Annotated in this window: 50 protein-coding genes (1 of these 50 running past the window's edge); 28 read left to right on the top strand and 22 right to left on the bottom strand. The window is 66.4% G+C overall.

From position 1 onward, the window contains the following. The 11 genes from A6723_RS05600 to A6723_RS05550 all read right to left on the bottom strand — a co-directional run. Positions 1-501, bottom strand: the 5' portion of a protein-coding gene (locus tag A6723_RS05600; protein ID WP_024763488.1) for a TetR/AcrR family transcriptional regulator. The gene continues 150 nt to the left of window position 1, outside the view; only the first 501 of its 651 coding nucleotides appear in the window; it begins with the start codon at positions 499-501; its stop codon lies beyond the left edge, outside the window. 76 nt (positions 502-577) lie between these two features. After that, entirely contained in the window at positions 578-2059 is a 1482-nt protein-coding gene (locus A6723_RS05595; protein ID WP_054909863.1) for an aldehyde dehydrogenase, read from the bottom strand. Between the two features lie 27 nt (positions 2060-2086). Beyond that, positions 2087-3700: an ABC transporter ATP-binding protein gene (locus A6723_RS05590; RefSeq protein WP_054909864.1), complete on the bottom strand. Its 1614-nt coding sequence runs from the start codon at positions 3698-3700 to the stop codon at positions 2087-2089. 35 nt (positions 3701-3735) lie between these two features. Further along, a complete protein-coding gene (locus tag A6723_RS05585) occupies positions 3736-4551 on the bottom strand; it encodes an ABC transporter permease (protein WP_024763491.1) in 816 nt (271 codons plus the stop codon). 10 nt (positions 4552-4561) lie between these two features. Then, positions 4562-5518: an ABC transporter permease gene (locus tag A6723_RS05580; protein WP_054909865.1), complete on the bottom strand. Its 957-nt coding sequence runs from the start codon at positions 5516-5518 to the stop codon at positions 4562-4564. Positions 5519-5637: 119 nt separating this feature from the next. Continuing rightward, complete coding sequence (locus A6723_RS05575) at positions 5638-6417, bottom strand: alpha/beta fold hydrolase (RefSeq protein ID WP_054909866.1); 780 nt, start codon at positions 6415-6417, stop codon at positions 5638-5640. A gap of 11 nt (positions 6418-6428) precedes the next feature. Further along, on the bottom strand, positions 6429-6638 hold the full coding sequence (locus A6723_RS05570) for a tautomerase family protein (protein WP_054909867.1): 210 nt from the start codon (positions 6636-6638) through the stop codon (positions 6429-6431). Beyond that, a complete protein-coding gene (locus A6723_RS05565) occupies positions 6638-7690 on the bottom strand; it encodes an LLM class flavin-dependent oxidoreductase (RefSeq protein WP_054909911.1) in 1053 nt (350 codons plus the stop codon). The genes A6723_RS05570 and A6723_RS05565 overlap by 1 nt, the downstream gene beginning before the upstream one ends. Before the next feature lie 21 nt (positions 7691-7711). After that, the gene (locus A6723_RS05560; RefSeq protein ID WP_054909868.1) at positions 7712-8707 is read right to left on the bottom strand and encodes a flavin reductase; all 996 of its coding nucleotides are present in this window, start codon (positions 8705-8707) and stop codon (positions 7712-7714) included. A gap of 14 nt (positions 8708-8721) precedes the next feature. Further along, positions 8722-10236: an ABC transporter substrate-binding protein gene (locus A6723_RS05555; protein WP_233297837.1), complete on the bottom strand. Its 1515-nt coding sequence runs from the start codon at positions 10234-10236 to the stop codon at positions 8722-8724. Between the two features lie 551 nt (positions 10237-10787). Continuing rightward, entirely contained in the window at positions 10788-12716 is a 1929-nt protein-coding gene (locus A6723_RS05550) for an LTA synthase family protein (protein WP_054909870.1), read from the bottom strand. 272 nt (positions 12717-12988) lie between these two features. On the opposite strand from A6723_RS05550, the gene A6723_RS05545 reads away from it, so the two are divergent. Both A6723_RS05545 and A6723_RS05540 read left to right on the top strand, forming a co-directional pair. Further along, a complete protein-coding gene (locus A6723_RS05545) occupies positions 12989-13645 on the top strand; it encodes a hypothetical protein (protein ID WP_054909871.1) in 657 nt (218 codons plus the stop codon). Between the two features lie 141 nt (positions 13646-13786). Continuing rightward, the gene (locus A6723_RS05540; protein WP_054909872.1) at positions 13787-14131 is read left to right on the top strand and encodes a glyoxalase/bleomycin resistance/extradiol dioxygenase family protein; all 345 of its coding nucleotides are present in this window, start codon (positions 13787-13789) and stop codon (positions 14129-14131) included. Positions 14132-14178: 47 nt separating this feature from the next. Here A6723_RS05540 and gcvA read toward each other — a convergent pair whose 3' ends face one another. Further along, on the bottom strand, positions 14179-15162 hold the full coding sequence (gcvA, locus tag A6723_RS05535; protein ID WP_082450780.1) for a transcriptional regulator GcvA: 984 nt from the start codon (positions 15160-15162) through the stop codon (positions 14179-14181). A gap of 179 nt (positions 15163-15341) precedes the next feature. Here gcvA and A6723_RS05530 point away from each other — a divergent pair, with 179 nt between their 5' ends. Beyond that, on the top strand, positions 15342-16115 hold the full coding sequence (locus tag A6723_RS05530; RefSeq protein WP_054909874.1) for an SDR family NAD(P)-dependent oxidoreductase: 774 nt from the start codon (positions 15342-15344) through the stop codon (positions 16113-16115). 53 nt (positions 16116-16168) lie between these two features. Here A6723_RS05530 and A6723_RS05525 read toward each other — a convergent pair whose 3' ends face one another. Then, positions 16169-17158, bottom strand: coding sequence for a zinc-dependent alcohol dehydrogenase family protein (locus tag A6723_RS05525; protein ID WP_054909875.1), 990 nt, complete (start codon positions 17156-17158; stop codon positions 16169-16171). Positions 17159-17318: 160 nt separating this feature from the next. Here A6723_RS05525 and A6723_RS05520 point away from each other — a divergent pair, with 160 nt between their 5' ends. Beyond that, positions 17319-17873: a GNAT family N-acetyltransferase gene (locus A6723_RS05520; protein WP_054909876.1), complete on the top strand. Its 555-nt coding sequence runs from the start codon at positions 17319-17321 to the stop codon at positions 17871-17873. Next, on the top strand, positions 17860-18543 hold the full coding sequence (locus tag A6723_RS05515) for a helix-turn-helix domain-containing protein (protein WP_054909877.1): 684 nt from the start codon (positions 17860-17862) through the stop codon (positions 18541-18543). Before A6723_RS05520 ends, A6723_RS05515 begins: the two co-directional genes overlap by 14 nt. Here A6723_RS05515 and A6723_RS05510 read toward each other — a convergent pair. The 4 genes from A6723_RS05510 to A6723_RS05495 all read right to left on the bottom strand — a co-directional run bounded on the left by A6723_RS05510 (position 18532) and on the right by A6723_RS05495 (position 22042). Beyond that, positions 18532-19419: a sterol desaturase family protein gene (locus A6723_RS05510; RefSeq protein WP_054909878.1), complete on the bottom strand. Its 888-nt coding sequence runs from the start codon at positions 19417-19419 to the stop codon at positions 18532-18534. The genes A6723_RS05515 and A6723_RS05510 overlap by 12 nt on opposite strands. Positions 19420-19539: 120 nt before the next feature. After that, positions 19540-19869, bottom strand: coding sequence for a c-type cytochrome (locus A6723_RS05505; RefSeq protein ID WP_371914042.1), 330 nt, complete (start codon positions 19867-19869; stop codon positions 19540-19542). 98 nt (positions 19870-19967) lie between these two features. After that, positions 19968-21098 (bottom strand): MFS transporter, encoded by a 1131-nt coding sequence (locus A6723_RS05500; RefSeq protein WP_054909879.1) that lies wholly within the window; start codon positions 21096-21098, stop codon positions 19968-19970. Positions 21099-21184: 86 nt separating this feature from the next. Continuing rightward, the gene (locus A6723_RS05495; RefSeq protein WP_037015629.1) at positions 21185-22042 is read right to left on the bottom strand and encodes a LysR substrate-binding domain-containing protein; all 858 of its coding nucleotides are present in this window, start codon (positions 22040-22042) and stop codon (positions 21185-21187) included. A 111-nt stretch (positions 22043-22153) separates the two neighbouring features. Here A6723_RS05495 and phnD point away from each other — a divergent pair, with 111 nt between their 5' ends. The 12 genes from phnD to A6723_RS05435 all read left to right on the top strand — a co-directional run bounded on the left by phnD (position 22154) and on the right by A6723_RS05435 (position 41367). After that, positions 22154-23026 carry a phosphonate ABC transporter substrate-binding protein gene (gene phnD / locus A6723_RS05490; protein WP_054909880.1) on the top strand — a complete coding sequence of 291 codons (873 nt, stop codon included), beginning with the start codon at positions 22154-22156 and terminating at the stop codon, positions 23024-23026. Further along, positions 23023-23823: a phosphonate ABC transporter ATP-binding protein gene (phnC, locus tag A6723_RS05485; protein ID WP_054909881.1), complete on the top strand. Its 801-nt coding sequence runs from the start codon at positions 23023-23025 to the stop codon at positions 23821-23823. Before phnD ends, phnC begins: the two co-directional genes overlap by 4 nt. Beyond that, the gene (gene phnE, locus A6723_RS05480) at positions 23820-24638 is read left to right on the top strand and encodes a phosphonate ABC transporter, permease protein PhnE (protein WP_024763507.1); all 819 of its coding nucleotides are present in this window, start codon (positions 23820-23822) and stop codon (positions 24636-24638) included. The genes phnC and phnE overlap by 4 nt, the downstream gene beginning before the upstream one ends. 195 nt (positions 24639-24833) lie before the next feature. Then, entirely contained in the window at positions 24834-25922 is a 1089-nt protein-coding gene (psrA, locus tag A6723_RS05475; protein WP_054909913.1) for an iron-containing alcohol dehydrogenase PsrA, read from the top strand. Positions 25923-26049: 127 nt separating this feature from the next. Beyond that, complete coding sequence (locus A6723_RS05470) at positions 26050-27345, top strand: MFS transporter (protein ID WP_054909882.1); 1296 nt, start codon at positions 26050-26052, stop codon at positions 27343-27345. 41 nt (positions 27346-27386) lie between these two features. Further along, a complete protein-coding gene (locus tag A6723_RS05465; protein ID WP_024763510.1) occupies positions 27387-28247 on the top strand; it encodes a LysR substrate-binding domain-containing protein in 861 nt (286 codons plus the stop codon). Positions 28248-28348: 101 nt separating this feature from the next. Beyond that, positions 28349-29176, top strand: a complete 828-nt coding sequence (gene phnX, locus A6723_RS05460; RefSeq protein ID WP_064979578.1) for a phosphonoacetaldehyde hydrolase — start codon at positions 28349-28351, stop codon at positions 29174-29176. Between the two features lie 429 nt (positions 29177-29605). After that, entirely contained in the window at positions 29606-31327 is a 1722-nt protein-coding gene (locus tag A6723_RS05455; RefSeq protein ID WP_256234418.1) for a ShlB/FhaC/HecB family hemolysin secretion/activation protein, read from the top strand. 10 nt (positions 31328-31337) lie between these two features. Further along, complete coding sequence (locus tag A6723_RS05450; RefSeq protein ID WP_054909884.1) at positions 31338-31856, top strand: toxin-activating lysine-acyltransferase; 519 nt, start codon at positions 31338-31340, stop codon at positions 31854-31856. Between the two features lie 43 nt (positions 31857-31899). Beyond that, entirely contained in the window at positions 31900-40149 is an 8250-nt protein-coding gene (locus tag A6723_RS05445; RefSeq protein ID WP_054909885.1) for a hemagglutinin repeat-containing protein, read from the top strand. Positions 40150-40159: 10 nt separating this feature from the next. After that, a complete protein-coding gene (locus A6723_RS05440; protein WP_054909886.1) occupies positions 40160-40786 on the top strand; it encodes a hypothetical protein in 627 nt (208 codons plus the stop codon). A 14-nt stretch (positions 40787-40800) separates the two neighbouring features. Continuing rightward, entirely contained in the window at positions 40801-41367 is a 567-nt protein-coding gene (locus tag A6723_RS05435; protein WP_054909887.1) for a hypothetical protein, read from the top strand. A 9-nt stretch (positions 41368-41376) separates the two neighbouring features. Here A6723_RS05435 and A6723_RS05430 read toward each other — a convergent pair whose 3' ends face one another. Next, positions 41377-41628, bottom strand: coding sequence for a DUF6021 family protein (locus A6723_RS05430; RefSeq protein WP_024763517.1), 252 nt, complete (start codon positions 41626-41628; stop codon positions 41377-41379). A gap of 193 nt (positions 41629-41821) precedes the next feature. Between A6723_RS05430 and A6723_RS05425 the strand changes: the two genes are divergently transcribed. Further along, positions 41822-43108 carry an OprD family porin gene (locus tag A6723_RS05425; RefSeq protein ID WP_054909888.1) on the top strand — a complete coding sequence of 429 codons (1287 nt, stop codon included), beginning with the start codon at positions 41822-41824 and terminating at the stop codon, positions 43106-43108. Positions 43109-43127: 19 nt separating this feature from the next. Here the strand turns inward: A6723_RS05425 and A6723_RS05420 are convergent, their stop codons facing one another. Beyond that, positions 43128-44165 carry a hypothetical protein gene (locus A6723_RS05420; protein ID WP_054909889.1) on the bottom strand — a complete coding sequence of 346 codons (1038 nt, stop codon included), beginning with the start codon at positions 44163-44165 and terminating at the stop codon, positions 43128-43130. A 162-nt stretch (positions 44166-44327) separates the two neighbouring features. Between A6723_RS05420 and A6723_RS32060 the strand changes: the two genes are divergently transcribed. The 3 genes from A6723_RS32060 to A6723_RS05405 all read left to right on the top strand — a co-directional run bounded on the left by A6723_RS32060 (position 44328) and on the right by A6723_RS05405 (position 46237). Then, a complete protein-coding gene (locus A6723_RS32060) occupies positions 44328-44945 on the top strand; it encodes a hypothetical protein (protein ID WP_054909890.1) in 618 nt (205 codons plus the stop codon). Positions 44946-45467: 522 nt separating this feature from the next. Continuing rightward, positions 45468-45749 carry a hypothetical protein gene (locus A6723_RS05410; RefSeq protein WP_054909891.1) on the top strand — a complete coding sequence of 94 codons (282 nt, stop codon included), beginning with the start codon at positions 45468-45470 and terminating at the stop codon, positions 45747-45749. After that, positions 45746-46237 (top strand): hypothetical protein, encoded by a 492-nt coding sequence (locus A6723_RS05405; protein WP_054909892.1) that lies wholly within the window; start codon positions 45746-45748, stop codon positions 46235-46237. The genes A6723_RS05410 and A6723_RS05405 overlap by 4 nt, the downstream gene beginning before the upstream one ends. 44 nt (positions 46238-46281) lie before the next feature. On the opposite strand, the gene ycaC is transcribed toward A6723_RS05405, so the two are convergent. Beyond that, on the bottom strand, positions 46282-46908 hold the full coding sequence (gene ycaC, locus A6723_RS05400; RefSeq protein WP_064979573.1) for an isochorismate family cysteine hydrolase YcaC: 627 nt from the start codon (positions 46906-46908) through the stop codon (positions 46282-46284). A gap of 361 nt (positions 46909-47269) precedes the next feature. Between ycaC and A6723_RS05395 the strand changes: the two genes are divergently transcribed. Then, positions 47270-47650 (top strand): NUDIX hydrolase, encoded by a 381-nt coding sequence (locus A6723_RS05395; protein ID WP_054909894.1) that lies wholly within the window; start codon positions 47270-47272, stop codon positions 47648-47650. 214 nt (positions 47651-47864) lie between these two features. Here A6723_RS05395 and A6723_RS05390 read toward each other — a convergent pair whose 3' ends face one another. Further along, positions 47865-48836 carry an AraC family transcriptional regulator ligand-binding domain-containing protein gene (locus tag A6723_RS05390; protein WP_054909895.1) on the bottom strand — a complete coding sequence of 324 codons (972 nt, stop codon included), beginning with the start codon at positions 48834-48836 and terminating at the stop codon, positions 47865-47867. Between the two features lie 67 nt (positions 48837-48903). Here A6723_RS05390 and A6723_RS05385 point away from each other — a divergent pair, with 67 nt between their 5' ends. From A6723_RS05385 to A6723_RS05375, 3 genes are all read left to right on the top strand, one after another. Next, entirely contained in the window at positions 48904-49761 is an 858-nt protein-coding gene (locus A6723_RS05385; RefSeq protein WP_054909896.1) for a sterol desaturase family protein, read from the top strand. Continuing rightward, complete coding sequence (locus tag A6723_RS05380; protein WP_054909897.1) at positions 49758-50354, top strand: NADPH-dependent FMN reductase; 597 nt, start codon at positions 49758-49760, stop codon at positions 50352-50354. Before A6723_RS05385 ends, A6723_RS05380 begins: the two co-directional genes overlap by 4 nt. Before the next feature lie 82 nt (positions 50355-50436). Continuing rightward, entirely contained in the window at positions 50437-51009 is a 573-nt protein-coding gene (locus A6723_RS05375; protein ID WP_054909898.1) for a hypothetical protein, read from the top strand. Here the strand turns inward: A6723_RS05375 and A6723_RS05370 are convergent. Beyond that, complete coding sequence (locus A6723_RS05370) at positions 50996-51613, bottom strand: histidine phosphatase family protein (protein ID WP_064979571.1); 618 nt, start codon at positions 51611-51613, stop codon at positions 50996-50998. The genes A6723_RS05375 and A6723_RS05370 overlap by 14 nt on opposite strands. Positions 51614-51931: 318 nt before the next feature. Here A6723_RS05370 and A6723_RS05365 point away from each other — a divergent pair, with 318 nt between their 5' ends. The 3 genes from A6723_RS05365 to A6723_RS05355 all read left to right on the top strand — a co-directional run. Beyond that, the gene (locus tag A6723_RS05365; RefSeq protein ID WP_054909900.1) at positions 51932-52903 is read left to right on the top strand and encodes a sensor domain-containing diguanylate cyclase; all 972 of its coding nucleotides are present in this window, start codon (positions 51932-51934) and stop codon (positions 52901-52903) included. A gap of 195 nt (positions 52904-53098) precedes the next feature. Further along, positions 53099-55747, top strand: coding sequence for a pyruvate dehydrogenase (acetyl-transferring), homodimeric type (gene aceE / locus A6723_RS05360; RefSeq protein ID WP_054909901.1), 2649 nt, complete (start codon positions 53099-53101; stop codon positions 55745-55747). Positions 55748-55901: 154 nt separating this feature from the next. Next, the coding region (locus tag A6723_RS05355) for a biotin/lipoyl-containing protein (protein ID WP_305884437.1) at positions 55902-56720 on the top strand (819 nt) is incomplete at its 3' end.

Below are 56720 nucleotides of genomic sequence, written 5' to 3'. Positions count from 1 at the left end.
CTCGGCGCCCACCTCGCGCTCCTCGGCAATCCTGCGCAGGATTTCCACCAGGCGTTCGCGGTAGATGGCGTAGAGCTTGCGCTCGGTATCTGCGATGTCTTCCTGGAACAGCGAGGCGGACCACAGGTCGATGCGCACCGACAAGTAGCTGCGGTCGAGGAAAGTGCTGGTGAAGCCACTGCGCAGGAACACTTCCAGCTGCGCCATGGACGTGCGCGGCTCGGCCACCAGCCCCGCACGGGTAGCTTCGTAGAGCTGGTGCGAGGCGTACTTGTAGGCCTCCACCAGCAGCTCGTTCATGTCCTTGAAGTGGTAGCTGATGTGCCCCAGCGCCATCTCGGCACGCGCCGCCACCTTACGCGCGGACAGCTTGGCGTAGCCCTCTTCGCTCAGGCAGAGAAAGGCAGCCTTGATGATCTCCTCGCGGCGCAATTCAGGGTCGTAGACCTTTTTCGTTTTCTGTTGCGCCGCTTTCTGCTGCGCCACCTTCTGTTGTGACATGGCGTGCCGATTCCAAGGTTGGCAGTTGGGGCGGATTATTCCGCCCCGCGTCCGTCATGGTCAAAAGTTACTTCATTCAGAGCCTGATCCAGGTCGCCTTGAGTTCGGTGTATTTGTCGAAGGCGTGCAGCGACCGGTCCCGCCCGTTGCCGGACTGCTTGAAACCACCGAAGGGCGCGGTCATGTCGCCGCCCGAGTACTGGTTGACCCACACCGAGCCAGCCCGCAGCGCACGCGAAACCTGGTGCGCGCGGGACAGGTTGGACGTCCACAAGGCCGCCGCCAGGCCGTAGGGCGTGTCGTTGGCAATGGCCACCGCTTCCTCGGCATCCTTGAAGCTGATGACCGAAAGTACGGCGCCGAAGATTTCCTCGCGGGCGATGCGCATGTCGTTACGCACGCCATCGAAGACTACCGGCGCCAGGTAGCAACCCTCGCTTTCGCCGCTGCCGGCCACCAGCCGGGCGCCCTCCTCCAGGCCGCTGGCAATGTAGCCCTGCACCAATTGCAGATGCTGGCTGTCGACCAACGCGCCATAGCGGCTGGTCGGATCAAGGGCGTCGTTCGGCGTCCACGCGGCCAGTGCTTCACGCAGATGCTCGAGGAACTCTTCGCGCACCGACTCCTGCACCAGCAAGCGCGAACCGGCAGTGCAGACCTGGCCCTGGTTGTAGGCGATGGCGGAGGCGGCACTGATAGCCGCCGCGCGCAGGTCGGGCGCATCGGCGAAGACGATGTTCGGGCTCTTGCCACCGGCCTCGGTCCACACGCGCTTGAGGTTGGACTGCCCGGCGGCGACCATCAGGCGCTTGGCCACGCCGGTGGAGCCGGTGAAGGCGATGGCGTCGACGTCCATGTGCCGCGACAGGGCGTCGCCGGCCTCGGCGCCATAGCCCGGCACCACGTTCAGCACACCTTCGGGGATGCCCGCCTCGCAGGCCAGCCGAGCGATACGGATAGCCGTCAGTGGCGAGCGCTCGGACGGCTTGAGCACCACGGAGTTGCCGCACGCCAGCGCCGGGCCGAGCTTCCAGCTGGCCATCAGCAACGGGAAGTTCCACGGCACTATCACGCCGACCACGCCCACGGCTTCGCGGGTGACCAGGCCCAGCTGGTCCTCGGCGGTGGCGGCGATCTCGCCGTAGACCTTGTCGATGGCCTCGGCGGACCAGCGAATGGCGTTGGCCGCGCCGGGCACGTCGGTGGCCAGGGAATGGGCGATGGGCTTGCCCATGTCGAGGGTTTCCAGCAGCGCCAGCTCCTCGGCGTGGCTTTCCAGCAGATCGGCGAAGCGGATCAGGATGCGCTTGCGCTGCACCGGTGCCATGCGCGACCAGTGCCCGGCCTCGAATGCCCGGCGCGCGCTGGCCACGGCGCGCTCGACGTCAGCTGCGCCACCACGGGCTATGGCCGCCAGGCGGCGCCCGTCGAGCGGGCTGGCCTTGTCGAAGGTGCGCAGGTCCTGCGCGCTGCAGTAGTCACCGTCGATGAAGCAGCGACCTTCGATGGCGAGCGTTGCAGCGCGCTCGCTCCAGTCCTGCAGGGTTGTTGCGGTCATGGGTTTGCTCCTTGAGCGGAAATGAGTTCAGGCCACGCCCCGTTGCGACAGGCCGTCGAGCCAGTCCGGGTCCATCTGCGGCATGCTGTCGAGCAGGCGCGTGACGTAGCTGTCGCACGGCGGCGTGAACACCCGTTGCTTGTCGCCAAAATCGACGACGCGGCCAGCCTTGAGCACCAGCACGTCGTCGGCGATGGACTTCACCACCGACAGGTCATGGGTGATGAACAGGTAGGTGATGCCCAGGCGCTGCTTGAGGTCGTCGATCAGCCGCAGGATTCCCTCCGCGACAAGCTGGTCGAGGGCGCTGGTGATCTCGTCGCAGACGATCACTGCCGGGTCCGCCGCCAGGGCGCGGGCAATGCCCACCCGCTGTTTCTGCCCGCCGGACAATTCGCCCGGCCGCCGCGCCATGAAGCGGCCGGGTTCCAGGCCCACGGCATCGAGCAATTCGCGAGTCCGCTCCTCCCGTCGCGCGGCACTCAGGCCGCCGTAGAACTGCAGCGGCCGCCCGACGATGTCACCGATGCGGTGGCGCGGGTTCAGCGCGGTGTCAGCCATCTGGTAGATCATCTGGATCGAACGCAGCTCGTCCCGGCTGCGCTTGGCGTAATGCCCCGCAAGCGGCCTGCCCTGGAACAGGATGCAGCCCTCGCGGCTGGGCAAGGCCCCGGTGATGCAGCGCCCCAGCGTCGACTTGCCCGAGCCGGACTCGCCGACGATGGCCAGCGTGCGCCCCGGAAAGACCTTCAGCGACACGTCGTCGAGCACCTGTTTATTGCCGTAGCCGGCGCGGACGCCGCGCAGTTCCAGCAGCGGTTGCTGGTCGGCGGCCACCGGCGGACGCGCCTCACACGCGAGGTTGCGTACCGCCCACAGCGAGCGGGTGTAGTCCGCCTGCGGCTCGGCGATCACCCGGCGCTTGTCGCCGCGTTCGACCATGTGGCCATCCTTGAGCACCATCACCTCGTCGGCCATCTGCGCCACCACGGCGAGGTCGTGGGAGATGTAGATGGCCGCCACCTGGAACTCGCGGACCAGCTCGCGGATGGTCAGCAGGACGTCGATCTGCGTGGTGACGTCCAGTGCCGTGGTCGGTTCGTCGAAGATGATCAGGTCCGGCCGGCAGGACATCGCCATGGCCGTCATGATCCGCTGCAACTGGCCGCCTGACACCTGGTGCGGATAGCGCTCGCCGATCGACTCGGGCTCAGGCAGGGAAATCTTCCGGTACAGTTCCACCGCATCCCGGCGCGCCTGTTCGCGGGGCGCCAGGCCGTGCTCCAGGGCGCTCTCGCAGTGCTGGTCGATCAGCCGGTGCGCCGGGTTGAAGCTCGCCGCCGCGGACTGCGCCACATAGGCGATGCGCGCCCCGAGCAGCTCGCGATGCTGCGCTTCGGGCACCTGGCGCAGGTCGATGCCGTCGAAGAGGATCTCGCCGCCGCTGATGCGGCAGCCGTCGCGGGTGTAGCCCATGGCGGCGAGGCCGATGGTGGACTTGCCGGCGCCGGACTCGCCGACCAGGCCGAGTATCCTGCCGCGCTGCAATTGCAGGTCGATGCCGTGGACGATCTCGCTCCAGCCGTCCGCGCCGCCGGCTTCGATGCGCAGGCCGGTAATCTTCAGTAGGGGTTCGCTCATGCTGCGTGTCCTCGGACAATACGTGGGCAGGACGGTCATCGCCGCTGGGCGAGGAACCAGTCGGCAACGAAGTTGACGGCGATCGCCAGCACGCCGATGGCGGCGGCGGGGATCAATGGCGTCAGGTCGCCGAAGGAAATCAGCGAGGCGTTCTCGCGGACCATGCTGCCCCAGTCCGCCAGCGGCGGTTGCAGCCCCAGGCCGAGGAACGACAGCGAGGAAATGGTCAGGAACACGAAGCAGAAGCGCAGGCCGAATTCCGCCACCAGCGGTGCCCGCACGTTGGGCAGCAGTTCCACCGCCACCAGCCAGAACAGCCCTTCGCCGCGCAGCCGGGCAACTTCCATGTAGTCGGTCACCACCACGTTGAGCGACACCGAGCGCGCCAGGCGGAAGATGCGCGTGGCGTCCACCAGGGCGATGACGAACACCAGGTTGGCGATGCTGGTGCCGAAGATGGTCAGCAACAGCAGCGCGCAGATCAGTTGCGGCACCGCCATCAGCACATCCACCAGGCGTGACAGTGCGCTGTCCACCCAGCCACCCATGGCAGCGGCGATCAGCCCCAGCGAACCGCCGATGAAGAAGGCCAGCGCGGTGGACAGCAGCGCGATGCCGATGGTGTTGCGCGCGGCGAAGATCACCCGCGAGAGCATGTCGCGCCCCAGGGCATCGGTGCCCAGCCAGTGCTGCGCACTCCAGGGGTCGTATTCGCCGCCGACGATCTCGGTCTCGCCGAAGGGTGCCACCAGCGGGCCGAACAGCGCGAGGAAGGTGTAGAAAAGGATGATCAGCAGGCCGATGCGGGCGGTCCAGGTCATCTGCTTGAAGGTTGCGATCAAGGCATTCATCGGCTCGTTCTCACTGGCGATGCAGCAGGCGCGGATTGGTAACGATGGACAGCACGTCGGCGAGCAGATTGATGCCGATATAGACCACCGCGAAGATGCAGCAACAAGCCTGGACCACCATGACGTCGCGCTTGATCACCGAGTCCACCATCAGTTGCCCGAGGCCGGGGTAGACGAACACCACCTCGACCACCACCACGCCGGTGATCAGGTACGCGAGGTTCACCGCGATGACATTGACGATGGGCGCCCAGGCGTTGGGCAACGCATGGCGCAGGACGATCTTCAGCCGCGACAGGCCCTTGAGCCGGGCCATCTCGATGTAGGGCAGCTGCAGCAGGTCGAGCACCGCGATGCGCGTCATGCGCATCATGTGGGCGGTGATCACCAGGGTCAGCGTCAGCGCCGGCAGGAAGGCCGCCTGCAGGTGGTCGAGCAGGCTCGCCGAGGCCGGTACGTCGGCGATGGAAGGAAACAGCGGGTGCTTCACCGCCAACCAGAGGATCAGGATGTAGCCGATGAAGAACTCCGGCAGCGACACCGCCGCCAGGGAGACGATGTTCACCACCCGGTCATAGATCGAATCCTTGTAGAGCGCCGCGAACAGCCCCAGCAGCAGCGCCAGCGGCACCGCGATCAGTGCCGTGTAGCCAGCCAGGAACAGCGTGTTCAGCAGGCGCTGGCCAATCAGTTCGGACACCGCCCGGCCGTTGGACAGCGAGGTGCCGAAGTCGCCCTGCAGGCTGCCCAGCAGCCAGTGCAGGTAGCGGCTCAGCGCGGGCTGGTCCAGCCCCAGCTCGTGACGCAGGGCATGCAGCGCCTCGGGCGTGGCGGACTGGCCGAGCAGCTTCTGCGCCATGTCGCCGGGCAGCAGCTGCACCGCCGCGAAGATGAGTGCGGAGACGCCCAACAGGGTCAGGGCTCCGAGAAGAATGCGCCGCAAGAGAATGGGATAAATCAAAGCCATGGTATCGACCTGCTGATCGGTTGGGCAGTTGTTGTTGTTTTTCTGGTTTCTGGGCGGTTTCTGGGCGGTTACGGGGAGGGTTGGGCAGTGCCCACCCTCCTCCGGCGTATCGGCAGGTGTTAGTGCGAGGCCTTGTCCAGGAAGGCTTTCAGGTGGGGCACCACCTGGTCGCTCGCTTCGATCAGGATGGCGTGCTTGAGGTCCGGCAGTACCACCAGCTGCGAGTGCGGCAACGCCTCGGCGATCTGCCGGTTCAGGCCCGGATTGCAGCCGCCGTCGAACTCGCCGGTGAGCACCAGGCACGGTTGCTTCACTTCATGCAGCCAGGGCGCCATCTCGGTCTCCGCGTAGATGTGGAAGACGTTGAGGAACACCTCGGCCGGCGTGTCCATCACCTGCTGCTTGCGCCATTCGATGACCTCCGGATGCGCCGCGCAGAAGCTCTCGGTGAACCAGCGCTGGGTCAGGGTATCCAGCACCGGGCCAATGCCCTTTTCTTCCATGGCGCGGACCACCTTGCGCACATTCTCGCTGTCCTGCGGCGAGCGGAATGCCGCGGTGGACAGCAGCCCGACGCTCAGCACGTGCTGCGGATACTTGTGCGCATAGGCGGGGCCGATCATCCCACCGAGGGAGTGGCCGATGATGTGCATCTGCTCGATGCCCAGCCGCGCGCGCAGCGCTTCGAGGTCCTCGACCAGTTCTTCCAGGCCGAACTCCTCGGTCGGCAGCGGCGATTCGCCGTGGCCGCGCAGGTCATAGCGGATGCAGGTGAAGCTGTCCTTCAGCGCCTCGGTGACCTTGTCCCAGCCGGTCTTGCGCGCGCCGATGCCGTGCACCATCACCAGGGCGGGTCCCTGCCCGTCCACTACATAGGCGCAATCGATTGCCTTGCTCATCACGCGCCTCCTCAGCCCTGGGCCTTTGCTTCTGCGATGATCTCTGCGTAGCTGCGGCCGCCTACGCCCCAGTCGGCCTGATCCACCTCCTTGAGCAGGATGGTGACCGCCTGGGCCTTGCCGCCGCAGACCTGGAGGTAGGTGTCGGTCAGCGCCTGGATCAGCTCGCGCTTCTTTTCGGGGGTACGTCCGGGGAAGAGTTCTACGGTAAGCAGGGGCATCAGCCGGTCCTCTTGTTCAGGTTGGGTTGGTTCGAGCGGGAACTGAAGTGCGGAATGACCTGCTCGCCGAAGCGCCGCATCATGTCCAGGCTGTCTTCCTGGGACTGGCCGAAATTGGCGGTCATGATCACTTCATCGATGCCGGCCTCGGCATAGGCGGAAAGCTGGTCGATCATCTGCTCGCGGGTGCAGATCAGCAGGTTCCTGCCCAGCTCCTCGATGGACTGCTGGCGTGGCAGCGCTTCGATGCCACCGCCATGGACGATGCCCGGCCCGGTGAACACGTTGTCGAAGCGGCGGTAGTACTCGTAGGCCAGTTGCAGCTTCTCGCGGGCGTCGGCTTCATCGCGGGCGAGATAGGTCGCGCGTTGCAGCGACAGCCGGGCGCGCCTGGCGGATTTCGCTTTCGCCTCGGCGTTGCCACGGCGGAAGGCGTTGACCTGGTCCAGCAGCATCTGGTGGTCGCCGCTCAGCGGCGTGGTCTGCACCGAGAAGCCCTGGCGCGCGCAGGCCTGGATGCCCTCGGGCGCCATGCTCGCCACTACCAGCGGAATCTCCCGCTCGGGGCGCGGCATCACGGTCAGCGGGCCGAACTGGTAGTACTTGCCGTCCCAGCTCACTTCCTTGCGCGTCAGCAGGGCCTGCAGCACGGCCAGGGATTCGTCGAAGCGCTCGCGGGTCTCGTTCATCGGCACGCCGAGCATCTCGATCTCGTACTTGAAGGCGCCGCGTCCCACGCCCAGCACCAGCCGGCCGTCGCACAGGGCATCGGCCTGCACCACTTCGCCGGCGAATACCCGCATGTCGCGGATCGGCAGCACGGCGATGGAGGTAGCCAGTTCGATGTGCCGGGTGACCGCGGCGATCTTCACCGCCATCTGCAGCGGCGAGGGCACCAGCAGGATATTGATCAGATGGTGCTCGGGGATGGAAATGCCGGCATAGCCGACCTCTTCCGCCACCACGGCCTGCTCGACCATGTGCTCGTAGAGCTGTTTGCCGGAGGCATCCGGATCGGGCAGGTAGGAGCTGAGGAAATGGTTGAATTCCATGTTGTTGTCCACTCGGTGGTCTTAGTGTTTCCAGTCCAGCCAATGCACGGGCTTGCCCGCGATGCCGGCAATTCGTCCGCCATCGGCGGTGTCGCAGTAGATGCCGAAGCTGTCGGCCTGCCGCTCGCTGAAGAAGCGGTGGAGCATGCTGATGCAGTAGTCGCCGCGGACCAGCAGCCAGGGCTCGTCCTCGGCACGGAAGACACGCACTTCCCGCCCGGCGTCGCCGGACAACGCCAGTTCGGCGCTGGCATCGGCGCGGAAGACCAGGCGGGTGAAGTCGTCGCCCGCCTCCTCGAACATCGAGTAGATGAACGACACCTCGCCTACCAGGCCGACCCGGCGGAAGACCTCATCGATGACCGCCTTCTGGCTCACCCCGGCCCGCCAGAACACCTCCGGGATGCTCCAGTGCTCCTGGCCCGGCTCGCGCACCAGCAGCACACCGTTGTCGCGGGCGATCAGGCACCCGACCTTGAGCGCACTGCCGCGCTCCACCTGGATGGCCTTGGCCCCTTCGGCGAAGTCGATGTAGCTGCCGCGGAAGTAGCCCAGCGGGCTACCCACGCTGCTGCGGTAGCGCTGCACCTCGCCGATCAGGATCACGTGGTCGCCCGCTTCCACCAGGCTGTGGCGCCGGCAGCTGAGCACGCTAAGGCTGTCGGCCAGGCACGGCACGTCGGCCTCGCAGGACAACAGCTCGACCCCAGCGAACTTGTCGGCCGAGCGCCCGGCGAAGCGGTTCGACAGGTCGCGCTGCCAGTCGCCGAGGATGTTGACGGCGAAGCGCTCGGCCGCGCTGAAGACCGCCAGGCTGCCGGCGCTTTTGGCGATGCACACCAGCACCAGCGCCGGGCTCAGCGAGACCGATGTGAAGGAGTTCGCCGTGAAGCCGCGCGGCGTGCCGTCGCCCTCGCGGGTGGTGACGATGGTGACGCCGGTCATGAAGGTGCCGAAGACGTTGCGCAGGCTGCGCGTGTCGTCCGCGCTGACCGAATGCCAGTCGAGGTTGCTCATCCCGTTCTCCCGCTTCACGCCAGCGACCAGCGCTCGATCGCGCGCATGCCGTCCAGGGCCATGTCGCCGGCCACGGTCGGCGACGTCACCACGTCGTTGCCCATGCCCATGATGTGGTTCATGAACATCGGCACCACGGTGGAGCCCTCGTCGTGCAGCATCGCCTGCATGTCCCAGTAGATGGCCTTGCGCCGGGCTTCGTCGAGCTCGGAGCGGGCCTGCAGCATCAGCTTGTCGAAGCGCTCGTTGTTCCACTGGGTGTCACCCCAGGACGCGCCGCTGGCGTAGATCTGGCTGAAGATCCAGTCCGGCGTGGCGCGGCCGGTCCAGTAGCACATGCACATGGGCTTCTTCGACCAGACGTTGATCCAGTAACCGTCGTTGGATTCGCGCACCACCTTGAGGTTGATGCCGGCCTTGCGCGCGCTTTCCTCAAACAGCACGCCGGCATCCACTGCCCCGGCGAAGGCCGCGTCGGCGGCGCTGATGCTGATGTCCAGGCTGTCCAGCCCGGCCTGCTTGAGGTAGAAGCGCGCCTTGTCGGGATCGTACTGGCGCTGGGCGAGTTCGCTGTTGAAGTACTTCTGCTGACGCCCGATGGGGTGGTCGTTGCCGACGCTGCCGTGGCCGCGCAGGATCGACTTCACCCACTGTTCGCGGTCCACCGCGTGCTTGAGCGCCAGGCGCACGTTGTTGTCCTGGAACGGGCTGACCTTGGCGATCATCGGCATGGTCGCGTGGTTCAGGCCGGTGACCTCGGCGATCTTCACCTTGTTGCTGCGCTGCAGCAGCGACAGGGTCTTGATCTCCACGCGGTTGATGACGTTGACCTTACCGGTGAGCAGCGCGTTCTGCCGTGCCACGGAGTCGGCGATGGCGATCAGCTCTGCCTCCTCGACGTGCGCCCGGCCCGGTTTCCAGTAGTTGGGGTTGCGCACTACAAAGGCACGGACGCCTGGGTTGTACTCCTTGAGCATGTAGCCGCCGGTGCCCACGCCGGAGCGCCAGTCGACCTGGCCGTCAGCGCCACGCGGCAGGATGCTCAGGTGGTAGTCGCTCATCAGCACGGGGAAGTCGGCGTTGCCGCCCTTGAGGCTGACGCGCACCGTCGAGTCATCGACCGCCTTCACTTCGTCGATCTGCGAGACGATCGATTTGGACAGGGACTTGGAGCCGTCCTTGCGGTGGTAGTCGAGCGTGGCCACCACGTCATCGGCGACGAAGGGCTTGCCGTTGTGGAACTGCACGCCACTGCGCAGCTTGAAGGTCCAGACCCTGGCGTCCGGCGAGGACTCCCAGGACTCGGCCAGTTCGGGAATGGCGTTGCCGCTGCTGTCGATCTCCACCAGGTTGCCGCGCAGCGCCTGGCTCAGCAGCATCATGAAGTCGTCTTCGGCCAGGCCCGGATCGAGGCTGTCGGTGGTCGACGCGCCGGCCAGACCGAATACCAGTCGCCCGCCCTTCTTCGGCTCGGCGAATGCCGGCAGCGGCAAGCCGCCCAGCAACACGCCGGCCCACAAAAGCCCCATCGTCCCTTTCACCAGGTCACGACGGGTTACGCCGGAGGATGGCTCCCCAGGTTGCTTTTCCTTCATCCCACACCTCGCAAGACACTTGTTTTTGTACGACCGTACAGGCATAGGACGAAGTTGCACCTGCGGTCTTATGATGGTTGTTATCGCCTCAATGCGGCTGCCAAAGCGCTCTCTGTCGGATTGATTTTGGACAGTCGTACAGATTATTAGCGACAAAAATCGGCGCGCGCAAGAGATTTCTGTACACACGTACAAAAGATAATCGAAGGCTGTTCGGCTTCATGCCGCAAAAAAGGCGGAAAGGCGGCTGACTGACCGTTTTTTCGGGCCAGTCAAAGACCCGTGAGAGACGGATCGAAGGTCAGTTCGTGCCGGCGCACCAGCCTGGCATCATGCCCGGCCGTGCCACCGCGGGGATGCCCGAGGATCGGGAGAGTGCGTTTCCGATGCAGGGCAGCTCGACTCCCTGTGAAAGCGAGTCGAGCCCAAAGCTTTCCTCTGGGAGGAAAATCAACGGCGCTGCGCGGAACGCAATGTCGTCGTGGTCACTGCCCCGCCGCCGGCTTCCAATCCAGCAGGTGATGACTGAACCCATGGCTCGCCGACTGGTAGTAGCTGATCGCCCGCGCCACCAGCGGATCGTCCGCCTGTGCCGGCACTTCCGTGCTCGCCCCCAGGGCCTGGTTGTGCCGGCGCAGTTCGCCGCGCGGGCTGAGGATCGCCAGGTCGCGGCCATCGAACAGGCCCAGGTGCTGGTAGTTGCCGATGACCACGCGCGGCGGCAAGGCGTTCGGGACCATCAGGTTGCGCCCGTAGAAGGTCGAGGTGTAGCTCAGGTTGAGGATCGACAGCAGGCTCGGCGCCAGGTCCAGCTGGCTCGCCAGTTCCGCACGCTCGCCGGCCGGCAGCAGCTTGGGCGCGTAGATGAACAGCGGAATCTGGTAGTTCGCCACCGGCAGGTCTTCCTTGCCGGCGCTGCCCGCGGTGTGGTCGGCGACGAACACGAACAGCGTGTTGTCGAACCACGGCTTGCCCTTCACCGCCTTGAGGAACTGGCCGATGGCGTAGTCGGTGTACTTCACCGCACCGTCACGCCCTTCGCCCGAGGGGATGTCGATACGGCCGTCCGGGTATGTGTACGGGCGGTGGTTCGAGGTGGTCATCAGTTGCAGCAGGAAGGGCTGCTGGCGCGCGTGATCCTCGTCCGCCACCTTGATCGCCTGGGCGTAGAGATCCTCGTCGCTCATGCCCCAGGCGTTCTTGAAGTGGATATCCGACTCCGCGACGCTGGACTGGTCGACGATGCGGTAGCCGTTGCCGCCGAAGAAGGCGTTCATGTTGTCGAAGTAACCGCGGCCGCCGTACAGGAAAACGGCGTCATAGCCGACGTTCTTCAACTGCTGGCCCAGGCTGGCGAAACCGCTCTCGCGACCGACACGCTTGACGATGGAGCGCCCCGGCGTGGGCGGAATCGACAGGGTGATGGCCTCCAGGCCACGGTCGGTGCGGGTGCCGGTGGCATAGAAGTTGTTGAAGTAAAGGCTGTTGCGACGCAGCTCGTCCAGGTTCGGGGTCAGGTCGCGCTCGTCGCCGTTGCTGCCCAGGTACTTGGCGCTCAGGCTCTCGATGGTCACCAGGACGATGTTGTAGCGCTTGGGCGCACCTTCGCTGGCGATACTGCGGCGGATGTCCATCGGCCCGGTGCCGGTGAAGCGCGCATTGGGCTCGGCCAGTTCCGAACGGATGCGCTGCGTGACCTGCTCGGGCGGCAGGGTCGCGTAGAACTGCGGATAGTCCAGCTCGTTGTTTCGGAACGCGGCGAAGAACTGGTACGGCCCGTTGCTCGCCAGCTCGCGGGCGTAGGTATTGCCATCCTGGCCGCGCGGGGCATCCTGGTCGACCAGGACACCGGCCGCCAGCGCCATCGCCACCAGGCCGGCGCAACCCAGCAGGCGGCGCGACAGCGGCGGCACCTCGGCGTCACGCAGGCGACCCAGGACCTTGAACAGCGCGAGGGTCACGCCCAGCGAAAGCAGCGCCAGGATGCTCAGCAACAGGCCGATGGGATAGGACTCGAGGATGTTGTTCAGCACCTCGTCGGAATACACCAGGTAGTCGACTGCGATGAAGTTGAAGCGCACCCCGAACTCGTCCCAGAACAGCCACTCGGCCACCGCCGTGAAGAGCATCACGTAGACGCTGGTGAACAGCATCGCCGCCAGCAGCCAGCGCCAACTGGCGCTGCGCCAGACCCGCGCGGGCATCAGCAGGAGGACCACACCCATCGGCAACAGGGCGTAGACCAGGAAGCTGAGGTCGTAGAGCAGGCCAATGGCGAATACCGCCACATGGGCCGTGCCCACCTCGGGCAGATGGCCGACCAGGAGGGCCAATCGGGTCAGGAAGAAGACGATCAGCCAGAGCAAGGCGACCAGCGCCAGGAAGCGCGTCGGAGCCGAGCGGAAGAGTTGCATGGGGTGTCCTTGTAGAAGTCTTTCCTGCGCAGCACAACGCTGCGCAAGTCGGCGCCGGTACCGGCACCCGGGCGGGACACTACAAGGTAGAAGGAAAAGAAATCGTCAAATTAAGCTGCGGGATTCGTGAATTGCCCACGATCCGGAACCGTTCACCTGAATATCAAGGCAACGGCGCACGAAAAATCCCTCTCTACGTCTTTTTCACATGTCCTTGACGAGACCTTGATCGCGCGATTCGACAATGGGCTGTAACTGACGAGTCGACGCCCATGAACGATCCCCAGCGCCTGTTCACCCCTTCTTCCCGACACCAGCACGATGCCCTGGCCGGCAGCTCGTCCGGTCGCGGGCTATGCCGGCGGATTCGCCAGTGGCGGGAAAAGCGTCTGCTGCGCCTGGCCCTGCGCATGGCCGAGGAGCCGATCCTGATGCTGGAAGTCTCACAGTCGCCCGGCGCCTCCTGGCCCGTGCTGCTGGAGCACAGCAACCGCATCATCGTCGCGACCTGCCCGTCCAGCGACTCGCTGGCCGACGCCCACCGCAAGCTGCCCGAAGCGATGAAACGACGGATCCGCGACCTGCCGGCGCCGCTGGAGGACGCAGAACTGCGAAAGGGCTCGGTCGATTGCCTGCTGCTTCCGGAAATCCCCCAGACCGCCTGCAACAGCCGCAATATCCGCTTGCTGAACCAATGGATTCCGGTGACCCGCGACAGCGTGATCCTGTTCGCCCGCATCGGCAATTCGAATTCGCTCGACGACACACAGCCCTGCCCCTGCGGCTCGGACCCGCACCCCATCGGCCCCGACTTCGCCAATGCGCGCGCCCTGGAACGTGAGTTCCAGCGCCTGGGCTTCTCCCAGATCCACCATTGCAACGTGATCCCCGGCGTGGATGGGGTACGGATCTACGTCCTGCGCAAGTAAGCCCTCTCGCCCTCCACAAGCCGTCCCTTATCTTGCCGCTGCCTTGTGCAGCCATGGCCACACGACGGCGAATCTCTCTGCGCTGACGACCGGCCCAGGCCGTGCCATCATCCGGATTTCGCTCCCACCTCTGGAGTTCCCATGCCGCTGACTCTGCTGCTGCGCTGCCACGACGTGGACCTCACCCGCGAGCATTACCGCGACGTGCTCGGCTTTGCCGTGACCGACTCCGCCGACGGGACGCTCACCGTGCAGCTGGAAGACTGCCGCCTGCTGTTCACCGCGCAGGACCTGTGGGGCAGCGAGGCAGGTTGTTCCGGCACCCTCTACCTGCAACTGGCCGACATCCAACGCTACTACGACGCGGTAAAGGAGCAGGCGCAGATCGCCTGGCCCCTGCAGGACATGCCCTACGGCTCGCGGGAATTCGGCGTGCGCGACTGCAACGGCTATCACCTGGCCTTCGCCCAGCACAGCTCAGCCTGAATGGGCCCCGACACCTGCTCCTGAGCGCGCAGTGAAGCGCTCAAGAATCAGATCGAGAAAGGGTTCGTCGACGGCTCACGCCGGGAATCGGACTCAGCCTGGGCGCACCGCCTCACTGCCCCTGCTTCGGCCAGCAGCCAGTCGCGAAACGCCCGCACCTTGGGCAGCTCGGCACACTCCGGGCGATAGACCACGTAGTAGGCCTGGGTCAGTGGGCAGTTCACACCCCGGTCGGCGAACGGCCGAATCAGCCGCCCCGCGTCCAGGTCATCACGCACCATCACGCTGCGGGCCAACGCCAGGCCCTGGCCATCCATCGCCGCCTGCAACACCGCCGCCGAGTTGTTGATGCGCAGGCCATGGCTCGCCTCGACCTCGCCATGGCCGGCGGCGTCCAGCCACATGCGCCAGGTCGGGAAGTCCGGATCGTGGGCCATCGACAGATCGTGGATCAGCGTGGCGCGCTCAAGCGCCTTGGCCGATAGCCTGCCGCCCCTGAGCAACGGGAAGTCTGGCGCACACACCGGGAAGATCGTCTCGCTCATCAGCTGCACCGCCTGCAGCCCGGGCCATTTTCCACGGCCATAGCGCACGCCGACATCGATGCGTTCGATCTGGAAATCCACTGCGCGCGCATTGGTGTCCAGCAGTACATCGAGGCTCGGGTAAGCCTGCTGGAAACCCTCGATGTGCGGCAGCAGCCATTTCGAGGCAAAGGCCGGACTCACCGCGACCGTCAGCCCGGCCTGCACACCGGTATCCTTCAGCCGTGCCAGGCCGGTCGCCAGGCGCTCGAAACCTTCGCGGATATCCGGCAGCGCCGCGCGTGCCGCATCGGTCAGCGTCAGCCGCGCGTTTCCGCTACTGGCACGGGAAAACAGGGCGACGCCCAGCCACGATTCGAGATTGCGAACCTGCTGGCCGACTGCCGCCGGGGTGACATTCAGCTCCGCCGCCGCGGCAGAGAAACTCAGGTGCCGTGCTGCTGCATCGAAGGCGCGCAGTGCGTTCAGGTAGGCCGGAGTGGTCATCGATAGTTTTTCTATTCCGCCAGCGAAGATCTTCTGCGTTGTTGGCCGCCTCGCCCGGTTCGACAATGCGTACCGGACCAGAGCCTTATCCATGCCAGGAGGATAGCAGATACGCATCTCCGAGCAGGGCTCGACAATCGCAGGCCACTGTCCTCCCGGACACAACGAGGATTCCCACCATGAATAGTTTTTCTAACAAGGTCGCCATCATCACCGGCGGCGGCTCAGGCATCGGCAAGGAAGTCGCGCGGCGCCTCGTCGAAGCCGGCGCCAGCGTCGTCATCGGCGGCCGCGATGGCGCCAAGCTGCAAGCCGCAGCCTGTGAGATCGACCCCAGCGGCCAACGCGTACGCACCCTCGCCGGCAGCATCGCCAACCCGGCCACCGCCCAGGCGCTGGTCGAACTGGCACAGCGCGAGTTCGGCGGCGTCGACATCCTCATCAACAACGCCGGCATCTTCACGCCCAAGCCGTTCCTGGAAGTCAGCCCTGAGGAATACGATGCCTTCCTCGACACCATCCTCAAGGGCAAGTTCTTCATGGCCCAGGCGGCAGCCAAGGCCATGCTGCAGCGCGGCGGCGGCGCCATCGTGCAGACCGGTTCGCTGTGGGCCATCCAGGCCATCGGCGCCACGCCGTCGGCGGCCTACTCCGCCGCCAACGCCGGTGTGCATGCGCTGACTCGCAACCTGGCCATCGAACTGGCCGGCTCGAACATCCGCATCAACACCGTGGCCCCGGCCGTCGTGGAGACGCCGGTCTACGGCACCTTCATGGATGCCGAACAGGTGAAACAGGTGCTGCCCACCTTCAACGCCTTCCATCCACTGGGCCGCAACGGCCAGCCGGGCGACGTCGCGGCGGCGATCCTGTTCCTCGCTTCCGACCAGGCCTCGTGGATCACCGGCACCGTGCTGCCGGTGGACGGTGGCGTCACCGCCGGCCGTCAGTGAAGCCCCGGCGCCCGGCAGCGAATTGCCGGGCGCCCGTGGCCTTGCGTCCCGCGTCAGACCGTGACGACTATTTTGCCCACCTGCTGGTTGGCTTCCAGGAAGCGATGGGCGTCCTGGATCTGCTCCAGCGGGAAGGTCCGCGCGATCACCGGGCGCATCGCACCGGACTCCAGCCCCTTGACGATAAACGCCTTGGCGCGCTCCAGCGCCGTCGGGTCGGCAACGATCTCGGCGTAGAGGTAACCCTTCAGCGTCAGGCTCCTGCCCAGCACGGTGAACAGCGGGAACGGCGTCGGTTCCGGGCTCAGCGCGCCGTATTCGAGAAGGATGCCGCCGCGGGCCATGGCCTGGGTGAGCACCTCGAAACCGGGACCACCGATGGGGTCGAACACCACGCGGGCGCCCTGCCCGTCGGTCAGCGCCATGACCTTCTCGACGATATTTTCTTCGTCGCTGACGATCACGTGATCGGCACCCGCCTCCAGCAGCGCCTGTTTTTTCGCCTGGGTGCGGGTGACGGCGATGGAGGTGGCGCCCACCATGCGGGCGATCTGGAAAGCGGCGAGGCCGACACTGCTGGACGCGGCGGTGACCAGCACGAACTCGCCCTTCGACAGCTTCGCCTGCTCCACCAGCGCACCCCAGGCAGTGACGTACTGCATCCAGGACGCGGCGGCCTGTTCGAAGCTGAGGTTCTGCGGGTGCTTCACCACCAGGTACGCCGGCACATTGGCCACTTCGCCGTAGGTGCCCCAGCGGGCGATATCCAGCGGCGGGATCAGGCTCACCGCATCGCCTACCTCGACATTCTTCACGGCACTCCCCACCGCGCTCACCACACCGGCTGCCTCGTAGCCCAGGCGGCTGGGGAACTCGGCTTCCTGCAGGTAAGCGTGGTTGCGGAACATCACTTCGGCGCGGTTCAGGCCGAAAGCCCTGACCGCGATCTGCACCTCGTCCGCCGCTGGCGCGGGCACGTCCACCGCTTCCAGTTTCAGGACGCTGGCGTCACCGTATTGGTGGATTCTGACAATGCGGGCCATGACAACCTCTCTTCAGCGGGCCGGGGCGAAGGCGCCGGCCGGAATGGGAGTGTAGGAAATCCGTGCGGGGTCGCCCGACCATTCGGACCGGGCGCGTCATCCGGCTGGCCAAGGGCGAGCGAAAAGCCGCAGACTGCTCGTCCGAACACAGGACCTCGACATGGATAGCCTGCCCACCCTGCGTACCGAGCGTCTGCTGCTCACGCCCCTGCAACTGGCGGATGCCCACGCCATCCAGCGCCTGTTCCCGCACTGGGAAGTGGTGCGTTATCTGGATAGCCGCGTGCCCTGGCCCTATCCCGATGACGGTGCCTTGACCTACGTGCGCGACCTGGCGCTGCCGGCAATGGCGCGCGGCGAGGAGTGGCACTGGATGATCCGCCTGGCCAGCGAACCCGGCGACGCCATCGGCAGCATTTCCCTCTTCGACCAACCCGGCAATCACCGGGGGTTCTGGCTCGCGCCGAGGTGGCAAGGCCGGGGTTACATGACCGAGGCCTGCGAAGCGGTCACCCGCTACTGGTTCCTGACCCTGGAGCGGCCGCTCATGCAGGTGCCCAAGGCCATCGTCAACCAGGGCTCGCGGCGCATTTCCGAACGCGAAGGCATGCGCTGCATCGACAGCAGCGAAGGCCGTTTCGTCAGCGGCGTGCTGCCGCGGGAAACCTGGGAGCTGACCCGCGAAGAATGGCTGGCACGCCATGCAGCCGACTGAACGGGCCTGGCAAGGCGAGCTGTGGCTGGGCGCGGACTTCTGCCTGGTCGCCGGCACCACCGGCCATGCCCGCCCACACGCGCACTACGCGCATCAGCTGCTGATGGCTCGCGCAGACGAGGTGCAGGCGCTGGTGGACGAGCAACCGCAGCGAGGGTCGCTGCTGGTGATTCCGTCGAACCGGCGCCATGCCATTCAGGCCAGCGAGCAGCCCGTCATCACCCTCTTCGCCGAACCGCTGGCTTTCGAGCTGGCCGACCTGGAGCGCGTCTGCCGAGCAACCGGGCCGGACCTGCCAGCGCTCGCCGCGCAACTGCAAGCCCTGCCTCGCCGTGAACTCGACCCGCGCCTGGGCAAGGCCCTGCAACGCATCCGCGCCCTGGACGATGGCGCCCTGCCCGCCCAGGAACTGGCCGAAGAAGCCGCGCTATCGTTGAGCCAACTGGAGCGGCTGTTCAGCGGCACGCTGGGCCTGTCGGTGCGCCGCCTGGTGCTCTGGCAGCGGCTACGCCAGGCGCTGCGTCTGGCCATGGCCGGCGATAGCCTGACCAGCGCCGCCATCGCGGCAGGCTTCGCCGACTCCGCGCACTTCTCCCGCAGCGTGCGCAGCCAGTTCGGCATCCGCGCCGACCTGACGCTGCGCCAACTGAAGCTGCGGCTACTCGACTAGTACGCGGCGCAGCCCTGCCGGCAATGGCGCCGGCGGGTGCAGCGCACCACCACGGCGGAATGGCTCGCCAAGCTGCGCGAAGTACGCCAGCGGGTAGTCCGGCCGGTCGCCGATGCCCAGGTCGTCCTCTGCCAACTCATAGCCGGGCAGGTACAGCGCGGTACCCAGCAGGCGGTCCCAGAAGCTGAAGAACAGCGCGAAGTTGACGTCGCCCGCAGTGCCGTACTTCAGGTGATGCAGGCGGTGCAGCGGCGCCCAGGCGAACACCTGGCGCAGCACACCGATGCGCATGTCGACGTTGCTGTGCTGCAGCAGCAACTGGATGGCGATGGCAAAGGCCAGCAACGCCGCAACCTCCACAGGAACACCGAGCAACAGCAGCGGCAGCGTGCCGCCCAGGGCTTCGAGCATCTGGTGCAGCGGGTGCTTCATCAGGCCGTTGAAGCCGTACATGCGCGTCACGCTGTGGTGCACCGCGTGCAGACGCCAGAGCAGCGCGGAACGGTGGCTGGCGTAGTGCACCAGGGTGATGCCGAAGTCAGCGATCAACAGCGCCGCCAGCAATTGCAGCGCCAGCGGCCAGTCCACCGGCCACAGGGCGAAATGTGGCAACCACAAAGCCATCAACGGAATGGCGGCGATACCCAAGGCATTCAGCGTCTCGTTGACCAGCGCGTGGGCCAGGTCGCGGGCGCCATCGCCGTGACTCTCGTTCCAGCCCGCTCGATACGGCCAGAACCGCTCGGCAAGAGAGGCCAGCAGGATCGCCAGCGGCAACAGCGCCGGCAGGCAGAGCAGCGAAACGCCTTCACCGACCAGGTACAGGGCCAGGCCGATGAAGCCGAAGAAGAACGCGGGGGCGTAGAGGTGTCGCATGGGGCAACTCCGGTGCAATGGGAGTCGCCAGTGTTCCCGTTGCACCTTCGGCGGCGCTTGAACAATCCGCGCATTCGGTCTCGAACTGGCTGCCAGATTACTACGCGCCCCAAACCGACATCATCGACTCCTGGCAATCACGGCCGTCATGTACTGGTTCAGATCGCGCAGATCATCGATGGTCCAGGCGTGCGGCGGCATCTTCACGCCGTTCTCGCGCAATGTCCGGGGGATCAGGCTTCCATTGGGACGAAGCACCACCGAAGACACGATGACACCCGGATAGTCACTCAGGCGCTTCCTGAAAGCGGGCGTTGTGAGATCCGGCGTAGGGGGGTTGCTCTTGTTGGCCAGCGGCCCCGTTGCCTTGATATCCGCTCCGTGGCAAACGGCGCACCGCTGCGAGTAGAGATTCTTTCCGTTGAGGCTCTCCGCAAAGGATGACGACATCTGAGCCAGCGTCAGAATTCCTGACAAACCTATGAACAACACCTTCACTTTCACGCGTCCTTGCAAAGCCAATAAAACCTGAATCCAGAGCACGTCGCTCAGCGCCGCCAGGCACACCCCAGCGCACTGAGCGCCAGTATCAGCGCCGCTCCGGCGTAGGCCCAGATCGCCGGCACCTGCGGCAGCAGCACGCCGGCGAGGATCGGCCCGAGCCCGGCGCCGATGTCGCGCCACACTGCGTTGCCCGCCAGCGCCTGGATGCGTGCCTGCGGATTGCGGCTGGCGACCAGCGTCACCACCAGCGGCAGTTGCAGCGCGCGCAACACCAGCACGAAGAAGGCGCCGACGAACAGCCAGTAGCTGCCGAACATCAGCAGCGCCAGCGAGGTGGCCAGCGACAGGATCACCAGCATGCGCAGCGCGCCGAAGCGGTCCGCCAGCCGCCCGCCGAAGGGGCTGAAGAGCATCTCGCTGAGATAACGCACCGCCATCAGGATGCCCGCCACCAGCACGCCGGTGCCGCCCAGGTGGGTCTGTGCGTAGAGCGACAGGCCGAAGATGAACAGGCCGTCCAGCGTCACGCCTTCGATGAAGGACCAGGTGGCGATGCTGTCCGGCAGGCGCAGGCGGCGACCGTTGCTGACGGGAATCTCGTGCCCCGTGGCCGGCAGCGCGCGGGCGCGCCAGAGACCGCACAGGGCGGCCACGCAGAGCACGAAGAACACGCTGCGCGGCCCGAAGGCCTGGGCCATCACCGCCCCCAGCGGCAGGGCCAGCATCGGCCCGATGGACAAGGTTGCCCGCGAGCGTCCGGCGCGCCGCGCGGCGCCTTGAGCTTCAGCGGTGGCGAGGGTCTGGGTGCTGAGGTTGAAGGTGGCGAAGCACAGGCCCCAGACCAGGCGAAACACCAGCAACGTGGCAAACCCGGAGAGCGTCGCCGAGGCCAGCGCGCAGGCTGCCGTCGCCAGCGCCGCCAGGCTGCAGGCGGCACGGTCGCCATGGCGAGCGTAGAAACGCACCACCCAGCCGTAGCCGACGATGCGCACCAGGCGGTTGGCCGCCAGCAGGATGCCCGCTTCCACCAGGGTGACGCCGAAGTCCGCCGCGTACATCGGCAGCAACAGGTAGAGCAGCACGTCGGCGGGCAGGCACAGGCCGAGCACCTGGGCGGAGTTGCGCGAATCTCGATCGGCGCGGCGCAGCAGCGCCTGCTCGGCAGCGGACGACATGACAGTCTCGTGACGGCGACGGGGCCCGCAGGATAACCCGGCCCCCGGCCCGCAAGACAAGCCTTACGCCCGCCCCGGCGGCTGTGCTATCGCGCGAGTGTGCGCAGGAAGGAGGCGATCACCTGGCTGCTGCGGCGCTCGGCCAGGTAGTACAGGTAGGTCTCGGTGAACACCGGGTCGCCGATGATGCGGATGGCCTTCAGGCGCGGATCGGCGATGTACTCCGCCTCGGACACCACGCCGATGCCGATGCCACGGATCACCGCCTCGCGCAGCGCCTCGCGGCTGCCGATCTCCATGGCGATGCGCGGTGTGACATCCGCCGCTTCGAGCACCCGCTCCAGGGCGACGCGGGTGGTCGAGCCCTGCTCGCGACGCAGCAGCGGCTGGCCCTGGAGCGCCTGCACCGGCACCGCGTCGTGGCGGGCAAAGGGGTGTTCGGCGTGGGCGAAGAGGATCACCGGGTGCCGCGCATACAACTCGGCGACGAAGGCCGGATCGTCATGCAGCCCGGCCAGCACGCCGACATCGGTCACGTAGTTCTCCAGGTCGGCGAGCACCGACGCCGAGTTGCCGATACGGATCGATACGTCGATCTGCGGATAGTCGCGGCGATAGCGGTCGACCATCTCGATCACATGGAACGGCCCCACCGCGCCGACCTTCAGCTGGCCGCGATTGAGCTGGCCGGAATCGCGCAGCAGGTTGGTCGCTTCGGACTCGAGCATCGACATCTGCTGGGCAATGGGCAGCAAGGCGCGGCCCACGGCGGTCAGCTCGATGCGACGGCCACGGCGGTGGAACAGCTCGACGTTGAACTCACGCTCCAGGCCCTGGATCTGCGTGGTCGCCGTCGGCTGGCTGAGACCGATGGCCCGTGCGCCGGCGCTGAAGCTGGCGTGGCGGGCGACGGCGAGGAAGGTACGCAGGCGGGCGGTGGACATCCATAGCTCCTATCAATGGATTTGCGTGCAAACCCATATTGATTTGATGGCGTGACTGTCACATGACAGCCCTAGCTTTGGCGCTACCGAACACAACCTCCGGGTAACACCATGACTTCGCTGACCAGACTGTTCCGCTTCGCCGTGCTGCCGCTCGCCTTCGCCTCCGCCCTGCTCTCGACCGCCCAGGCGCAGGACGCCCTCACCGTCGGCCTGATCCCCTCCGAGGATTCCCAGGCCATGATCAAGAGCAGCCAACTGGTGCTCGACCAACTGCAGGAACGCCTGGGCATGCCGGTGAAGCCTTTCGTGGCCACCGACTACAACGGCGTGATCGAAGCCCTGCGCGCCGGCAAGCTGGATGTCGCCTACCTCGGCCCGTTCTCCTACGTGCTGGCGAACAAGGTGGCCGGCGCCGACGCGTTCGCCGTGGCGGTGACCAAGAAGACCGGCAGCAGCGCCTACCACAGCCTGATCATCGCCCGTAAGGACAGCGGCATCCGCAGCCTGGACGACCTCAAGGGCCACACCTTCGCCTTCGTCGACCCCAGCTCGGCCTCCGGCCACCTGTTCCCCAAGGCCGGCCTGGAGCAATCCGGGCATGACCCGAAGGCGCTGTTCTCGCGGGTGATCTTCTCTGGCTCCCACGACGCCAGCATCCTCGCCGTGGAGAACCGCAAGGTGGATGCCGCCGCCGTGGCCGACCGCATCCTCGCCGGCGCGATCAGCGCCGGCCAGGTGCAGCAGGATGACTTCCAGGTCGTCTGGAAATCCGACGACATCCCCGAGTCGCCCATGGTCTGGCGCAAGAACCTCGACCCGGAACTGCAGAAGAAACTGGTCGCCGCGTTCGCCTCGATCAAGGACGTGCCGTGGGGTGACCAGGGCATGCTCAACGGCTTCCAGCCTACCAACGACGCCGCCTACAACGTCGTGCGCGACACCGCCAAGGTGCTCGATCTCGACCTGCGGAGCCTGAAATGATCCGCGTCGCCCAACTGACCAAGGGCTACGGCGACAACCCGGTGCTGCGCGGGATCGACCTGCGCATCGAGGCCGGCGAGTTCGTGGTGATCCTCGGCCAGTCCGGCGCCGGCAAGTCCACCCTGCTGCGCTGCATGAACCGCCTGGCGCAGGCCGACAGCGGTACGCTGCAGGTCGCCGGGGTCGATGCGCTGCTGCCCCGCGACCAGCGCGAACTGCGCCGCCGGGTGGCGATGATCTTCCAGCACCACAACGTGGTGCCGCGCCTGTCGGTGCTGAAGAACGTGCTCACCGGGCGCCTGGGCTGCGTCGGCACCCTCGCCTCGGTGCTGCAACTGTTCAGCCGCGAAGACATCGCCCTGGCCCGCGAATGCCTGCGCCGGGTGGAGCTGGAACACAAGGCCGAAGCACGCACCGATTCGCTGTCCGGCGGGCAGATGCAGCGCGTCGGCATCGCCCGCGCGCTGGCCCAGCGGCCGCAGGTGATCCTCGCCGACGAACCGGTGGCGAGCCTCGACCCGAAGACCGCGCAGCTGGTCATGCACTACCTGCGCGAAGCCACCCGCACCCTGGGCATCACCGTGGTGTGCAACCTGCACCAGGTGGACCTGGCACGCGAGTTCGGCGACCGCATCGTCGGCCTGGCCAACGGCCGCGTGGTCTTCGACGGCAGCGCCGGGGAACTGGATGAATCGGCCCTGCAGCGGATCTACCAGCAACGCCCAAGCGGCGAGGCGACCGCCTACCAGGCGGCGGCGCGCGCGGTGTACACCAGCGGCACAGGAGTCGGCGCATGAACCTGCGAAGCCATCAGTGGATGGTCGAGACGCCACACAGCAAGCGCGGTTGGCTGACCACCGGCGCCGCCGTACTGGCGGTGATCTACCTGCTGCACTGGAGCGCCGAGGGCGCGCAGCTGAGCTGGAGCGAACTGGCCAGCGGCCTGCCGCAGATCGGCGACTTCCTCAGTCGCTCGCTGCCGCCGGACCTGAGCATCCTCCCCAGCCTCTGGCGCCCGGCGCTGGAAACCCTGCAGATCGCCCTCTGGGGCACGCTGCTGGGCATCGTCCTGGCGGTGCCGCTGGGCTTCCTCGCCGCGCGCAACCTGCACGGCAACCGCTGGCTGTACCTGGGCACACGGCAATTGCTCAACGTCATCCGCAGCATCAACGAACTGATCCTCGCCCTGGTGTTCGTCTCGGCGGTCGGCCTCGGCCCCTTCCCCGGCGTACTGGCCCTGGCGCTGCACGGCGTGGGCATGCTCGGCAAGTTCTTCGCCGAGAGCATCGAGGAGATCGACCAGGGCCCCATCGAAGCCTTGCAGGCCACCGGCGCGCGGCCGTTGCAGGTGATCGCCTTCGGCGTGCTGCCGCAAGTGATCACCGCCTGGATCGCCGTGGTGCTCTACCGCTTCGAGGTCAACCTGCGCTCGGCCACCGTGCTCGGCATGGTCGGCGCCGGCGGCCTGGGCTTCGAACTGGTCAGCAGCCTGAAGCTGTTCAAGTACCCGGAGACCGCCACCTGCATTCTCGTCATCACCGTCATGGTGGTGCTCGCCGACCTGCTCTCCAACCGCCTGCGCCACGCCATCCAGGGCAACGGCCGGCACTGATCCACCCTCCCTCATCAACCCTGCCGCGTGCGCCTTCCGGGCGCGCGCCGGGCAGGCTCATGCCTGGAGTTTTGCCAGATGTCCGCACCCGCCGTTATCGGTCAGGCCGATGCCCACCTGCGATCAATCGATTGGAACGAAACCGACGAGGCCCCGAGCATGGCCGCACGTTCAAACAACAACAAGGAACTGCCCATGCCTGCCCGATTCCACAATCCGGTCGCCACCGTTTTCGGCGGCGGCAGCCTGGACCGCATCGCTGAGCTGTGCGACGGCAAGGTCGCCCTGGTGACCTTCCCCGAAGCCGCGCAACTGGGGCTGATCGAACGCGTCCGCCACCTGCTGGGCGAACGCCTCGCCTACGTCATCGACGACGTGCAACCCAACCCCGACGTAGCCTGGCTGCGCAACGTGCACGAGCGCTTCTGGCGTGAAGCGGGCGACTGCACCACGGTATTCGCCCTCGGCGGCGGCAGCGCCATCGACACCGCCAAGGCACTGGTCGTCGGCACCGGGTCCGGGCGCTTCGACGAACTGCTCGACCTGCTGGCCGCCGGCAAGCCCTTCGTCCCGCCACGGCACAAGACACTGGTCGCCGCGCCGACCACCGCCGGCACCGGCAGCGAAGTGACGCCCTGGGCGACCATCTGGGACGCGCAGCAACAGAAGAAGTACTCCCTGCACCTGGATTGCACCTGGCCGCAGGTGGCGCTGATCGACCCGGACCTGATGCTCAGCGTGCCCGCCGGGGTCACCGTATCCACCGGGCTGGATGCGTTGTCCCACGCCCTGGAATCGATCTGGAACCACAACGCCAACCCGATCTCCGACACCTTCGCCATCTCTGCCATCGAGGACATCCTCGACTGCCTGCCGCGCCTGCAGCAGGACCTCGGCAACCGTGAACTGCGCTCGCGCATGGCGCTGGCCGCGCTGAAGGCCGGCATGGCCTTCTCCAACACCAAGACCGCGCTGGCCCACTCCATCTCCTACGAGATGACCCTGCGTCACGGCCTGCCCCATGGCATCGCCTGCTCGTTCACCCTGCCGCTGGTGCTGGGCCTGGCCTGGGGTCGCGACGCCGACCGCGACAGCGTGCTGCAGCGCGTCTTCGGCAACGACCTGAAGGGCGCACAGCAGCGCCTGCGTGAATTCCTCCATCGCCTCGGAGTCAAGACCGAGTTCGGCGATTACGGCGTGACGTCCGCCGAGGCCGAAGCGATGATCGACTTCGCCATGCAGGGCGCCCGCGGCCGCAACTTCATCGGCTCGCAAGCCGCCTGAGGTCGTCCTTTACCGGGCGGCCCTGGCTGCCGCCTTTTCCTGTTGCACCGAAAACCTATTGCACCGAAGAAGAGTGCCGACACGCCGAGCCTTGCGCCGGCGCGAGCGAACAAGAAGGAAAACCGCCATGAACCGTGCACAAACCCTGCCTGGCCTTGAGTCATCCGTGTCGCCCTTCCGCGTGGCGCAGTGGCGCATGCTGCTCGCCGCGATGTTCTGCTACCTGTTCTTCTATACCGGCCGCCAGACGTTCGGCTTTGCCATCCCCGGTATCCAGGCCGAGTTCGGCCTGAGCAAGGAAACCCTCGGCTGGGCCTCCAGCGCCATGCTCTGGATGTACGCCATCGGCCAGGCCATCAACGGCAACCTCGCCGACAAGTTCGGCGGCCGGCGCATCATGAGCCTGGGCGCGGTGCTGTCCTGCGGCGCCAACTGGGTCACCAGTTTCGCCGGCGGCTTCGGCAGCCTGATCCTGCCGTGGGGCATCAACGGCTACTTCCAGGCGCTGGGCTGGGCGCCGGGCAGCCGTCTGCTGTCGAACTGGTGGAGCGCCGCCGAGCGCGGCAAGGTCTACGGCTTCTACGTGTTCGCCGCCGGCTGCGCCTCGGTGCTGTCGTACGTCACCTCGGTGGTGGTGATCGACGTGTTGCACCTGGAGTGGCGCTGGATCTTCCGCCTGCCGGTGCTGCTGATGCTCGCCGGCGGCGTCGTGTTCTACCTGGTGGCGCGGGAACGCCCGCAGGACATGGGCTTCGAGCCGCTGGCCGACACCGGCGTGGCGAATGCCGAAGACCGCTCCAGCGAAGCGGCCCACGGTGAAGAGGAAAGCTCGACGCAACGCTACCTGGCGGTGCTGAAGAACCCGCGCCTGCTGGTCGCTGCGCTGTCCCTGGGCTTCCAGAACGCTGCGCGCTACGGACTGATCGTCTGGGTGCCGGTGCACTTCCTCGGCGCCGACTGGCAGAAGGGCCAGAGCTTCATCGACCCGAAGTGGATCACCATCGCCCTACCGGTCGGCATGGCCGTCGGCGCACTGAGCAATGGCTGGGTGTCCGACCGCCTGTTCGGCAGCAAGCGCTACCGCGCGATCATGCTCTACATGGTGCTCGGCGCGCTCACCAGCCTGTGGATGTGGAGCCTGCCGGCGCACAGCAGCATCGGCCTGCTCGCGCTGTTCCTCTGCGGCTTCTTCGTCTACGGCCCGGCATCGAGCTTCTGGGCGCTCTGCCCGGACCTGGTCGGCGCGCGCCGCGCCGGTACCGCCACCGGGATCATGAACTTCTCTTCCTACCTCTTCGCGGGTCTGGCCGAACCCCTGATCGGTCGCATGCTGGACACGACGGGCAATACTTCACTGATCTTCATCGTGGTCACCACGGCCTGCGTGTGCAGCGCGGTGGTCGCCCTGTTCGTCCGGCGCTGAGGGCACGGCCATGCGCCAGGCCTTCCTCACAGAGAGACCTCATGTACCAGTACCACAAGTGGTTGCGCTCCTTTCACGCCGTGGCCCGCACCGGCAGCTTCACCCAGGCCGCGGCGCTGCTCAGCGTCGGCCAGCCGACCATCAGCGAGCAGGTCAGCGGCCTGGAGAAGCGCTTTTCGGTGGAGCTGTTCCACCGCCGCGGGCGCTTCATCGAATTGAGCCCCGCCGGCGAGCAGCTCTACGCGATCACCCAGGGCCTGTTCGGCCAGGAGGACGAAGCCTTGCAACTGCTGCAGAGCTTCCAGCAGCGCAAGCAGGGCATGTTGCGCATCGGCGCGGTGTCGCCGCCGATCGCCATGAGCCTGACCTACGCACTGATGCAGCGTTACCCGCACATCGAGCTGGAGACCTCCTTCACCAGCGAGGCCGGCACCCTGGAGCGGCTGTACAACTTCGATATCGACGTGGCGATCCTCGCCCTCTCGGAGTTCGACCAGCGCCTGAGCACGCAGCTTTACCGCACCTGCCCGATCCTCGCGGTGGTACGCGACGACCACCCCTGGGCGCAGCAGGAATCGGTCAGCGTGCAGGAGATCGCCAGCCAGCGCGTGGTGTTGCGCGAACCGGCCTCGCGCACCCGCCAGCTGGTCGAGGAAGGCTGCCGGCAACATGGCGTGGAGCTGGACTGCGCGATGCAGCTGAACAGCCGCGAGGCCATCGTCCACGCGGTGGTGCACGGCATCGGCGTGGGCTTCGTCTCGGCGGTGGAATACGCCGACCGGCCTGGCACACGTTCCATCGCCTTCGCCGAGGACCCGTTCCACATCGACTACTACCTGTGCTGCCTGGGCATCCGCCGCAAGCGGCCGATCATCGCCGAGCTGTTCGACTCCACGGCCTGATTCTCAACCCGAACACCCCGTGATACCGCGAGCCTGCCATGACGCCGGGCGGCCGCACTCATCCTGCCTTTCACCAAGAATCCCCTCACAGGAGCACCGCCATGCACTACCAGCAACCCCAGCAACTGCAAGCCGCCATCCTCGACTGGGCYGGCACCGTGGTCGATTTCGGCTCCTTCGCGCCGACCCAGATCTTYGTCGAAGCCTTCGCCGAATTCGGCGTGCAGGTCAGCCTSGMWGAAGCCCGYGGCCCGATGGGCATGGGCAAGTGGGACCACATCCGCACCCTGTGCGACATCCCCGCCATCCGCGAGCGCTACCGCGCGGCCTTCGGTCATCTGCCCACTGACGACGATGTCACTGCCATCTATGAGCGCTTCATGCCGCTGCAGATCGAGAAGATCGCCGAGCACTCGGCGCTGATTCCCGGYGCGCTGGAWGCCATYGCCACCCTGCGCAAGGGMGGGCTGAARATCGGYTCCTGCTCCGGCTACCCRGCGGTGGTGATGGARAAGGTCGTGGCGCTGGCCAAGACCAACGGCTACGTCGCCGACCACGTGGTCGCCACCGACGAAGTGCCCAACGGCCGCCCGCAYCCGGCCCAGGCGCTGGCCAACGTGATCGCCCTGGGCATCAACGATGTCGCGGCSTGCGTGAAGGTCGACGACACCTGGCCGGGYATCCTCGAAGGCCGCAGCGCCGGCATGTGGACCGTGGCGCTGACCTGCTCGGGCAACGCCCTGGGYCTGACCTAYGAGCAGTACAAGGCGCTGCCGGCGGAAAAGCTGGAGCAGGAACGCCGYCGCATYGGCCAGATGTTCGAGGGCTCGCGGCCGCATTACCTGATCGACACCATCGCCGAAYTGCCGSCGGTGATYGCCGATATCAATGCRCGGTTGGCGCGGGGCGAGATGCCGCAGAGCAGCTGATCCCGAGAGTTAACGAAGAAGGCCCGCTTGATGCGGGCCTTCTGCTTTCTGTAGGAGCGAGCTTGCTCGCGAACATCGCCGCGGGGAATCGGTTCGCCAGCAAGCTCGCTCCTACAAAAGATCGGCCATGCATCCCGTGATATCACCGCAATAGCACTTCAGACCGTTCGTCAGGCCTCTGTAAACATTCGGAACAAAATTTCCGTCCTTCATCTCGAACCGTAGGAACTGTCATATCCGCGTTACACATCCGACAGCGGTGTATCAACGGATTTACAGCGATTAGAACGGATTCACGGTCGGATTCAGGACCTTTCGTCATAATTCGACGAGTTATTGCAAGATATTTCACAAGGATGCGAAATGGCTCTTCTCTCTTGCCGTAGAGAGCTTTCGGCAGATTCCTGCCTTGCTCCACGAGCCCCATGGATGGGTATCGATCTTCCCCTTCGAACTGCCCTGCAACTGGCCGCCCTGGCCATGGGCGCGTGCAGTGGCGCTGCCGCCCTGGCCGCCGACCCGCTCCCCGCCCAACAGCTTCTGCAACAGCAGGAACGTGATCGCGCGCTGCGCGAGCAGATGGAACCCTCGCCGGATGTGCGCCTGAAGCTGCCGCCCAGCGGCCTGGAAGGCAACCGCCTGCCGCGCAACGAGGCACCCTGCTTTGCGATCCGCCAGATCACCCTCACCGGTGATGCCGCCGAGCAATTCCAGTGGGCCCTGCGCGCCGCCGACCCGAAGGACGACCCAGCCACCGGCCAGTGCCTGGGCGCCAACGGCATCAACCTGACGATGAAGCGCATCCAGAACGCGATCATCGAACGCGGCTACGTCACCTCCCGCGTGCTGGCGCAGCCACAGGACCTGAAAAGCGGCACCCTGGAACTGACCCTGGTGCCGGGGCGCATCCGCTCGATCCGCTTCGCCGAGGACACCTCGCACCGCGCCAACGCCTGGAACATCGTGCCCGCCAAGCCCGGCGACCTGCTCAACCTGCGCGACATCGAACAGGCGCTGGAGAACTTCAAGCGGGTCCCCACCGCCGACGCCGACATCCAGATCACCGCGGCCGAAGGTGCCGGCGCGCAGCCCGGCGAGAGTGACCTGGTGATCGCCTGGCGGCAGAAATTCCCGATCCGCTTCAGTCTCTCGGTGGACGACTCGGGCACCGACGAGACCGGCAAGTACCTGGGCACCACCTCGGTGTCCTTCGACAACTTCCTCACCCTCAGCGACCTCTTCTACTTCAGCTACAACCACGACCTGGGCGGCGGCGACTCCGGCGATCGCGGCTCGCGCGGCCACACCCTGCACTACTCGGTGCCCTTCGGTTACTGGCTGCTGGGAGTGACCTCCAGCGAGTACGACTACCACCAGACCATCTCCGGGGCGAACCAGGACTACAGCTACAGCGGCGAGAGCAAGAACGACGAGATCAGCCTCACCCGCATGCTCTACCGCGACGCCGTGCGCAAGACCACCGCCAGCATCGGCGGCTGGAGCCGGCGCTCGAAGAACTGGATCGACGACACCGAGATCGAGATCCAGCGCCGGCGCATGGCCGGCTGGTCGTTCGGCCTGACCCATACCGAATACATCGGCGCCTCCACCCTCTACCTGAGCACCGGCTACCGCCGCGGCACCGGAGCGCGCAATGCCATGGCAGCGCCGGAGGAACCCTTCGACGAAGGCACCTCGCGCTCCAAGATCATCACCGCCGAAGCCCAGCTCAGCGTGCCCTTCGCCCTGGGCGACCAGCGCCTGCGCTACAGCAACACCTGGCGCGCGCAATGGAACCGCACGTCGCTGGTACCCCAGGACCGCTTCACCATCGGCGGGCGCTACAGCGTGCGCGGCTTCGACGGCGAGCAGATCCTCTCCGCCGACCGTGGCTGGCTGACCCGCAACGACCTCGGCCTGGCGCTCGGCCAGACCGGCCAGGAAGCCTACGTGGGCGTGGACTACGGCGAAGTCGGCGGGCAGTCGAGCAAGTACCTGATCGGCACCCACCTGGCCGGTTACGTGCTGGGCCTGCGCGGCGGTTATCGCGGCGTGTCCTACGACGTTTTCGTCGGCCAGCCGATCAGCAAGCCCAAGGGCTTCGACACCGCCACCACCACCGGCGGCTTCAACCTGACCTGGTCCTTCTGAGGAGGCGCCCATGCATATCGACGGATTCGACATCACCGCGCCGGGCTTCTTCGACGAGCCCTGGAGCGAAGCCGAGGCGCTGGGCTCGGCGGTCTGGCTGTGGCTGCACTCGGCGTCCCACCGCGACATCCCGCTGCACGCGCTCAACGCCCTGCTGCTGCCGGCGATCAGCCATCGCCAGTTCATCCTCGGCCGGCAGAACGGCCGCCCGGTGTTCTACGTCGCCTTCAGCAACCTCAGCCTTGCGGCCGAGGCGCGCTACCTGAGCCAGCCGGCCATCTGCATGCCGGCTGCCGACTGGAACAGCGGCGAGCGCATCTGGTTCAACGACTGGGTGGCGCCGTTCGGCCACTCCGTTCCGGTGTCGCGCGTCCTGCAGCGGCACTTCTTCGCCAACCGCTGCGGCCGGGCGCTGTACCACCGTGGCGAACAACGCGGCCTGAGGATCAAGAAGTTCCAGGGTGTCGCGGTCATGCCCGCCGAAGCGCGCGCATGGTTCTCCGACCACCCGCTGGCCATCCAGCTCTGAGCGCCCCCCGCGGCCTGCGCCCTCAACCGACAAAGGGATTTGTATGAACAAGCACCTCTACCGCATCGTCTTCAACAAGGCTCGCGGCCAACTCATGGTCGTTGCCGAGAACGTCACCAGCAACGGCAAGGCACCGGGCACCACGGAAGGCCCGCTGGGCGCCGTTGGCGCCGCGCTGCTGGTCAGCCTGCGCCCACTGCGTTTCGCCCTGATGGCGACGCTCGGGCTGATCAGCCTGGCCGTCCCGCTGGCCCACGCCGACATCGTCGCCGACCATGGCGCCCCACCCGGCCAGCAGCCGGGCGTGATCAACTCCGCCAACGGCGTGCCCCAGGTGAACATCCAGACGCCCAGCGCAGCGGGCGTCTCGCGCAATACCTACAGCCAGTTCGACGTGAACCAGCAGGGCGCGATCCTCAACAACTCGCGCAATAGCGTGCAGACCCAGCTCGGCGGCTGGATCGATGGCAACCAGAACCTGGCCAACGGCACCGCGCGGGTGATTCTCAACGAGGTCAACGGCAGCAACCCCAGCCAGCTGCGCGGCTACGTGGAAGTGGCCGGCGACCGCGCCCAGGTGGTGATCGCCAACCCGGCAGGCATCGCCTGTGACGGCTGCGGCTTCATCAACGCCAACCGCGCCACCCTTACCACCGGTACCGCGCAGATCGTCGACGGCCAGTTGCAGGGCTATGAAGTGCGCGGCGGCCACATCGCCATCACCGGCAAGGGCCTGGACGCCAGCCAGACCGACTTCACCGACGTGATCGCGCGCTCCGTGGAGGTCAACGCCGGCGTCTGGGCGAACGACCTGCGCGTCACCGCCGGGGCCAACCAGGTCAACGCCGACAACAGCAGCGCACGGCCCATCGAAGGCAACGGCGAGAAGCCCTCGGTGGCCATCGACGTCGCCCAGCTCGGCGGCATGTATGCCGGCAAGATCATGCTGGTCGGCACCGAATCCGGCGTCGGCGTGCGCAACGCCGGGCAGATCGGCGCCAGCGCCGGCGACGTGGTGATCAGCGCCGACGGGCGCATTGGCAACAGCGGCCAGATCAACGCCACCGCCAACGTCCGCCTGGACAGCAACGGCGGCATCGACAACAGCGGCTCGGTCTACGCCAAGGGCGATACCGCCCTGAGCAGCCGCGGCGACATCCACAACAGCGGCATCGCCGCGGCGCAGCAGAACGTCAGCCTGAACGCCAACGGCATCGTCAACGACAGCCAGGCCACCCTGGCCGCCGGCGTGCAGGCGGACGGCAGCATCGGCACCAGCGGGCGGCTCGACATCACCGCCGCCCGGCAGGTGAAAAGCCAGGGCGCCACACTCGCCGGTGGCGACCTCGGGATCGCCGGTGCCGACCTTGACCTCAAACAGGGCCAGGCCAGCGCCCAGAACATTCGCCTGAGTGCCACCGCCAATGCCGACCTGAGCGGAGCAACGCTGGACGCTGGCAACCTCGTTGCAGCGAACATCGCGCAGAAGCTGACCTCCGATTCGGCCAGGCTGGCCGGCACCAGCGTGCAGCTGCAGGCCCACGACCTGTCCAACCGCAAGGGCGAGATCATCCAGACCGGCAGCGGCGACATGACCCTTGCCCTCCCCGGCACCCTGGACAACAGCGACGGCCGCATCGCCAGCAACGGTGCCAACCTGACCCTGGGCGCACTGAACCTGAACAACCGCCAGGGCAGGATCGAACACGCCGGCAGCGGCACCTTGAAGGTCACCGCGAACTCCGTCGATGGCCGCAACGGCTCCATCGCCAGCAACGGCCAGTTGCAGGCCAGCCTGAACGACGCCCTGCTCGACGGCGCCAGCACAGTCGCGCGGCAGATCAGCATTGATGCCGCGTCGCTCTCCAACCGCCAGGGCGAAATCCTCCAGACGGGCGCCGGTACCCTGCGCGTCAGCACCAGCGGCCTGCTGGACAACAGCGGCGGCACCCTCGCCGGCAATGGCGGCGTGCAGCTGGACGCAGGCACCCTGCTGAACCAGTCCGGCACCGTCCAGGCTGCCGGAGGCGACCTCCAGGCCAAGGTGAAGGACACGCTGGACAATGCCTCCGGCACCCTCGCGGCGACTGGCAACTCGCGCGTGGAAGCCGGCGAGCTGGTCAATGCCAAGGGCAAGGTCACCGCCAGCGGCACGCTCGACGTCAGCGCCGGCAAGCTCAACAACGACACCGGTACCCTCGCCGCCAAAGGCGCACTGACGGCCCGTGGCGGCAGCATCAGCAACCAGGCTGGCACGCTCGGTTCGGTGGACGGCAGCGTGGCCGTCGACGCCACCCAGGGCAGCCTGGACAACCGCAACGGCCGCATCGAGGGCCAGCACCAGATCACCCTGTCGGGCCAGGGCGTGCTCAACGGCAACGGCCTGATCAGTGCCGGCAACCTCAAGCTGGACAGCAACCGCGCCACGCTCGACAACCAGAATGGCGTGCTGATCGCCAGCGATGGCGTTGAACTGCAGACCGGCGCGCTGAACAACCAGGGCGGCCTGGTCCAGGCCGCCGGCCTGCTGCGCATCGACGCCCATGGCCAGGCCATCGTCAACACCGACTCCGGCGCCAGCGGCGGCCTGCTCGGCAAGGGCGGAGTGATCCTCGCCAGCGGCAACCTGGACAACAGCGCCGGCTTCATCGGCGGCAAGGGCGACCTCGACCTCACCACTGCGCAAATCAACAACGCCCGTGGCGGCCTGCTGACCAGCGAAGGCAACGTGCGCATCAAGGCCAGCGGCCTGGACAACCGTGGCGGGCAGCTGCAGACCCTGGGCGACGCCGTGCTCGACCTCGCCAGCGGCCGCCTGGACAACGCCGGCAGCCTGCTGCGCGCCGGCGGCAAACTGGTGGTCACGGCGGGCAGCGTCGACAACCGCAACACCCTGGGGACCGACCAGGGCCTCGAAGGCCATTCGCTGACGCTCAGCGCCAGCCAGATCGACAACCAGTCCGGCGCGGTGCGCGCCGACGAAACCCTTACCCTGAACAGCAGCGGCCAGCTGGACAACAGCGGCGGCCTGGTCAGCTCCAGCAAGAACCTGAACATCCTCGACGGCGCGGCCAGCAAGTCCCTGGCCATCCTCAACCACAACGGCAAGCTGATCGCCGGGCAGAAGCTGAGCATCGACAGCAGGAGCCTGGGCGGCGACGGCCAGACCCTGAGCCTGGGCGACATCAGCCTGAAGCTGAGCGACAGCTACGTGCACAGCGGCCAGTTGCAGGCCAACGGCAGCATCGACCTGCAGACCGCCGGCAACCTCGACAACCAGGCACGCCTCGTCGCGGGCCAGGCGCTGAAGGTGACAGCCGGCAACGTGAGCAACACCGCCACCGGCGAGCTGAGCGCCACCAACCTGACCCTCGACACCAGCGGCACCCTGACCAACCGCGGCCTGCTCGATGGCCAGACCACCCGTGTCAACGCAGGCACCCTGAACAACCTCGGCAGCGGGCGCATCTACGGCGACCAGCTGTCGGTATCCGCCGGCACCCTGCGCAATGACGTCGAAGACGGCAAGGCCGCCGTGATCGCCGCACGCAATCGCCTGGACATTGGCGTGGGCAGCCTGCTCAACCGCGAGCATGCCCTGCTCTTCAGCGCCGGCGACCTCTACATCGGCGGCGCCCTGGATGCCAACGGCCACACCACCGGCAGCGCCGGTGAAATCCGCAACGCCAGCGCCACCATCGAAGCCTTGGGCGGCATGGGCCTGGCCAGCGCCGTGCTGCGCAACACCAACGAACACTTCAGCACCCAGGAAGTGGAAGTCAGCCGCGAAAGCGTCCTCGAGTACCAGCTCACCGGCTCCACCAACCGCTACCGGCCGGAGCAGATTTCCATCTACAACTCCGAGGTGGATTACCTGGTCACCCCGGAAGGCGAACGCGAGGACTGGAACCTCTACAACTACACCCGCGTGACCCGCGAAACGCAGATTCTCAGCTCCGATCCGGCGCAGATCCTTGCCGGCGGCAACCTGCGCCTGGACGTCGCCGACGCGCTCAACGACAAGAGCCGGATCATCGCCGGCGGCACCATCGGCGGTAACCTGGGCCGCCTGGAAAACACCGAGGCCCCCGGCGAGCGTGTCACCACCGAAAGCGGCATCGTCACCCACTTCTACCGCATCCAGAAGAAAGGCCGGGACAAGCAGGGCGCCGACAACGCCGCCTACAACCCGGCGGCCAGCATCGTCGACATCTTCCTCAAGCCCGGCGCCTACCTGCAGAACACCGCCCACGTCGGCAGCGGCACCCAGGTCGGCGATCTCAACCTGGGCCGTGTCGACCAGCCGGCAAGCGGGGCCGGCGCCGCCCAGGTCAACGTCGGCAACGGCCGGGTGATCAGCCCGGTACTGGAAGTGACTGCCGTGCAGACCAAGAACGATGCCGGCGTCGCCGAGAGCATCCGCACCGGCGGCATCGACACCCGCGTGCCGGACAACAGCCTGTTCCAGGTCAACCCGCAGGCCACCAGCGGCTACCTGATCGAGAGCGACCCGCGCTTTACCAACTACCGTACCTGGCTGTCCTCGGACTACATGCTCGACCGCTTGAAGCTGGACCCCGGCCTGACCCTGACGCGCCTGGGCGATGGCTTCTATGAGCAGAAGCTGATCCGCGAACAGATCGCCCAACTCACCGGGCGGCGCTTCCTCGACGGCTACGGCAATGACGAAACCCAGTACCGCGCGCTGCTCGACAACGGCCTGACCTATGCCCAGGCCTGGAACCTGGTGCCCGGCGTCGCCCTGACTCCCGAGCAGATGGCGCAGCTGACCAGCGACATCGTCTGGCTGGTGGCCAAGGACGTCACCCTGCCCGATGGCAGCGTGACCCGCGCCTTGGTGCCGCAGGTCTATGTGCGTGTACGCCAGGGCGACATCGACGGTTCCGGCGCGCTGATGGCCGGGCAGAACGTCGACCTGAACATCCAGAACGACCTGGTCAACAGCGGCACGCTTGCCGGGCGCAACGTGCTGTCGATCACCGCGCAGAACATCCAGAACCTCGGTGGCCGCCTGACCGGCACCGACGTGGGAGTGAAGGCCGCCGGCGACCTGAACAACCTCGGCGGCCTGATCGACGCCAGCCACAGCCTGACCGCCGTGGCTGGCCGCGATATCAACCTGACCTCCAGCACCCAGGACTCCCAGAGCGCCCAGGGCAGCGCCACGCGCGTCTCGCGGGTCGCCGGGCTGTTCGTTTCCGACCCGGCCGGCGAGCTGATCGCCACGGCCGGGCGTGACCTCAACCTGAACGCCGCCCAGGTGGTCAACAGCGGCGCAGGCGGCAAGACCACCCTGGGCGCCGGCAACGACATCAACCTCGGCACCGTGGCCGTCCAGGAACAGCAGAGCATGACCTGGAACAGCAGCAACTGGCGCAAGGAGTCCAGCGCAGGCGAAGTGGCCAGCAGCGTGCAGGGCCAGGGCGACGTGCGCCTGATCGCCGGCCACGACCTCAACTCCCGTGGCGCCAGCGTGACCAGCGAACAGGGCGCAGTGCAGGCCTCCGCCGACCACGACGTCAACCTCACCGCCAGCCAGAACAACGCCATGGCCGACGAGGCGCACAAGGTCAAGAGCAAGACCGGCTGGTTCTCCTCCAAGACCATCGTCACCCGCGACACGGTCGACGAGAGCCTGTCCCAGGGCTCGACCTTCAGCGGCGAGACCACCTACGTCAGCGCCGGCAACGACCTCAAGGTGGAAGGCAGCAACGTGGTGTCCAACGGCGACACCACCCTGGTGGCCGGCCGCAACGTCACCATCGCCTCCGCCACCGACCACCTGAACGAACAGCACAGCCGCGACGAGAAGAAGAGCGGCCTGTTCAGCGGCGGCGGCATCGGCTTCACCATCGGCAGCCAGCAGCAGTCGGTGAAGAACACCGACGATGGCGACAGCGCCGCCGCCAGCACCGTCGGCTCGATCAACGGCAACGTCAACATCAAGGCCGGCGAGGCCTACCGCCAGGTCGGCAGCAAGGTCAGCGCGCCCAGCGGCGACGTCAACATCGAAGGTCGCACCGTCGACATCGTCGAGGCGCAGAACGCCCACCTCAGCACCCAGGAAAGCAAGTTCAAGCAGAGCGGCCTTTCCGTCACCCTGACCAACCCGATCATCACCGCCGTGCAGACCGCGCAGCAGATGAAGAAGTCCGCCGAGCGCACCGACGACAACCGCATGAAGGCCCTGGCCGCCGCCAACGTCGCCATGGAAGGTGCCGGCGCCGCCTCCGCCGTCATGGCCAATCCGGCCCAGGCTGGCGGCATCAACATCAGCATCTCCATCGGCGCGAGCAAGAACGAGAGCCGCAGCGAGCAGCGCGGCAGCACCGCCGCCGGCTCCAGCGTGAGCGCCGGGCGTGACGTGAACATCACCGCCAGCGGCGCCGGCAAGGACAGCGACCTCACCGTGCAGGGCAGCCAGATCAGTGCCGGGCGCGACGCCAATCTCAAGGCCGACGGCGACATCGCCCTGCTGGCCGCGAAGAACACCGTCGAGCAGCACAGCACCAGCAAGGGCAGCAGCGCCAGCATCGGCATCGGCTTCGCCGTGGGCGGCACGCAGAACGGCTTCACCATCAACGCCGGTGCCTCGCAGAGCCGCGGCAACGCCGATGGCAACGACCTGGTGTGGAGCAACACCCACGTCGACGGCGGGCGCCAGGTCAACCTGCAGTCCGGCGGCGACACCCAGCTGCATGGCGCGGTGGTCAGCGCGCCGCAGGTCACTGCCGACGTTGGCGGCAACCTGAGCATCGAGAGCCTGCAGGACACCAGCACCTACGACGCCAAGCAGTCGAGCAAGGGCGTGGGCGTCAGCCTGTGCATCCCGCCGTTCTGCTACGGTGCCTCCAGCGGCAGCGTCAGCAGCAACACGGCCAAGCAGAACTCCAACTACGCCAGCGTCACCGAACAGTCGGGGATCAAGGCAGGCGACGGCGGCTTCGACATCCGCGTGAACGGCAACACCGACCTCAAGGGCGGCCTGATCGCCAGCAGCGACGCCGCCATCGAGGCCGGCCGCAACCGGCTCAGCACCGGCACCCTGACCCAGGCGGACATCCACAACGCCGCGGATGCCAAGGCCACCAGCAGCGGCGTCAACCTCAGTTCCGACATGGTCACCCAGGGCAAGTACGGCGTCGGCAAGGCCATCGTCGGCAACGCGCTGAACTCGGGCAAGGACTCCGGCTCGTCGTCCGGCGATACCCGCAGCGCCATCAGCGCCGGCACCGTGGTCATCACCGACGATGCCCTGCAACAGCAACTCACCGGGCAGAACGGCGCGGACACGGTCGCCGGCCTCAACCGCGACACCGCCAACGCGCACACCGCCGCCGAGCGCCAGGACGTCGACGAAATGCGCCGCACCGCCGAGGCGGAACAGGCGATCAAGAACGAAACCTACCGCCAGGCCGTGCAGTTCACCGACGACGCCTACCGCAAGATGTTCCTGGAAAAGGCGCGGATGTTCGTCATCCTCACCGATGACCAGGGCAACGTACTGCGCGACAAGGACGGCGTGCCGCTGCGCCGCGAACTCGACGACAGCGAGAAGGCCAACCTGCAGGCCGGTGGCGACGGCCGCGTGCACATCGCCAACAACGGCATCTTCAACGACGAGAACGGCGCGGCCCGCTACGCGGCGCAGCACAGCACCGCCGACGGCCCGCAGTACTTCATCTGGTTCCCCGACGCCAGCAACTCCGTCTCCGAGCTGCTCATCGCCGGCTACCAGAAGTACCTGGAGAACGACTTCTGGGGCCTGGCCAACGCCACCGTCGAGACCCGCGACGCGCTGCTGCGCTATGGCGAGACCGGCCTGCACATCGACGGCCACAGCCGCGGCTCGATGACCACCGGCAACGCCATGGAGTCCATCGCACGGCTGCCCGATCCCAGCGGCAGCCTGAGCAACACCACCCTCAACTTCTACGGCCCGGCCTACAATGCCGCCAAGGCGGACGACCTGCTGGCCATGCTGCAGAATCGCGACGCGATGAGCGACGAGAAGAAGAACGAGATGGTCGTCCAGCTGCAGAACCACAAGACCGACCCGGTGGGCGGCTGGATCGGCTGGAACCCCGGTACCGGCGGCACCATCCCCGACGACAGCAATGCGCTCAAGGAGATCAAGAACGTGGCAGGCGGCAAGTACACGGTGCACAACTGCTACGGCAACGGCGACCCTGCCTGCCAGAAGTTCTGGCAGGACATGCCGGACAAGAAACCGGTACTCACCCCGGTGAAGACCTATCCGCCGACCCCATGAGCCCGCAGACATGCTGAAGCGCAACGGCGGCCTGGCCGCCCTCCTGCCCTGCCTGCTCCTGGCAGCCTGCAGCCAGGCGCGGCCGTTGCAGCCGCCACCGCCGCTGTACGAGCTGTGGGCCAAGTCCGGCGTGGACCAGCAGGGCGTACGCAACGCCCTGCTCGGCTGCGGCTTCCCCGACTCGGCCTACGTCGACAACACGACCATCACCACCAACGACTACGCGCGCGGCGAGCAGTGCATGCTCGGCCAGGGGTTCGCCTACCAGGATCGCTACACCCTCTGCGATACCAGCCCGCAACTGCCCGCCTGCAAGGCCGCCGGTGCCGCGCCGAAGGCCAGCCCGACGCAGCGCCCGCCCGCCTACACGCAATGGACGCAGGCCGGCGCCGACAGCCAGGGCGTGCAGCAGGCCATGAAAGCCTGCGGCTACACCACGGTGATCGAGCCCGTCGACCAGATGCTCCTCAACGACATCGCCGCCGCGCAGCTGTGCATGCTCGATCGCGGCTTCCACTTCACCCGCCCGGCCAGCAACCTGCTGTGCAAGAACCCGCCCATGTTGCCCGCCTGCCGCGGCAAGGTCATCGACACGCGCAACTGCTGCGCGCCGCCCAAGGCCGCCGGGCAACGCTGATACCAGGAATCACCATGTACGCCACGCTGTTCCCCCGCACCGGCGCCCTGACGCTGGCCGCCCTGCTGCTCGCCGGCTGCGGCAACCTCGCCAACGTGCAGTCCTACTCCACGCCCTACTCCGCCCCGTCTGGCGGAGAAACGGCACGCTTGCGCGTGATCACCAACGGCATGGCCCGCGGCGTCCCCGCCAGTGCCTGCATCGACTGGCGCCGCGAAGGCGCCGGCGTGATCGCCGTGGCGCAATCCGGCTTCGCCAACCGTAACGGCCAGAGCCTGGGCATGCCGCCCAGCCGCCAGGCCGAGCAACTGGGCCAGGGCGGCTTCGCCAGCAGCGAGGTCCGCATACCGGCCGGGCAACCCTTCGCCTTCAACTTCCAGAGCCGCGGCATGGTGAGCAGCGGCTATTCGTACAGCTGCCAGCAATCCATGACCTTCACCCCCGAAGCCGGGCAGGACTACGAACTGCTGCTGATGGAAAGCGGCCAGTGCCTGGCCCGGCTGGTGCGCCTGGGCGATGGCCGCAACCTCAGCGGCAACCTGCAGGACACCCGTTTGTGCAAGGCTTCCGACGCGCTCTGAGCGCCGCTTTCAGGGTTGCGAATACGGTGGATAGCGGTCATCCGGCACACGCCGCTGGCTGCCGGGGTCCGGCCCGTCTTCGGGAGCATGGGCCGGGTGTGGCGGGTCGACCTGCGGGTCGGCCAGGTCCGGCGAATCCGGATCGAACCCCAGGTCGGGGTCCACGTGGTGCGAGCCATCGGCGGGCGCCTGGCCCGACGCGAACAGCCAGCGCTCGCTGGCGGCCACGGGATGCTCGCTGAGGGGGACATGGCGTTTCATGATCACCTCCTGCGTCTCTGGCAGTGACAAGGCAGTTTACGCGCAGCCATCCCCCTGGGTTTCCCCTGCACCGACAGCCGGCCGGTTTCGCTCGCCGCCGAAGGGAAACCCGCGATCTAGACCATGGTCGCAAAGACCCGACCGCCCATCTGTGACACCTTCGCGCGCTTTTTCAGTGCCCCGGAGTCACCGCATGCCCTCGCCCCTCTCCTCCAGCCAGCTCACCCGCCTGAGCGCCCTCGCCCTGCTCGGTGGCATCGCCGCCCCGGCCAGTGCCGACTTCCTGGAGGACAGCAGCGCGCGCCTGGAATCGCGTACCTTCTACTTCAACCGCGACTTCCGCGACGGCAGCTCGTCCAACCCGCAGGGCGCCTCCAAGCGCGAGGAAACCGCCCAGGGCTTCATCCTCAACCTGCAGTCGGGCTACACCGAAGGCACCGTCGGCTTTGGCGTCGACGCCCTGGCCATGCTCGGCGTCAAGCTCGACTCCAGCCCCGCCGACAGCAACAGCGGCCTGCTGCCTTCCAGCGGCCACGACCCGCGCCACTCCGCGGACCAGTACGCCAAGGCTGGCATCACCGGCAAGCTGCGCGTGTCCCGCACCCAGTTGAAGTACGGCGCAATGCTGCCGGACATGCCGCTGCTCAAGTACAACGATGGCCGCCTGCTGCCCAACATGTTCCACGGCGCGCAGCTGACCAGCGAGGAAATCGCCCACCTCAAGCTCACCGCCACGCGGCTGGAGCGCTACACCGCGCGCGACTCCAGCGACGCCCAGGACGTGCGCCTGAACTGCAAGAACAAGCGCTACGCCTGCGACACCACCGGCAACCGCTTCGACGCCTACCAGGCCGACTACCAGGTCAATGACCAACTGCTGCTGCAATACGCCCAGGGCGGGCTGGAGAACGTCTACCGTCAGCGCTACGTCGGCATCGTCGGCAAGCAGGCGGTGGGCGCCGGCAAGGTCACCGCCGACCTGCGCTGGTTCGACAGCGACGACGACGGCTCGGCCCGCGCCGGCGAGATCGACAACCGCGCGCTGAGCCTGCTGCTGTCCTACGCCCAGGGCGGCCACATCCTCAGCGCCGGCTGGCAGCGCATGAACGGCGACAGCTCCATGCCCTACCTCGACGGCAGCAACCCCTACCTCGCCAACTACGTGCAGGTGAACGACTTCGCCAATGCCCGGGAGCGCTCCTGGCAACTGCGCTACGACTTCGACCTGCGCAGCGTCGGCGTGCCCGGCCTGAGCTTCATGACCCGCTACGTCAACGGCGACCACATCGCCCTGGCCAATGGCGACGAAGGCAAGGAATGGGAGCGCGACGTGGAGTTCAAGTACGTGATCCAGGCAGGCACCTTCAAGGACCTCAGCCTGCGCCTGCGCAACGCCACCTACCGCACCAACTACGAACAGTCGGCGCGGGACGTGGATGAGGTCCGGCTGATCGCGAGCTACAACTTCTCGATTCTCTGAGCCAGCCGCACGCCCCCTCTCACCGGACGACGCCTGCCCACGCTTCGGTGACAGCGCCGGCCCGACGTTCCGTCGTGGCCGGGCCAGGGTCTGGGGCCCCCAGGGTTCGGACGAAGAATGCCGAAGCCTTGTCCCAGCCTTCCCGACGGTGAACGTAGCCCAGCAACTCGGCAGTCATATCCCGAGCCTTGTCGATGGCAGCGCTGTTGCTCTTGTACGCCCCGTCCTTTTCACAGTGGGTCTTCCGGTTCTCGGCATCGTACGTATACAGATGCAGCAGCCTGCCGGTGCCGTTCTCGCGTTGCGTGTGACTGGCGCTGTAACTGTCCTGGATCAGGTGGGCGATCGCCCCTGCGGCCAGTGACCTGAGGTTTTCCTCCTGATCGCCCTGGCGATACATGTGCTTCATGTCGAAAACATCGAGCACCGTGCAGTCACTGGGGTTGGCCAGTTGCGGATTGCGCGAGCAACCGACCTTGCCGAAGAACTCGTGGTAAGGCGTTGTCTTGCGAATGGTGTTGGCCGGCACCTCCCCGATCGCGACCCGGTAGGTGTATTCCAGCCACCGATACATCTTCGCTCTGGCCTGCGCGTCGGACTCATCCGCAGCCCGCATCGCATGAAGGAACTGCAGATCACCATGGTGTACGCGACGGGTCAGCGTATTGGGTCGACTGGCGTCTTCCTCATGGGCCTTGAATAGCCAGATATGCGCCGTGCCGTTGTAGTGCCAGGCCTTGCGCGTCAGCTCTTCCGGGTCATCGTTCCACTCCACGCCCCCCAGTAACGGCAGGAGCCAGGTCCTGCCCCGCAGGACTTTCGCGTATGCCGGCTGATACGCCTGCCGGGTGATGATCTCGTGGATGGCCTGATTACGGCTGTCGAGGATGTAGGAGCGCAGATGGCACTGCGCGGCGCTCGCATCGTCGCGGATTTCCAGCTGCACCGCGCTGGAGCCGTAGTCATTCGCGCCACCTTTCCAACTGACTGGATGGATTTCGAACGCCATGGCCTGGCTGACCAGGAGGACGCCCAGAAAGCCCAACGGAATGCGCATGTTTTCTTCCTTGAAGTGAGACGGGGGCTGCTGGCAGAGCGTGAACCACCCCAAAGCGCCGGTCATCATCGAAATGAATGATGACCGGGCAACCCGCCAACGGCACTCTGGGTCGGCGCGCACCGCCACCGAAAAACCTCTGCGCCGGGCCTGGGAGGCAATATGAAAAGGGAATTTCTGGTAACCGTCTGCCTGTTGATCGCGGGCTGCTCCAGCAACGCGCAGTTCCTCGTCGGCACAGAAAGCGACCCGCAGGGACTAACGCTCGATCAACTCGAAGCGCAGAACACAGCAATCCGCCAGACCCTGGCCCCCTGCGACACCCTGTTCGGCGTGAAGACCGAGAAAGCCGAGCAGAAGGCTCGAACAGCCTGGTGGCTGAAGGTCATCGGCGTGACGTCGGCGTCCATCGTCGCCCCGGCCCTGACGGCGGCGAACGCCTCCGCCAACGCAGCCTGGATAGCCGGCGCCAGCGGGACCGGCGGCGCGGTGATCGCCGTGCTCGACAGCGCCGATTCGATGGGCATAAGCGGCGTCGCCGCATTACGCGGCCTGACCCAATTGGCCCAGGATATCGGGCCAGACGTCGATATCGCCGAAGACATCGGCAAACCCTACAACGAACGCACAGCCGCTGCCGCAAGGGCCGCCCGCAAGTGCCGGTTCCAGGTTCCCAATGTGGCGCCGGCTGCTGCTCCTGCTGCTGCTCCTGCTCCTGCTGCTCCTGCTCCAGCCCCAGCCCCAGCCCCGGCTCCAGCGCCTGGCGCCGCGAAGGGTTGACCTCTTCGCTGTTGCGGCATGCGGCCTGGTGAAGTCTGGTCCGCATCCACTTGTCCCACCCCGTTCGCTCCTACGTGTTGGGGAAATGGATGAGACCCGTTTCATTCTGTCGGCAATGTCCTGCCACTGCATCGCAGCAACCAACCGAAATGTCCCACGGACCATTAGCCTTGCGGGCCTACAAGCGCCGTCCCTAGCCTCTGAACCGCCGCAGCGTCATCGCGGCCGGGCGTAGGAAACCCGAGCGGTATCTCTCAGGGCACGGTAGCTCCGTAGCCACGACTCGCAGACGTAATCCGTTTGCGGACTCGTGTTTTATGGTGACCGTGCGAGGAGGCCTTCGGGCCTACCGGGTTCCTGAGACCGGCGTTTCCTACCCTCGCACGGTTGCCTCTCTTCCCGTAGGAAAGGTTGATTGGCGGCTCTAATCCACTCTCAGGAAGACCGCGATGAACTACCCCCCTTTCTCCCCCGCGCGCCGCCCTTCTCCACCGAACGATGCCTACCTCGAGGAGGATCACCATGCGTGAATTCCTCCCAGTTCCCTTGACCGGCCAGTTCGGCGAGGAAGTCCTCTTCATCAACGCCCTGGCCCCGGCCGAGCACCTGCGCGAGGTCGCCCTGCGCCGCATCACGGCAGTCGAAAACCTGCTGCAACTGATGGAAGACGACAGCGACAGCGGCCTCATTCACGCCACCGCCCGCCTCGCCTCCGCCCTGGCCCCGCTGGTCAGCGAAGCCCGCCAGCTCTACGAACTGGCCCTGGAGCGCCCCGACTACAAGGCGGGGCCGACCCAGCGATGAACAACACCAGCGCTGCGATGGCCCACTACAGTGCCGCCCTGCAGGCCATCGATGCGATGGGCGCGCTCGTGCAGCACCACCCCGACCCTCGACTCCTGGAACTGCTCGCCAGCGCCCGCGAACATTTCAAGAACGGTTTCTGGCTGGCCCATCTGAACGTGTTGAGCAATGTGCGGGAGGTATCCGTCACGCCCTACTCCCGGCGCATCCCGCTGACCTCGGTGCAGTCGCGCCATCTCGACGAGCTGCGCGCCGGCATGCTGGAGGCACAGAACAGCCTCGCGCCAGACACCCTGGCCACGCCGTGGACTTCGTTGTTCAACGCGCGCCAGCACGTCTCGGCGGGGAAGAAGCGCACCTGTTTCGAGGCCGGCTACCTGATCCGATTCTTCCAGTTGCTGCAGGAGGCGCGACACGGCGTGCCGCAATGGACGCTGCGCGCTCACAGCATCACACCGGGAGAGCGCATCTACCGCTATCGCCCCTGACTGGCCGGGCCGGCCCACCTGGCGCCGGCCCGGCAAGCGCCGCCTCACTTCTTGGCGGTGAGCGTGCTGTAGCTGGTGATCAGGTTGCGGTAATCGGGGATGTGGTTGGAGAACAGCGCGGCGAGGCCTTCGATGTCATTGCGCCAGTCGCGGTGCAGCTCACAGGCCACGCCGAACCAGGTCATCATCTGCGCGCCGGCGGCCTCCATGCGGCGCCAGGCGGCATCACGGGTAACTTCGTTGAAAGTGCCCGAGGCATCGGCGACGACAAAGACATCGAAGCCCTCTTCCAGCGCCGACAGCGCGGGGAACGCCACGCASACCTCGGTSACCACGCCRGCGAKGATCAGCTGCTTCTTGCCGGTGGCCTTSACCGCCTTGACGAARTCCTCGTTGTCCCAGGCGTTGATATTGCCGGGACGGGCGATGTAGGGCGCGTCGGGGAACAGGTCCTTCAGCTCGGGCATCAGCGGGCCGTTGGGGCCGTTCTCGAAGCTGGTGGTGAGAATGGTCGGCAGCTTGAAGTACTTGGCCAGGTCGGCCAGAGCCAGGACGTTGTTCTTGAACTTGTCCGGTTCGATGTCACGCACCAGCGAAAGCAGGCCGGCCTGGTGATCGACCAGCAATACCGCGGCCTGGGACTTGTCGAGACGGACGTAGGGCTTGCTCATGGGGTTTCCTCTGGATGAAGGTCGCCCGGCGCTGGGCGCCGGGCTGGTGATGAGTCAGCGGTACTGCGTGCTCGCTCAGTTCGTGCGCCGCCAGGCGCAGTGGCAGGAATCAAGCGTAGGCCATGAAACCTGGTACGCCGGTGCAAAAAATTTGCACTTCGATTCCAGCCGCTGGTCCACGGTGAAGGAATTTAGAGAACGGATGATGACCACCGGGGCTTCAGACTTCCCTTACAGATTTCACCCGCGACAATTCCTTACCATCCGTCGACATTGTTGTTGTAAGCAGTTCTTCCCAATGGAAATATTCGCGAAATGTCTAAGCTGAAAACTGTAGGAAGCGTGTGGGGGAACTAGCGCCATGGCCAGGAACGTAAAAGAGCGCGCAACCGTGATTTGCCGGCTCGACGACAAGATTCTGTTCGTCCGCAAGGCCAAGTCGAAATGGAACCTTCCCGGCGGCCGCATCGAGGCCGACGAACGCCCAGGCCAGGCCGCCGTGCGCGAGCTGATCGAGGAAACCGGGCTGGCCCTCGAACAGTTGAACTACATCGCGCCGCTGGAGCTGTACCAGACCCTGCACTACGTGTTCGAAACCCCCGTCGACCCGGCGCAGCAGCCCACGCCGCTGAACGAAATCGCCGACTGCCGCTGGTTCACGCCCGAAGAAGCGAGCAAGCGCAACATCAACAAATCGGTGCGGCGCCTGTTGCGTTCGTGCCTGAGCAAAGAGGCCGGCTGAAGCCGGCCTTTTTCATCACCCCACCTCCACACCCACGGCGGACAACGCAGGCGCGTTCGACTCTTACCAAGTGACCATGGCTGCGTAGATTGCTGCAGGAGCGAGCTTGCTCGTGAATCCTCTCGACGCCGGTGTCTGGTTGTTCGCGGGCAAGCTCACTCCTACAAGGGCAACGTGGCCTCGCCGTCGAACGCATCGGCTCAGGTGGCCTGCCTTATTGTTCGTCCCCTGACGCATTCCAGCGCTTGCGCGCGTTCAGGTAGGCGGCAAGGTCGCCGTAGCCCAGGCGCTCGGCGATGCGCGTGCGGCTTTCTCCCTGCAGCTCCAGGTGCTGCTCCAGCTCCTTGCGCACCTGGTCGAGCAACTCGCGAAATCCCAGATCCTGCTCAGCCAACCGCCTGCGCAGGGTGCGCGGGCTCTGGTGCAACTGGTCAGCGACGCTTTCCAGCGCCGGAACCTCGCCGCGTTCGAGCATTCGCCGGACGATGCCAGCCGCCCTGGCCGCCCAGCCGCTGAGTTGGCGCAGTCGGGCGAGGCGGCGATCGAGTTCGAGGCTGAGCAGCTCAACCAGGCCGGCATGGCGCCCCAGCAGCGGCAGCGCAAGGGTTTCCGCGGCAAAGTAGAGGCGATTGTGCGAACTGCCGAACTCGATTCGCTCGCCGAACCACTGGCTGTACTGCGCGTGGTAATCGGGCCGCGCGTGGGTGAAGCAGGCACGCACGGGCTCGATCGCGCAACCGGTGCCGCGCCGCAGCTGGGTCACGGCCATCACGCAATAGTGCTCCAGCAGGTAGCGGCTGAGCGGTTCGGGAGCATCGATGACCAGCTCGACGGCGACGCTGTCGCCCTCTTCGAGCAGCCGGAAGGTATCGGTGTCCGCGGCCAGCGGCGCATAGCGCACCCAGCAGAGGACGGCCTGGCGCACATCGGCGCAGAACTGCGCGAGGTGGGCGATCACATGCCAGTCCTGGGGGCTGAACTGGCCAAATAGCTGCAGGCCGATAGCGGGCTCCAGGCTCGCCGCCTCAAGCCACAGTTGCTCCAGCTCGACCAGGCTGTAGTCGCAATGACGACGTGCACGATGGCTGCTCAGATAGCGCTCCAGCACCTGGCCGAGCAGCCCGCGGTGGTAGCGCTGCGCGGCAGGCTTGGCCACTTCTCGGGTGTTTCTGTCCTTTTCGCGCATGGGTCGCTGCTCGGTCCTGGGTTCTGATGGGCACGCCTTGTCCCATTGGACCCGAACCGAGAGTGCCATGACTACAACAACAATGCTCCTCGATAACCCGACCGTGATCGTGGCGGGAATCTTCCTTGCCTTCATCCTTCTCGAACTGGCCTGCGCCACCTTCCGCCAGCCCCGTGGCCAACGCCGCGACGTGCTGATCGAGGTATTCGGCTCCAGCCTGCTGCTGGCGGTGACATTCCCGCTGGTGATGTGGGCCAGCGGCGCCCTCGTCGACCTCGCCTTCCCCACCGCCGCCGGCTCCCTGGCGGGCATCCCGTGGCTGGCCGGCTTCGCGCTGTTCCTGCTGTTCGACGACATGACCCAGTACTGGTGGCACCGCCTGGCCCACCGCGTGCCGTTCCTCTACGCCCTGCACCGGGCCCACCATTCGGCGCCGTACATGAGCATCCGCATCGTCTACCGCAACAACAGCTTCTACTACCTGCTGATGCCGGGCATCTGGTTCTCCGGGGCGCTGATCCACATGGGGCTGGCGAACGTCTACTACGTGTACCTGATCCTGAAGATGTGCGTGATCTTCGGCGCCCACAGCAACCTCGCCTGGGACGACAGGCTCTACCGAATCCGCGCCCTGCGCCCAGTGATGTGGCTGCTGGAGCGGACCATCTCCACGCCCGCCACCCATTCGGCACACCACGGCCTCAACGCTGACGACGGCGTGACCAACTACAAGGGCAACTTCGGCAACCTGCTGTTCTTCTGGGACGTGCTGTTCGGCACGGCGAAGATCACCCGGCGCCGCCCGCTGACCTATGGCATCGAGGACCTGGCGCCGGTGAGCTGGCAGGAGGAAGTCTTCTGGCCGCTGGTGCGCAGCCGTACGCCGGACACCGCCAAGGACGTGGCCGCGGAGGTGGCGCAATGAACCCGAATGTCGCCCTGATCGCAGGCTCCAGCCAGTTGGGCAGCCAGTCTGCGAAAGTTGCCCGTTACCTTGCCGGCCGCCTGGAAGGCCTGGCGCTGTGCGGCTGGGCCAGGGTCATCGACCTGGGTGCCACGCCGCTGCCGCTTTGGCCGGCAGCGGATTCACAGGAGCTTTGGCCGCAGCACCGCGAGTTGCTGCGCGAGGCGGATGCGCTGGTGGTGATCGTTCCGGAATGGCACGGCATGGCTTGCCCGGCGCTGAAGAACTTCTTCCTCTATGCCGGGCTGCGCGAACTGGGGCACAAGCCGGCACTGCCGGTTGGGGTTTCCGCCGGCCAGGGCGGCGCCTATCCGCTGGCCGAGCTGCGCGCCTCCAGCTACAAGAACAGCCGCATCGCCTACCTGCCGGAACAGCTGTTGGTCCGACAGGTGGAAGGCGTGTTCAACGAAGGCCCGCCAGGCGATGAGAACGACCAGCGCCTGCGCGAACGCGCCGACTGGGCGCTGCACATGCTTTGCCAGTACGCAGTCGCGCTGCGCGAGGTCCGCGAGCGTATCGACCTGCACAATCCCGCCTACGCCAACGGTATGTGACGAGCCCGGTGGATGCGCAGGAAGGCGCTTCAAGGTATCTTCTGCGCCTTCCTACAAAAACTTCGACAGGATTCGTCTCCCGATGCTTCGCGCCGCCCTGCTCTGTGCCACCGCGCTGTGCTCCAGCCTGACCTTCGCCAAGGTCGAGGTGAAGCAGGTGCAGCATTCCAAGGTCGGCGAGGTGCTGGCGGTGCGGATCAGCGAGGATATCGCTCCGGGCGACTACGAGCGTCTGTTCAAGGGGCTGCTGGCCAACCCCGGCAAGTTCGCCCGCAAGGTGGCCCTGCTGGACAGCATCGGTGGCAGCGCCGCCGAGTCGATTAAGATGGGCCGCCTGCTGCGTGAATCCGGCTTCGAGACCCTGGTGCCGACCAACAGCGTCTGCCAGGGTTCCTGCGTCTACCTGCTGGCCGCCGGCAAGCACCGTACCGTGCGCGGCTACGTGGGCCTGCATCGCCCCTACTACCCGGCCGGCGATTCCTCCCAGGCCGCGGGCAGCTACAACGCCCGCACCTATTTCCGCGACATGGATATTCCGCTGGAACTGGCCGACGCCATGCAGAGCATCGACCCGCAACGCATGCGTGTGCTGACCGCGCAGGAATTGCAGCGCTACCGCCTGGGCGCCACGCCCAGCCAGATCAGCGCCCGCTGACGTTCAACGGCCACTGGTCCGCGTCGAGGTAACCCAGCAGGCGCGGCGTCTGGTCCTTCTCGCTGAGCACGAAGAGCGTCGAGGCATAGTCCGGGGTCGCCGGGTCGTCCACGCTGACCGAGTGTTCCAGGTCTTCGATGCATTCGCTGTGGGTCACCAGGATCAGGTTGCGGTGCGCCACCTTGTGCTGCAGCGCCTCGTCCAGCATCGTTCCTTCGCACTTGTACAACCAGTTCTGCTCCACCGGCTGCCGGCCGAACATCGAGGAGGCGGTCTGGATGGCGCGCAACTGGTCGCTGCTGAGAATGTCGGCATTGGCCAGGCCGAGCGCGGCGAAATCCTGCCCGATCTCGTGGGCACTCTGCCCGCCCCTGACGGTGATGCCGCTGACGTCAGCCATGCAAGGCGCGCTGGAGCGGTCGCAGCGTTCGGCATGGCGCACCAACACGATCAGGTCGCCGTTCTGCCAATGCTCGCGCAATTCGGCCTGGCGCTGGGCGTCACCCACCAGCGGCGTAGGACGCGAGAAGTCCAGCGGCAGGAAGCCACTGAGCAGGGCGATCACCGGGAGCATTGCCAGTAATGCCAGCCAACCGCGGGACATTGATCTGAAGACTTTCGGGATGGGCATGATTGAGGCCGCGCTGCTGGAAAGAGGTCCGCATCCGTTTCCCTCTTCGATGAGGGAGGCCCGACCCATCCCTGGGGTGTCCATCGCACTGCGGGTTGTCAGATGGCGGGCGAACAAACCCTATCCCCGGATTCGTGAAGAACCCGTTATGAATTGCTGAAGAAACCGTCTCTGTCGGAAACGACCGTCTGTCGCTCCGCCGCCGTCGCGGCGCCAACCAGCGCAATCGGCCGCTTTTCGGTCATCGCGATGTGGTAGAACAAGGCACAGTGCCATCAGAGAGCCGCCGCCATGCCGTACGACGCCTCCCCGGAAAATCCCGTCTACCAGACCCTCCTCGAATCCACCCGCGCGATCCCGTGGAAGATCGACTGGAAATCCATGACGTTTGCCTACATCGGCCCGCAGATCGAAGAATTGCTGGGCTGGAGCCAGGCCAGCTGGGTCAGCGCCAACGACTGGGCCGAGCGCATGCACCCCGAGGACCGCGAGCGGGTGGTGAACTTCTGCATCTCGCAGTCCCGCGAAGGCACCGACCACGAGGCGGATTACCGCGCGCTGACCATCCAGGGTGACTACGTGTGGATCCGCGATGTGGTGCACGTGGTGCGCGACGACGACGGCGAGGTGGATTCGCTGGTCGGCTTCATGTTCGACATCAGCGAGCGCAAGCGCGCCGAAGAACAGCTGATCATGTTGCAGCGCCAGCTCGAGGAGTATTCGTACAAGGACGGCCTGACCGGCGTGGCCAACCGGCGCATGTTCGATTCGGTGCTGGACACCGAGTGGGGCAGCGCCCAGCGCAGCGGCCAGCCGATCTCCCTGGTGCTGCTGGATATCGACTACTTCAAGCAGTTCAACGATCACTACGGGCATATCCGCGGTGACGACTGCCTGCGCACGGTGGGCAAGGCACTGGCCGGCGCGCTGCATCGCCCGCGGGACTTCATCGCGCGCTTCGGCGGCGAGGAGTTCGTGCTGGTACTGCCGGAGACCGACAGCGAAGCCGCACGGCAGGTCGCCGAGCGCTGCCGCAGCGTGCTGCGCGAGCAACAGATCAGCCACGAGAAGTCGAATGTGTCCTCGCTGCTGACCATCAGCCTGGGCGTCGGCACCGCGGTGCCCGCCTCCAGCGACCGCCCGCTGGACTTCGTCGCGGCGGTGGACCGGTTGCTCTACCAGGCCAAGCAGGCCGGGCGCGACCGGCTGGTGGCGGCGCAGTGGAAGCGCGGCGACGACCTGCGGCGCGACGCGGTGCTCTGAGGCCACTGCGACGACCTGACTCGACAATCAGGGCGGGCACTGGCGCCAGAGCTGTCTAAGCTCTATAGCCACACGCGCGTGCCGGCGGCAGCGCGGTGGCCTCACAAGGGCCGCCGAGCGTTGCGCCACCCCTTGGAACACCTGGCCCGGAGCCGGCATTGCGTAGAGCCGACCCCGTAACCAGGACCCCTGACCATGCACGATATCGACCCCGTCGAAACCCAGGAATGGCTGGACGCGCTGGAATCCGTACTGGAAAAAGAAGGCGAAGAGCGCGCCCACTACCTGATGACTCGCCTCGGCGAGCTGGCCAGCCGTACCGGCACGCAACTGCCCTACGCCATCACCACGCCCTATCGCAACACCATTCCGGTCGGCCATGAAGCGCGCATGCCCGGCGACCTGTTCATGGAGCGGCGCATCCGCTCGCTGGTGCGCTGGAACGCGCTGGCAATGGTCATGCGCGCCAACCACAAGGACCCGTCACTGGGCGGGCACATCTCCACCTTCGCTTCCTCGGCGACCCTCTACGACATCGGCTTCAACTACTTCTTCAACGGCCCCACCGAGGAACACGCCGGCGACCTGATCTACTTCCAGGGCCACGCCTCGCCGGGCGTCTACGCCCGCGCCTACATCGAGGGGCTGCTCAGCGACGAACAGCTGGAGAACTTCCGCCAGGAGGTGGATGGCAAGGGAGTCTCCTCCTACCCGCACCCCCGGCTGATGCCGCACTTCTGGCAGTTCCCCACGGTGTCCATGGGCCTGGGGCCGATCCAGGCGATCTACCAGGCGCGCTTCATGAAGTACCTGGAGAGCCGCGGCTTCATTCCCGCCGGCAAGCAGAAGGTCTGGTGCTTCCTCGGCGACGGCGAGACCGACGAACCCGAATCCCTCGGTGCGATCTCCCTGGCCGGGCGCGAGAAGCTCGACAACCTGATCTTCGTGGTGAACTGCAACCTGCAGCGCCTGGACGGCCCGGTGCGCGGCAACGGCAAGATCATCCAGGAGCTGGAAGGGGTATTCCGGGGCGCCAACTGGAACGTGATCAAGGTGATCTGGGGGCGCCTGTGGGACCCGCTCTTCGCCAAGGACACCGCCGGCCTGCTGCAGGCGCGGATGGATGAAGCGGTGGACGGCGACTACCAGAACTACAAGGCCAAGGACGGCGCCTACGTCCGCGAGCACTTCTTCGGCAAGCGGCCCGAGTTGCTGGAGATGGTCAAGGACCTCTCCGACGAGGAGGTCTGGAAGCTCAACCGTGGCGGCCACGACCCGTACAAGGTCTATGCGGCCTACCACCAGGCGGTGAACCACAAGGGCCAGCCCAGCGTGGTCCTGGCCAAGACCATCAAGGGCTACGGCACCGGCACCGGCGAGGCGAAGAACATCGCCCACAACATCCACGAGATCGACGTGGACAGCCTGCGCGCCTTCCGCGACCGTTTCGACATCCCGATCAAGGATGCCGACCTGCCCAAGCTGCCCTTCTATCGCCCCGACGAGGGCAGCGCCGAGGCGCGCTACCTGAAGGAACGCCGGGCCGCCCTGGGCGGCTTCATGCCCCATCGCCATGGCAACAGCCAGGCCATCCCGGCGCCGCCGCTGGAAACGCTCAAGGCGCTGCTGGACGGTTCGGGCGACCGTGAAATCTCCACCACCATGGCCTTCGTGCGGATCATCTCGCAACTGGTGAAGGACAAGGAGCTGGGCCAGCGCATCGTGCCGATCATCCCGGACGAAGCCCGCACCTTCGGCATGGAGGGCATGTTCCGCCAGCTCGGCATCTACTCCTCGGTGGGCCAGCTCTACGAGCCGGTCGACAAGGAGCAGCTGATGTTCTATCGCGAGGACAAGAAGGGCCAGATCCTCGAGGAAGGCATCACCGAGGCCGGCGCCATGTCGTCGTTCATCGCCGCCGGCACCGCCTACAGCAACTACCGCCAGCCGATGCTACCGTTCTACATCTTCTATTCGATGTTCGGCTTCCAGCGTATCGGCGACCTTGCCTGGGCGGCCGGCGACAGCCTGACCCGCGGCTTCCTCCTCGGCGGCACCGCCGGGCGCACCACGCTCAACGGCGAAGGCCTGCAGCACGAGGACGGCCACAGCCACGTGCTTGCTTCGGTCATCCCCAACTGCCGCACCTACGACCCGACCTACTCCTACGAGCTGGCGGTGATCATCAGGGAGGGCGTGCGGCAGATGATGGAGGAGCAGCAGGACGTCTTCTACTACATCACCGTGATGAACGAGAACTACCCGCACCCGCCCCTGCCCAAGGGCACCGAGGAAGGGATCATCAAGGGCATGTACCTGCTCGACGAGGACAAGCGCGGCGCCGCGCACCACGTCCAGCTGCTCGGCTCGGGCACCATCCTGCGCGAGGTGGAAGCGGCCGCGAAAATCCTCCGCGAAGACTTCGGCATCGGCGCAGACATCTGGTCCGTCCCCAGCTTCAACGAGCTGCGCCGCGACGGCCTGGCGGTGGAGCGCTGGAATCGCCTGCATCCGGGGCAGAAACCGCGTGCGAGCTATGTCGAGCATTGCCTCGGCGGCCGGCGCGGGCCGGTGATCGCTTCCACCGACTACATGAAGGTCTACGCCGAACAGATTCGCCAGTGGGTGCCGACCAAGGAATTCAAGGTACTGGGCACCGACGGCTTCGGCCGCAGCGACACCCGCGCCAGGCTGCGCCACTTCTTCGAGGTGGACCGCCACTGGGTGGTGCTCGCCGCGCTGGAGGCGCTGGCCGATCGCGGCGACATCGAGCCGAAAGTGGTGGCGGAAGCCATCGCCAAGTTCGGCCTCGACCCGGAAAAACCCAACCCGCTGGACTGCTAGAACCTGTTCAAGGTCTTGCCGAACGCAGCTCAGGCAAGGCGAGARCAGGCGAGAAAGCGCAGTTTACGMGCKGTAAATGAGCATTTYGAGCCTGYTCTCAACGCCGCATGAGCAAGTGCAGGCAGACATTGAGCAGGTTCTGAGGAGAGGCACCGTGAGCGAGACCATCCGCGTACCCGACATCGGCAACGGCGAAGGCGAAGTCATCGAACTGCTGGTCAAGGTCGGCGACCGCATCGAGGCCGACCAGAGCCTGCTGACSCTGGARTCSGACAAGGCCAGCATGGARATTCCTGCGCCGAAAGCCGGCGTGGTGAAGGCGATCAAGGTGAAGATCGGCGACACCCTCAAGGAAGGCGACGAGATCCTCGAGCTGGAAGCCGAAAACAGCGCCACCGAGGCCAAGGCCGAAGAGCCCGCCAAACCGGCAGCCGAACAACCCAGGCCCGCCGCCGCACCGGCCCCGCAACCCGCGCCTGCGGGAGGCGGTGGCGTGGAAACCATCAAGGTGCCGGACATCGGCAACGGCCAGGGCGAGATCATCGAACTGATGGTCAAGGTSGGMGACYSCATCGAGGCCGACCAGAGCCTGCTGACGCTGGAGTCGGACAAGGCCAGCATGGAGATTCCTGCGCCGAAAGCCGGCGTGGTGAAGGCGATCAAGGTGAAGATCGGCGACACCCTCAAGGAAGGTGACGACATCCTCGAACTGGAAACCGAGGGCGGCGCGCAAGCGGCCAGTGCGCCGGCCGCTGTGGCCCCAGCGGAACAGCAGCCGGCCGCTGCGCCGGCGCCAGCCTCCGGCGGAGTCAGCGGAGGTGGCGGCATCGAGACCATCCGCGTGCCGGATATCGGCAATGGCCAGGGCAACGTCATCGAACTGATGGTCAAGGTGGGAGACTCCATCGAGGCCGACCAGAGCCTGCTGACGCTGGAGTCGGACAAGGCCAGCATGGAGATTCCTGCGCCGAAA

The sequence above is a fragment of the Pseudomonas sp. AU11447 genome (assembly GCF_001672555.2).
GTDB classification, from domain to species: domain Bacteria; phylum Pseudomonadota; class Gammaproteobacteria; order Pseudomonadales; family Pseudomonadaceae; genus Pseudomonas; species Pseudomonas nitroreducens.
This window is presented reverse-complemented; position numbering and strand designations above follow the sequence as displayed.

What these genes read in the sequence shown, in the direction of transcription:
- A6723_RS05515 (WP_054909877.1), top strand. Translation starts at nt 17,860, where the DNA reads ATGCAGCCGACTGAACGGGCCTGGCAAGGCGAGCTGTGGCTGGGCGCG.
- A6723_RS05440 (WP_054909886.1), top strand. Translation starts at nt 40,160, where the DNA reads ATGCTGAAGCGCAACGGCGGCCTGGCCGCCCTCCTGCCCTGCCTGCTC.
- A6723_RS05430 (WP_024763517.1), bottom strand. Translation starts at nt 41,628, where the DNA reads ATGAAACGCCATGTCCCCCTCAGCGAGCATCCCGTGGCCGCCAGCGAG.
- A6723_RS05425 (WP_054909888.1), top strand. Translation starts at nt 41,822, where the DNA reads ATGCCCTCGCCCCTCTCCTCCAGCCAGCTCACCCGCCTGAGCGCCCTC.
- A6723_RS05495 (WP_037015629.1), bottom strand. Translation starts at nt 22,042, where the DNA reads ATGTCCACCGCCCGCCTGCGTACCTTCCTCGCCGTCGCCCGCCACGCC.
- A6723_RS05510 (WP_054909878.1), bottom strand. Translation starts at nt 19,419, where the DNA reads ATGCGACACCTCTACGCCCCCGCGTTCTTCTTCGGCTTCATCGGCCTG.
- A6723_RS05455 (WP_256234418.1), top strand. Translation starts at nt 29,606, where the DNA reads ATGGGTATCGATCTTCCCCTTCGAACTGCCCTGCAACTGGCCGCCCTG.
- A6723_RS05390 (WP_054909895.1), bottom strand. Translation starts at nt 48,836, where the DNA reads ATGCGCGAAAAGGACAGAAACACCCGAGAAGTGGCCAAGCCTGCCGCG.
- A6723_RS05500 (WP_054909879.1), bottom strand. Translation starts at nt 21,098, where the DNA reads ATGTCGTCCGCTGCCGAGCAGGCGCTGCTGCGCCGCGCCGATCGAGAT.
- A6723_RS05365 (WP_054909900.1), top strand. Translation starts at nt 51,932, where the DNA reads ATGCCGTACGACGCCTCCCCGGAAAATCCCGTCTACCAGACCCTCCTC.
- A6723_RS05540 (WP_054909872.1), top strand. Translation starts at nt 13,787, where the DNA reads ATGCCGCTGACTCTGCTGCTGCGCTGCCACGACGTGGACCTCACCCGC.
- A6723_RS05370 (WP_064979571.1), bottom strand. Translation starts at nt 51,613, where the DNA reads ATGTCCCGCGGTTGGCTGGCATTACTGGCAATGCTCCCGGTGATCGCC.
- A6723_RS05375 (WP_054909898.1), top strand. Translation starts at nt 50,437, where the DNA reads ATGCTTCGCGCCGCCCTGCTCTGTGCCACCGCGCTGTGCTCCAGCCTG.
- A6723_RS05545 (WP_054909871.1), top strand. Translation starts at nt 12,989, where the DNA reads ATGAACGATCCCCAGCGCCTGTTCACCCCTTCTTCCCGACACCAGCAC.
- aceE (WP_054909901.1), top strand. Translation starts at nt 53,099, where the DNA reads ATGCACGATATCGACCCCGTCGAAACCCAGGAATGGCTGGACGCGCTG.
- A6723_RS05395 (WP_054909894.1), top strand. Translation starts at nt 47,270, where the DNA reads ATGGCCAGGAACGTAAAAGAGCGCGCAACCGTGATTTGCCGGCTCGAC.
- psrA (WP_054909913.1), top strand. Translation starts at nt 24,834, where the DNA reads ATGCCTGCCCGATTCCACAATCCGGTCGCCACCGTTTTCGGCGGCGGC.
- A6723_RS05420 (WP_054909889.1), bottom strand. Translation starts at nt 44,165, where the DNA reads ATGCGCATTCCGTTGGGCTTTCTGGGCGTCCTCCTGGTCAGCCAGGCC.
- A6723_RS05595 (WP_054909863.1), bottom strand. Translation starts at nt 2,059, where the DNA reads ATGACCGCAACAACCCTGCAGGACTGGAGCGAGCGCGCTGCAACGCTC.
- A6723_RS05590 (WP_054909864.1), bottom strand. Translation starts at nt 3,700, where the DNA reads ATGAGCGAACCCCTACTGAAGATTACCGGCCTGCGCATCGAAGCCGGC.
- A6723_RS05380 (WP_054909897.1), top strand. Translation starts at nt 49,758, where the DNA reads ATGAACCCGAATGTCGCCCTGATCGCAGGCTCCAGCCAGTTGGGCAGC.
- A6723_RS05565 (WP_054909911.1), bottom strand. Translation starts at nt 7,690, where the DNA reads ATGGAATTCAACCATTTCCTCAGCTCCTACCTGCCCGATCCGGATGCC.
- phnE (WP_024763507.1), top strand. Translation starts at nt 23,820, where the DNA reads ATGAACCTGCGAAGCCATCAGTGGATGGTCGAGACGCCACACAGCAAG.
- A6723_RS05385 (WP_054909896.1), top strand. Translation starts at nt 48,904, where the DNA reads ATGACTACAACAACAATGCTCCTCGATAACCCGACCGTGATCGTGGCG.
- A6723_RS05560 (WP_054909868.1), bottom strand. Translation starts at nt 8,707, where the DNA reads ATGAGCAACCTCGACTGGCATTCGGTCAGCGCGGACGACACGCGCAGC.
- A6723_RS05550 (WP_054909870.1), bottom strand. Translation starts at nt 12,716, where the DNA reads ATGCAACTCTTCCGCTCGGCTCCGACGCGCTTCCTGGCGCTGGTCGCC.
- A6723_RS05465 (WP_024763510.1), top strand. Translation starts at nt 27,387, where the DNA reads ATGTACCAGTACCACAAGTGGTTGCGCTCCTTTCACGCCGTGGCCCGC.
- A6723_RS05435 (WP_054909887.1), top strand. Translation starts at nt 40,801, where the DNA reads ATGTACGCCACGCTGTTCCCCCGCACCGGCGCCCTGACGCTGGCCGCC.
- A6723_RS05470 (WP_054909882.1), top strand. Translation starts at nt 26,050, where the DNA reads ATGAACCGTGCACAAACCCTGCCTGGCCTTGAGTCATCCGTGTCGCCC.
- A6723_RS32060 (WP_054909890.1), top strand. Translation starts at nt 44,328, where the DNA reads ATGAAAAGGGAATTTCTGGTAACCGTCTGCCTGTTGATCGCGGGCTGC.
- A6723_RS05445 (WP_054909885.1), top strand. Translation starts at nt 31,900, where the DNA reads ATGAACAAGCACCTCTACCGCATCGTCTTCAACAAGGCTCGCGGCCAA.
- gcvA (WP_082450780.1), bottom strand. Translation starts at nt 15,162, where the DNA reads ATGACCACTCCGGCCTACCTGAACGCACTGCGCGCCTTCGATGCAGCA.
- phnD (WP_054909880.1), top strand. Translation starts at nt 22,154, where the DNA reads ATGACTTCGCTGACCAGACTGTTCCGCTTCGCCGTGCTGCCGCTCGCC.
- A6723_RS05405 (WP_054909892.1), top strand. Translation starts at nt 45,746, where the DNA reads ATGAACAACACCAGCGCTGCGATGGCCCACTACAGTGCCGCCCTGCAG.
- A6723_RS05410 (WP_054909891.1), top strand. Translation starts at nt 45,468, where the DNA reads ATGCGTGAATTCCTCCCAGTTCCCTTGACCGGCCAGTTCGGCGAGGAA.
- A6723_RS05525 (WP_054909875.1), bottom strand. Translation starts at nt 17,158, where the DNA reads ATGGCCCGCATTGTCAGAATCCACCAATACGGTGACGCCAGCGTCCTG.
- A6723_RS05555 (WP_233297837.1), bottom strand. Translation starts at nt 10,236, where the DNA reads ATGGGGCTTTTGTGGGCCGGCGTGTTGCTGGGCGGCTTGCCGCTGCCG.
- A6723_RS05520 (WP_054909876.1), top strand. Translation starts at nt 17,319, where the DNA reads ATGGATAGCCTGCCCACCCTGCGTACCGAGCGTCTGCTGCTCACGCCC.
- A6723_RS05530 (WP_054909874.1), top strand. Translation starts at nt 15,342, where the DNA reads ATGAATAGTTTTTCTAACAAGGTCGCCATCATCACCGGCGGCGGCTCA.
- A6723_RS05450 (WP_054909884.1), top strand. Translation starts at nt 31,338, where the DNA reads ATGCATATCGACGGATTCGACATCACCGCGCCGGGCTTCTTCGACGAG.
- A6723_RS05570 (WP_054909867.1), bottom strand. Translation starts at nt 6,638, where the DNA reads ATGCCCCTGCTTACCGTAGAACTCTTCCCCGGACGTACCCCCGAAAAG.
- A6723_RS05580 (WP_054909865.1), bottom strand. Translation starts at nt 5,518, where the DNA reads ATGGCTTTGATTTATCCCATTCTCTTGCGGCGCATTCTTCTCGGAGCC.
- A6723_RS05585 (WP_024763491.1), bottom strand. Translation starts at nt 4,551, where the DNA reads ATGAATGCCTTGATCGCAACCTTCAAGCAGATGACCTGGACCGCCCGC.
- A6723_RS05505 (WP_371914042.1), bottom strand. Translation starts at nt 19,869, where the DNA reads ATGTCGTCATCCTTTGCGGAGAGCCTCAACGGAAAGAATCTCTACTCG.
- phnC (WP_054909881.1), top strand. Translation starts at nt 23,023, where the DNA reads ATGATCCGCGTCGCCCAACTGACCAAGGGCTACGGCGACAACCCGGTG.
- A6723_RS05575 (WP_054909866.1), bottom strand. Translation starts at nt 6,417, where the DNA reads ATGAGCAAGGCAATCGATTGCGCCTATGTAGTGGACGGGCAGGGACCC.